Here is a 57,671-nt window from a genome sequence, read left to right as displayed (position 1 = left end):
ACCCAAGGGTAAAGTAGGGCCACTTCCATAGTCTTTTAGGTTCAGATTGAATACCGTATCTGGAATAAAACTATTTGTATTTAGTTTAATACCATTTAAAGCATTTAGTCTAGTCTCAAAGTCTGCAATTGCATTATTAAATTCAGTTGTATCTCTCTTGATTTCTACGTTTATGACATCCTCATCAAATATGTAGGAATTTGGCATGTAGAGGTTTACAAAGAACTGTATAGTTCCCAAGGCGATTGCAGAAAGCATAACCATTCCAATCAGGGTTGGTACGAACTTTATATTTGACTTATACTTTTTAGTTTTTCTAATTCTGATATAGCTTCTAATAAAGAAGAATAACCCAATAGAGCAAAGGGTTAATAAGAGTATTGGCAGAATTAGGTTAATACTGCGATATTTAAAATAGTAGTAATAATCATTTTCATCATTAAAGTATGGGATTGATCCAGACTCGGGTCTAATTAGCAAGAAAGTCAAGCCAACACCCCAAAAAATAAGAATGGGGATCAGTTCTTTAATTATCCTTTTTTTCATGGATCAATACTAGATTTCAGGAGAATGGAAGGTAACAACTATTGCATAAGTACTATTATGCTTACCTACCTTATAGCTTTTCCTGAATTTAACTTACTGAAAAACAAGTGGTTAACTTTACATCCTTGCTTCTAGCCGTATTTATCCGTTTAAGGATACAGATATCTACCATCAGGAAAACCCCTTTTCATGACAACCTACAAAAATCTACCATTTATCAAAAAGCCCTTTTTCGTCATGGATTAGATGCAACTACCCCTACTTCTGGCGGGGAAGCAACTTCCACGTCAGTGGGCAGTATTTGAAATGTTCTCTTGTGACATGCGAGTAATTAATTATAACGGTCTATGTAAGAATCGTAGCTTTGGTTTGAGCATCAGCCTTGTGTTACTATGATTTCTTACATTAATGTTGTAGCACGTTAATGTTTAAGTCAATCATGCTAATAAAACCTCTGCTGGTATTTTTAATCCTTTATATAAAGACTTTATCATCCCCAAAGTCAAACTTCTTTTTCTATTTAGAATCTCGCTCACTCTACTCTGACTGCCAAGATATTTTACCATATCAGCTTTGGTCATTCCCATCTGCTCCATACGAAATTTAATCGCATCAATTGGATCAGGCGGTGCAATGGGATAATGTTTCATCTCGTATGACTCAACTAAGGTTACCAATAAATCAAGTTCGTCACCTTCTAGGGTATCTTTTTTTGCTCCCCACAATTCTTCAATCCTTTTAATAGCAGAATTATAATCTTGTTCAGTTTTAATTGGTCGTATATCCATAATCAAATCGTTTTTGCATCAATTTTATCATATTGTTTATGTGTCCCAATAAATCTTATGAAAATCACCTGAAATTCATAATCAATCGCAACAACTAATCTGTAATCATTGCCTTTTATATTAAAAACTACTCTTCCGTCTCCGACAATACTTGCATTTTTATATTGACTTTTCAGTTCATTCGAATTTCTCCAATCAGCTGTTTTTGCATCGTGATACCAAGCTCTCAATGAAATCTCGGAATCTGAGTATTCTGGTTTTTCAAAAAACTCTCTGATGGTTCTAAAAGCAATAATTCTCATATTGCAAATATATATGAACAAACCTGGATTTCCCGATTTGGGATATTTCTATTCGGTTAGGTGGTTTTGTGCCAATGTGCTACAACAAAATCATAACACGACCGGTCATGTTATTTTACTTATAATCCGAAAAACCAATCGGTATACCCCCTTTATTGATTTCTCTCTCCTAACCTACGAAAACTTACCATTTAACCGAAATTATGCAATAAGAATCTATTGCATAATCAGACGATCCTGACGTTTACTGTCAGGATGTCTGGGTTAACCCCGTGACGTTTCAGTCAGAGCGTGACCTTTAGCGTCATCGCCTGACAAAAATGCTTTTTGGAGCATTTTTCGTCAATTATTCATTTTCTAATGAATAATCCGGGGTTAATGCAATTACCTGTCCGGGAACCACTACCTTTCCCCTGGATCCGCAGCACTGCCCGCTACGACCAGCCCGGACTCACAAATCACTCCAGATCTCCTCATTTTCATCCTGACCTCTTTTGATATAATCCATCAGGCCGTCGAGGTTTACAGACTGCATCTCATCAATACCAAAGTCCTGTTCTTTCAGCTTCATAAAATCCTCGATACCTGACTGGCGGAATAGCTCCAGCAGCTCCTGGTAGTTTGCTTCGTCGAGGTTTACAAAGCTGCTCAGCCGGTCTATGCGCCAGTAGGTAATGTCGTGCTTGCCCAGGCCCGATAGCTGCGCCAGCCTGTCCCCTTCCTGAGTAAAACGATGGGTAATGAACAGAAACGTTCGAAACAGCAGCTTATCTTCTACAATTTTCGCCATCAGGTAGCCCACCTTCACCTGAAACAGCTTTACGGGCAGCAACAGATACCCCCTGTGGATCTCAAACTGCGTGATGGTGTGGGTATTTTCCCATATCAGATAGTTGAAGTGCCATTAGCACACTCAGTACCAGCCGATGCTAGCGTCTGTTTGTCCCCCTCTTGAAGCTTCGGCCCTGTCTCCCTTTACATTGAAGGTGGTTGGCAAAACAACCCCCTGTCTCCCCCTTTATTAAGGGGGAATCCTTGATTTGAAAATTATCGAATGCGAAGGAAGTTTATTCTCCGTTTGTCAAAGGAACTTCTATAAATCATATTGGAATAATGCCCATTATCTAAGCTGGACCGGGTCGCGTAGTGCTTGTGTTAAATGTCTGAATTTACCAGACTGTCCAATAACTTATCAAGTTTTGGGTCAATTGGCCGAAAAACATTATTCACTAAAAGCTCACCCGATTGATCAAACAAACCATGATATGGATAAGCAGTTATCTTATCTTGCATATTTCCATTCAAATCAAAAAAATGAGTTCCAGTTTCGCCATACTTAGAAATATACTTATCAAACCTTTCTCCAGGTATGCTTGTACAAATATTTAAAAACTGAATTTCATCACCATATTTTTGTACAAAGTACTTTTGCTTTTCAAAATCCATTGCACAACCCCTACATCCAATAAACCAAATATTCAGGTATGTATATTTATATTTTTTAATCTGGCTCAATAAATTTATTTGTTGGTCAATTCTGTCATATACAGTTATATCCTTGTCAATTTGAAACTCTAGTGATCTTAAAGAATCACTTAATTGGCTATAGTAGTCCAGTATTGGGTTATCATACCCTTGCGCTCGTTCATAGCTTATCAAAGAGTCAAACCTGTTCAAATTATGTTTTGCATAATTGTCAATGATTTTCGATTCAAAAATTTCTTTTACAGTCCCTGATAAAAGTGAATCCGAAAACCTTAAACGACCTTCTAAAAAACCGTCAAGTCGAGGTATACCGATTTCATTAGGAATGTCTTTAGTATTGAGTGCATCTGCTGCATCAGATAAGAATCGGTAAAGTTGGTGGCTATTTCGAAAGGAGGAATCCCGATAATTTACCTTGTCTAAAAAACTAAAATATCCTTTAGGAACGGGGGTTGAATCAAATCGCAGATATTTTCTTCGAATAGGTTCTCTGGTAAGATCACCAAGATAATGATACTTCATTTGGTTTAATTCATGAGCGACAAACTCTTCATTTAGTTGTAGTCCAGTAGTATCTTCCGAAAACCGTCTTTGCCTTAGACGGTATACCTCATATGTCTTAGTCTTAAAGTCCATGTAGTCCCCATTTGATGCCTCGTACTTTAGATCACCAATTTGCGTTGTTAGTGGGTTCAAAGTTTTGCGTTGAAAATACCTGTATTGATCAGCGCTCTTTCCACTAAATTTTATTTTCCGAACAAATTCATTATTGTTTGAAGAAACAGAAGCTACTAAATAGACTGAATCTCCTGGATAAAGCCATCCTTCAAATGTGTTGGGTCCAACCTCAAGGCGAAAGTTGTTCGGGATCACCTTTGTAAACTCAAAGGTGAACGTTTCAGTGGAGTCTGGTTCAAATTCAAATTCAAGGGATCTTTCAGTAATATCTGTCCTTGTCTTCAATTTTACATTTCTCCAATAAGATCCATTGATTTTTCCACTGATAATGATTTCTGTTGTTTCAGGTGGGTTTTCATCTGAATAATCACATGAACTGAGCATAATGCTCAAACCAATTATTGAAAATACCGGGTTGCATAAACCACCAAGTATGGTCCGGGTATCCATGCCTTTGGCAAAAGGGTTGTTGCAAACGGCTGATTTTGAAACCTTGAACACATGAAAAAATATCAAAGCGCAGATAGATAAGATCTTCATAAGCAATTATACTGACTAACGTAAAAGTAAGAATTGATTATCAGATAGTTACAAAAGGTGTTTTCATGCTAAATTTGTTTTATTTCCAATCGCTTTCCTTTTTACATTAACCACTGAAATCTCACTTCTGGCGTGGGAAGTTAGAGGCTGCGAGGGGATTTTCGTATATGAAAATTATTAACCTGCTATATCTTGAGCATTACTATAATCTACCTGTGTGAAAAAATACCTTCTCACAGTGTTGGTACCGTCTTCCATTTCCAACTCATAGTTTTCTTCATACAGAATGTTTCTTTCGGAATACGTTCCTATGTAGATCAACACTTTTTCGGCATCAAATTCTATGCGAATTGAATCTCCTTCCAGAAAATGATCTGGCGACAACAACTCACCTCCCGGTTCAGAAGTCTGAAATTTCTCAGATTCCCACTTACTATCCCGGTTTAAGAGTTGAATGGTTTTCTGAAGCCTCTGACTCTCTCTATCAAATGATTTCAAAATCACCTCATAATCAGAGCCATTTATAAGCTCATATCTTGAGAATGTCTTTTTTTCTCCATCACATGATCCCATGATAAGGGAAGCTGAAAATATAAATATTAGAATTAGCTGTTTCATATTGAGTTCAATGCCGATTTGCAAAATAATTCGTTCAGGCAATTTTCAGTAGCATTAACATGGCAATTTCACTTCTTACGCGGTAGTTACTTCCATGTCATCGCCTTTTTTGACACACCTGCACCCTGGCTGGAAGCAGGTCTTTCCGGCCCCTTTTCGGTGCTTTCTCCCCTTGGATAATTGGCAGTAATCTATATGTAATGTTTTTTTAAAAAGCAGCTCAGGACCATCAGAACCTCGTTTTTCGCAAGCCGATGTAGCCTTTTTATCCACGTTGGTGCTTCCGGCTACAGCAGCTTTCAACTTATCGCAAGAAAATCGCGTAATTTTAGAAAAATCCCAACGGCTGCCCCGGTTGCTTTGGCATTGCATGTTTTACTCCTAAAAAACAATAATGACTCTAATTGAACAACTCAAACGTCTTGAAAGCGAAATAAAAGTAGCTATCATTGGAATTGGTTCTATCGGGAAGGGACTGGTATATCAGTGCCACCTCACTCCGGGAATTAAACCTGTGGTAATTTGTGATATCCGCATTGAAAAAGCCATCCAAACAGCCGAATGGATAAATGCTGAGTACGCTATAGTGAACTCGGTAAAAGAGCTGAACGAAACCCTCCGCAGCGGTAAGGTAGCCGTATGCGACGATGGCGAGTTGGCAGCATCCTCTGAGCAGGTAGATGTTTTAATTGAAGCATCTAACGCCATTTTGCAGGGCGCCAAACATGTGCTTAAGGGCATAGCATATGGGCAGCACATTGTCATGATGAACTATGAAGCTGAAATGATGTATGGCCCATACCTGCTGCAGAAGGCCACTGAGGCCGGCCTGGTCTATACCTGTGCCGATGGCGACCAGCCCACTGTTATTAAAACACTGGTAGATGAAATGACCCTTTGGGGCTTTGACCTGGTAATGGCCGGCAATATGAAGGGCTTTATGGACCGGTACACCGACCCTGTTAAAATTGCTCCTGAAGCCGATAAGCGCAGTCTGGACCACAAGATGTGCTCCTCCTATACCGACGGAAGCAAACTTTGTGTAGAAATGGCTGTTTTGGCAAATGCCCTTAATCTAAGAGCCGACGTGCCCGGTATGCATGGCGCCAAGATCAAAAGCATTTACGATATCTTTGATCATTACGATTTTGAGGCGATATACAAAGACAAGAAAGGCGTAGTTGACTATGTGTTGGGTGCTGAGCCAAAAGGTGGCGTATTTGCCATAGGCTATACCGAAGACAAGTTTCAGCAGTACACACTAGACTGGTTCCCGCCGAATATGGGCCCCGGACCTTACTACCTCTTTTACAGGCCTTACCACCTGGGTCACATCGAAGCAATGCCATGCGTTGCTGAAGCTTACCTGCACAAGTCTGCTAGACTCCAGCCTGCCTACGGCATGAAGACCAACGTATTTGCCTATGCCAAAAAGGACTTAAAAGAAGGTGATACGCTCGATGGCATGGGCGGATTCGCCTCCTATGGTCTCATTGAAAACCTGGAAGATGACAGGGAAAACCCCGGAATCCCCATCTGCATAGCCGAAAATATGAAGCTGAAGCGGGCAATTTCCAAGGATGATAAAATAAAACTTAAGGACGTAGCCTTCGACCGGAGCGATCCTTCCTTCCAGTTGTATCTACAGGCCTGTGGGGACCTTAAAGTAGCTTCACCTATTTTAAAAATTGCTTCAAAGGAGTTGGAGTATTAGTTGAGCAGCATATGGAACACTCTAAAGACATTCAAAACAATAAGCCGTTGGTCACGGTGGTGATCGCCACCTACAACCGTGCAGATACGCTGGAGTATGCCATTAAAAGCATACTCTGGCAAACTTATACCAACTTTGAGCTTTGGGTCGTAGGCGACCGGTGCACCGACCACACGGAGCAGGTAGTACAAAAGTACCTTACTGATAGTCGGGTACACTGGTATAATATGCCGGTAAACAGCGGGTACCAGTCACGCCCCAACAACGAGGGTATAAAAAGAGGAACAGGAAAGTACATTGCCTACCTCAACCACGATGACATTTGGCTGCCATTTCACCTGGAAGACACCATCAACCACATTGAGCGGTCCGATGCTGACTTTGTGTTCTCCATCTTGCAGTGGGTGTACTCATTTACCTACTCAAAGCCCGACATACCTTTATTTCCCAATCTGCCAAGGCCGCCGGAAGCTACTGCTGTGGTACACCGCAGAGACGTGGTGGATAAAATCGGATACTGGAAGGACATACATGAAACGTATGCCTACCCTCGCACTGAGTTTTTCAGAGATGCCCTTAAGGCAAAGCTGAAATTCGAAATGGTGCCTTCTCTCACCGCGCTCAAGTTTTTGTGGGATGAAGAAAACTACCATGACGTGGGTCCGCAGCCAGTATACATGAAAAAGATAATGGATGAGCCAGACTACCTGAATAGAGAGCTAAGCAAAATGCTGATCAAGGCCTATGACGAATTGGGCCGTTTGCCTAGTCGCAAGCGCCTGAAGACGCAGCTGAATGACCGGATCAGATCGCTGCTAATCGGCTTAAACTTCGACCCGGCAAAACTGCGGTTCTGGATGGGAAAAGGTGGCCAAATCAAAGTATGGCGTAAAAGACACCATTTGGCACCGGAAGCGGAGGCAGTAAGCGCTTAAATACGTCTATCTTCCGAAAAATTTCGTTTTCAAGTACCGTACATAAAAGAGAATAGGAACAGCACGAACTAAAAAAAGAAAGCCCCAAAAAGATCAATTATCCTTTTGAGGCCTCTAAAATTAAATACTGAAAAAGTTCTATTTAGTCAATCAACTCTACGTTGACTGCATTCATTCCTTTTTTTCCTCTTTCTAAATCGTATTTTACACGATCGTTTTCACGGATCTCATCTACCAGACCACTTTCGTGTACGAAAATGTCTTCTGATGAATCTGACGGTTTGATAAATCCAAAACCTTTTGAATTGTTAAAAAACTTTACTGTTCCTTCGTTCATTGTACTGTATTGTATTGTTACTAATTAATGTTTTGATAGCTCCTTTTTAACACTTATGCCTAATCATGACAACAATTGTTTACGTGACACTTTTATACACGTGCTTCTAAGAATGCTAATCGATTATAAGGGAGGGGTAAAAATCAAATATGGGATCTCAGGGATCAATATGGGAAAGATACTCCATCTTAACATTGCAAAGCTACAGGTATTTTTTACTATTTCCTAATCCTGACACGACTGTAAGGAAAATGTATTTAGAAATATATTTTTTTTGGTAAAAACCGGACTGACCTGTGCGCCACACAGCCGTCCAACTAAAGAAATATTGTCATTTGGGTGCCATATGGACACACCTATATTCCCTCTCCCAGTGCAATTGGTCCAGGTTCCTCTTAAAAGAAGTGCCCTGACTTAAATAAAGAAGTATTTATCGCAATTTTAAATCCGCATATCGGGCTGAAATATGCAATTTTATCTATATTTATTCATACATCACCAGTTTTAACCTTTATGAAACCAACTCCTGAAAACTACAAAGAAGAAAAATTTGACATCAACAAGAAGGAATTGAAGTTTTTCACTTTCGGAAAACTTCTAAGACTTTTCTTTTTGATTCTGCTTGGATTTTTTGGCCTCATTGGCCTGCTGCTAATCGTAGATGTGACAATTTACCCCGAACTGGGAGTAGTGGAAATGGCCGTAAATGCCCGAAACAAGACAGACCTGTGGCGAACAGCCAAGGAAACTGACCTGGGGCATGAGGCTATAGCATTTGAGAATATGCTTGACGCATTTGCCGTACAGGGTGGGGATATCAGCCACTCTATCGACACACTTACTGATGAGTTTACACCAGCTAACTGGGCTGAGCTGCTGGAATATGATGTAGACTACTTTCTAAGTCATGATGAACTTAGCGATTCCATAAAAATGAATGGCATGTTGCATGCAGCCAAGCTTCTCTATATCTCCGGCCATTATGACTTGTTTAAGCAGGCTTTTAAGATCCTCGACCAGCGGTTTAGCGAGGGCGAGGATTATCTTACCATCTATCGCGAACTCATCCAGCTAAAACCCACTCTGAGGTATGACGATGAAGAGGAAAAGCAGGAACTTGAAATCCTGTATGAGCTGGAGCTGAGAAGACATCTCAAATTAACCTCCAGCAAAATTGTCATGGCTATAAGTGGAGGAGAAATAGGTGAAACAGCGCTACAACAGTTTCTGGAAAATATGAAAGCGGTCATCGAGACGGAAAGCGTTCTCATACAAAAAGGAGAACGATTTATAGCACAGGTAAATGCAGACCTGAGCCACATTATCTCTCTGAGCAATGAGCTGGCAAATGCTGGCAATAACCCGGGGCTGCTAAATGCCGGAAATCAGCTGGCAGCAGTATTGTCTGAAAGAGGACCTCAAGCAGCCTCCTAGTGTCTACGCGACACTAGCATTTTTTTAAAAACTTCAACTCTAAGCCTCCCACTGTTTTCGGGAGGCTTTTTTGTGTCCAATAATTTCAGGAGCATAGTGTTTCAGATAGAAAATGACTTTCTTTCTCGTGAGTATCAGGCAAAGATCAAAAAATATTACCTGTCTATAGAGGATGTCAGGCTATGCACTGAAGGAGAAATGCTACTAGAACCGGCTACCGGTGGGTTATGACTCAATAAAACTCAAAAAATTTCTCATTTCAGATGCTTTCATCACCTTGGGTGTTTTGACCTGTCCTCCCATTTTTTGCTTTTTTTCGAGAAAACCATGGTACATTTCTTTCCCGATAGCCCTGACCTCCACTGCGGCCAGCGCTTTGGATCGGGCCACTTCATAGTTTTTATTGATGTCCTTCAGCTCCAGATCCAGCTGCCGGGCGAAGGCTTGCTCCTCCACTGAATTATTTGATACAACTACCCACTGATGCACAAATTTGTTTTCACCTACCTTCAATGCTGCCACGGCGTATTCGTTTACCGTGATATCAAACTTTTCTGACGATTTCACGATGGCCTGATCCATCTTTTCTTCAGACAGCTGTGAGCCGACCACATTGAGAAAAAACTTCGTCCTTCCGGTCAGCATTATTTCATAGGGATCAAGTGATGTGAACTTAATGGTGTCACCGATTATGTACCGCCAGGCCCCCGAACAGGTAGTGATAACCAAAGCGTACTCCTTCTCCTGCTCCACCTGCTCCAGCGTGTGGCTCTCCGGGTGATCTAATAAGCTTCCCCCGTCATCTACCCCCCTGCTGTCAAAAGGGACAAACTCATAAAAATAGCCGTGTGAAAGCGCCAGCTCCATAGCCAGTGTGCCAGGTCTTGATGTGTAGGAAAAAAAGCCCTCTGAAGCCAGGTAAGTATCGATCACCGTTATGGGGTGAGCAGAGATAGCTTCAAAATCCTTCCTGTAGGTATCGAAGGCCACCCCTCCGCTTGCGTAGACCTGGAAATTGGGCCATATGTCATGAATGGTATCCAGCCGATGCGTCTCAATCACTTCCTGAAGCATCACAAGTACCCATGAGGGGATGCCGGCTATCGCTCCGATATTCCATTCCGGCGCTTCCTCCACAATCCGCCGGATCCGCTTATCCCAGTCATCAATAGCTGCGATCTCTTTCCCAGGCCTGTAAAAAAGGTCATACCAGCCGGGAAAATTGCGGACATTGATCCCGCTTATTTCTCCTTCCAGATGCCCGCTTTGGCTTTTTTTAAGGTTAGATGAGCTACTGAGCATAAGGATCTCGCTTTCAAAGAGGACTTCCGGAAAATCAAAGTTTGGCAATGACCTGATCAGGGAAGTGCTTACATCCCTGATGCTTTGCAGAAAGTCTTCTGATACAGGTATTCGCTTGCTTTCCTTGCCCGTAGTTCCGCTACTCAGGGCGAAAAAACCCGGCTTCCCCGGCCAGGTGATATCCGGATATTTTTGCTGCCGACTCCACCAGGCTTCATGAATAGAATTATAATCGTGAATAGGAACTCTTTCCCTGTAAACGGAGACAGGATCCCCGGACTTTATAATAGAGTTGAAATCGTAGTATTTACCGAATGCTGTATGTTTTGCTTTAGCAAGTAGATTAAGCAACTGCTCTTCCTGACGCTCCTGTGGGGTTTTCAGCTCAAAGCTGAGTTTTTGATTTAGAGAAATTCCCGTTTTCACAAGCGATCCAAGAAGTGTCATAAAAGAGTGATGTTCTTATTCCTCTTTATAAAATCAATTCTTTGACGGTTTGTTTGAGATTACTTTAATCCGGAAAATTCTCATGAATTTTCCGCCCTCTGGGCCGACGATTTACAAAATTCTGATTGTGAGATTGCTATGTTAATAACTCGCATAGACCAGTATTTAACCATTCCACAAATTTTGGGAATCCATGCCTTTGACAGAGGGACTGGAATTTTGTAAATGTCGGGATTAACCCTGACATCCCGACTGTAATGTCGGGATCGTCATTATTCACGATTTTATCTTGAATAAAGCGGGTTAATCCGCTAAGCCTGAGCCATCGCGATCAGAAAAAAAGCTACAAAAAACTGAAAGATACCAAGAGTGAGCACCCAGTCCTTATACCTCCTGTGCCTGATTAAAACCAATGAAATGCCGAGAAGCAAATACGTGAAAAAATTATTAAAGGAATGTAAGGTCCCGGCAAAATGATGGTAGGAGATTTTATCTACACTGATCCCGACCGGGATATTAAAAATTCCGGAAACGTGGACGTAAGCCACCTCAGACTGGCTTTTGACAAACTCATAAAAGAAGTCCCGGTCGGTGGTGAAACTCATAGATCCAATACGCCCCCCAGCTTCGCCAAACCGATTGATCTTTACCTTTTCTAACGGGTACGGGCCTGATGCAGGTGTATAATAGTAATCTACAGTATACAAAGTGCCCATAAAGAGGAAAAGAAAAGCAAAGTACCGCTGGTATTTATAAAACTTTACCTTGGTCTTAAACAAAAGGTACCATCGCTCCTGCTCTTGCTGACGCTTCTTTCGTACGTACTCTCTTCGAAACTGCTCTCGCGCATCTACCCGTGGTTCCGGTTCTGCAGGTGTATGCGTGATGCCGCTCAGCAGCTGCCAGTCGTATGCATTTCGTTTGTTTGGGTCAGAAAGGATTTCATAGGCTACTGTAATTTTACGGATAAGCTCTTTCGCTTCAGCTGAAGGGTTAAGGTCCGGATGATACTGTTTGACCAGCCTGCGGTAGTTGTGTTTAATCTCTACATAATCCGCGTCAGATGAAACCCCTAAAATTTCGTAATGAGTCACGCTTTTATTAATACATTAAAAATAATCGCTAAGATAATAGCATCATTTAAAAACATTTAAAAATAGTCTTTGCGGGTTGAGGGTTACGGGGTTGAGCATTCATTAGGAAAGGAGGCAATGTTATTGACATAGCATTCCCTTAAAGTCATCCTGAAAGGATCTATCAAATTCTATAGACTAATGAATAACCTTCTTACGGGTTATGGGTAAAAAAAGCCTTGTCCGAACGAGCGAACAAGGCTTTTTCTATACTATTACTTATACTCAAACCTAAACTATTGTTTCACAAATTTCCTGGTAAGGGATTTTTCTCCGGAGCGGAGTTGGATGATATAAGTTCCGGGGCTAAGCTGACTAACTTCTACTTCGGTGCCATTCAATTCTCCGGCTTTTACCAGTTGACCAGACATATTGATTATCTCGAAAGACACTTTCCTCCTGTTGGTAGCAATATTAAGCACATTACCAACCACAGGGTTAGGATATATATCATATCGAGTTGCCGATCCCGTAGAATGAGTGGTAGTGGTATAGTAACTGGAAGTTCCGCTTCCCACACAGAAGTTTGTGGTCTCACTGGACCCAAAAGATCCGCCGGAAGCAAGAGTAGTCCCACCTGCGGTCAGCGTATAAGATCCGCTACCATAAGAGCAGCACATCCCATCTCCATAGGAATCGTAAACCACCAGATCATAACACCCTGCTGAGAGAGAGATGGTTTCAGCCAGTGTGGACCCGTCAGGTTCTGAACCATAGGTGCCACCTGATGCCACCACAGAGCTTCCATCCAGTACTTCCCAGCTTGTCTCTTCAGGATAATTATCAAACGTCAGGGTAAGGGTGGCTTCTATCGGACCTCCGGCAGTTAGTGACACATCGTCTATGGCCATATCACCTTGCCAGGTAGAGCCTGTGGTACCTACATACCTTAGTTTGATGGTTTCACCGGCATAAGCATCCAGGTTTACATTCGCCAACTGCCAGCTATTTCCCTGGTTTCCGCTACGTGACCAAATGCTGGTCCAGGTAGATCCGTCAGTGGACACTTCAAGGACCAAGCCACCCATAGAAGAGGCTCCATACATATGGTAATAGAATGAAAAAGTAGCTGTTGACTCACCGGAAAGATCAAAGCACGGGCTTTCTAAAACGGTAGAAAGGCTCGGATAATTCGGGCTGGATGATTCTACATACAGGTAATAACTTCCTTCCTCAGCGCCTGAAGGGCCGGTATTGCTTGAAGGAGTAGACCCTGAGTTTCTTGTCCAGTCAAAGTCATCGCCGGAGACGTTGGTCCACCCGCCAAAACCTGACTCATAGCCTTCTGAGTAAGGGATCGTTTCAGTAGTGGAGCAGCTAATGCCACCGCTCTGGGTTGTTACATTCACCGTATTACTAAATCCGGACTCATTTCCGGCAGCATCTTTGGCTGTCACGCGGAAAGAATAGGATGTCCCAGCAGTAAGACCGGTAACATTGAATGAAGTAGTGGATGCACTTCCAATCACAGAAGAGCCCTCATACACGTCATACCCGGTTACACCTACATTATCCGTAGAAGCCGTCCAGTTGAGTGTCAGAGAAGTCTGGGTGACGGATGATGCCGCTAAATCTGCCGGAGCTGTAGGCGCTTCAGAGTCCCCTGCTCCAATGTTAACGGTATAATCTTCTACTTCACCGTAATCAAAAGATTCGCAAGATGTCGGTATGCCATTGTATTTCATGGATACCCGCATGCGGGTTGCTCCGTCCGGAGCGCCTGTAGGAACGGTGAAGCTACCGCTGACAGGTGTACTCGTAGTGGCCGCTTGGGTAAACACCTGCTCTCCGGAATCCGTGAAGTCTCCGTTTTGATTGTAGTCAATCCATACACTGTACCCTTCACTGTAGACTGTACCCGTCCAGGTCGGTGTAATAGTGATGCTTACACTGCTGCCCTTAGACACACTTGTAGAAAGAGAGGTAAAGTCTCCGTATCCACCGGAAGAAGCACCCGTAGAATTATCAATACTTCCCACCTGCACTCTGCTTATGTACTCATCGCTGGTGTTGTTTCCATTGGACGAGCAGTAGGTAATGACCACTTCCGTAGTTGTGAAATTAATAGAGCTGCTGTAAGCTGAATTTGTACCATCAGAACATTTGCTTCGGACCTGGGCTTCGTACTGGGTCTCCGGCGTAAGGCCTGAAAGGCTCGCAGATGTACCGCTTACAGAAATGGTAGTCCAGGTGGTTGTACCTGTCTCACGGTATCTCAGGTCGTAAGTAGCTCCGGTTACCGTGTCCCAGTTTAATGATGCGGTACTCGAACCTACATCGGATGTAGTCAGTCCTGTAGGAGTAGTTGCATTACACACTGGCGGAGTACCTGTGATTCCGGTGACGATAAGTGTGAAGTCCTGGCTTCCACCACTCAGAGAGCCCTTATGCGTAACAGTAATCGTATAAGATCCGGATGCCCCGGAGACATCTACTCGTTCGTACGGATCCACATTATTATCACCGGTCCCGTTTGAGTTCACGCCTGTAAGTCTGTAAGGTTCATAGGTAGATCCTCCCTGTGTAACTCTGATGTCCAGGTCATTGACCAAAACCGGAGTTGTAAGATTTGCCGTACCTGAATTGGCCGTTCCGGCCGGGTCTGTCCAGGAAATGGACGCCATTAAAGGATTAACTCCATCAGCATCCACGGTTACTGAATACGTTTGCCCGGGACTCAGTGTAAGCTCGTCCACCTGAGAAGAAACACCATGCTCACTGATTACTTCGGCTGCTGCTTTGGCATTTAAAAGCCCCCAGCCATAAACGGCATCCGGCCCGGATATTCCGGCATCATCGGCCGTATGCAGTGCCAGGCCTTTCAGTGTAGCTGCACGCATGAAGGTTCCGTTCACATTGTTGGCATGCTGCTGTAAAAGCAACAGGGTACCTGTGACATTTGGTGAGGCCATGGATGTACCTGAAATGGAGTTGTAGGCTGCATCGCTGTTGTCATAGGTTGAATAAACCCCGGTCCCGTTCCCGGTAATGTCCGGTTTGATCCTCAGGTCATCAGTAGGTCCTTCGCTACTGCTGCTATTGATGGTTACAGCGTTAAATGACCCGTCATTATTTACATTAGCATCCTGACCATTAGCGACTACTACATTGTTTTTAGCCGTAGAATGTCCGCTAAGCTTATCATAGGAAGATGCTCCGTTTAGCGGAGCGCCATTTGAGGAGTTGTCGTTACCGTCATTTCCTGCTGCTACAACCATCAGGTAATAGGGCGAATTGTACATCAGATCATCCCAGTCCCTGGATTCTTCGATATATGCACCAAAATACCAGTCAGGTATCTGATCTGCCCGGTATCCGTACGAATGGTTTGACAAAAGCATTCCCGAAGCAGCCTCTGCTGTGGCTTCTGCCAGGTCATTGTTCCACTCATGGGTAAGGGCGTCTGCCTGTGGGGCCATGCCCTTTGCGGCTGCTACCACCCCGGAAGCTACAATGGTGCCGGTGACATGTTGAGCATGAAAACTGTTCCCGTTAAGACCGGTCACACCGTCATTAATAGTAACCCGGTTACTTCCTCCTGGTCCGTCAAATTCCTGGTGTGTGGTTCGGGTAGGTCCGCCATCCCAAACGTGAGCAGTCATGTTTTGGCCATCTAATGATAAGCCCAGCGAGCCACCAATGTTCAGGTGATCAGCTCTGGTAGACCGAGCAGCATCCACGTTGTAAATGGTGAGGTATAGAGGTTTCCCGTCCCGGGACACCGCCACCAGCTCATCCACTGATCCGTCTTCATTTTTACGAAACACTTCCCAACCCCGCTGTGCAGCGATTTGCAGGGCTTCCTGTTTCCGCTCTGTTGATTTTCTGGAAAACTCTCTGTTAAGTTGGTCCAGCAGTGGTAGATTATACCGTTTACTGATCTGTTGTCTCTGTTGCTGTGTTTGTGCAAATGCACAGGTAGTAGATACTAAGAAAGCCAGCAACATAGCTTTCCAGCGTAACTGTTGTTTTTTCATAATGAGTAAATTAGGTTAACAATTGCGCATAATTTAAGTGGATTTATTAACACGGAACACGTAGGCATGAAATAAATTTGTAATTCGAAAAATCCTAAAAGCTCTTAGTATATTCACCAAATATTATTTTATAAATCAAGTAATTATAACTTACCATACATTATGAATAATCTCTTTTACAAACTGCTAATCGTGAGTCTGTTGATTGAAAGTATGGTATGCTGTAAAGCCCAGAAATTGACCGGGGAAAACCTGGGTGTACTAAAAGGCATTACGGGGGTTTATACAGGTAACTGCATGCCTGCTCCCAATAAACCTCCCTGCAAACCAAAGCCAACTTCTACGACGGTCTATATAACTCAACTAGCTGAACACTACTCCTCCGAAAAAGTGGTGGATTCCGTAATAAGCAACTCCAGCGGTAAGTTTATGCTAAAATTACCAGCGGGTAGTTACAGCCTGTTTCTGAAGGATGAGCAGCAGGTGGTTTGTCCGGTTACTCAATGCGATCCCCAGTGTGCCTGTATGCCCGTCAAAATACAAAAGGATTCCATTACTACCGTAACGCCAAATCTGGACCGGGCTACCTGGTAAAAATCAGAAGACAGGATAAAAGTCATGGGATACTGTTGCCCAAATTCGATTCAAAATGTATTTTTACCTTGACGCAACTGTATTAACCGTACATTCTGTAACAAAAGATCAATGAATGTACTCCTGGTAGATGATAATAAAGCTGCCCTGAAACAACTGGAAACTGTAATAAAACAGGTTAACCCCATGTGTACAATTTTCCCGTGCGAAACCATAGAGGAAGCCCTTAAAGTATTGGAAGCTTACCCAATTGAAATTGCCTTTATGGAGTTGCAACTACCGGGGGTGAATGGAATGGATTTAATTATGATTATTAAAGGCAACCCTGTTTTCGGTAAAGTGCGTCTTGTGGTAGTAACTGATACGGGTGAAGGTTCACTCTTACAAACAAGCCTGAATAATATAGTCGACCACTATTTACATAAACCTGTAAGTAATGAGCATATTTTGAAAATATTTTATTAATATAGCGTTATGGGCATTATAAACTTTGAGGCTTTAAAAGAAGCATATGAGGAAAATCTGGAGGAGCTGCTCTTGGTTTTTAAGGAAGATGCAGACGATGACCTGGAATCTTTAGTAAAAGCCATTGAAGATAAGGATCACGATCAGATAAAAAATTATGCTCACAAGATGAAGGGGTCATCCATGGTCGTAATGGACGATACGCTTCAGCAGCTTACTTCAGAGATTGAAACCAATCACACTGATATGGAGGTTATTAAACCTATGATCGAGCAACTTAAATCTCACTACCCCCTTATCAGCAAAGAAATAGAAGATTTTCTCGGATAAGTACAGCTACTCGGATTTTTCTCCTTCTTTAGACTTCAAATATTCTCCAAAAGGATTTTCAGGACGGTTATCCTCTATCTTAAGCTCAGCCCTCCGGTTAAGTGAATGGTCCTTGTCATGGCACTCCACGCCATCGCTGCATTTATTGATCAGGAGTTCTTCTCCAAACCCTCTCCAGATGATTCTGTTTTCAGGTATTCCTTTCCTTTTTAAATAATCCACTACTGCGAGAGCCCGTCTGTCTGAGAGAGACTTATTGTATTCAAACGTTCCCTGAGCATCTGCATGAGCACTGATCACTATGTGTGTCTCCGGGTATTTTTTCATAATCCTGATCATGTCATTTACCTTAGAGATAGCCTGAGGTTGTAGTTCTGCCGCATCAAACCCAAAAAATACCACATCCTTATCACGATACATCTCTTCCAGAACAAAATCATTTCTCAGTGTATCCCCATCTAATCCACCGGTATTCAGGACAAACTCCTGAGAAATGTGCTCAGGCATTTCAGCACTGATCTGATACTTTTTATCAGACTCCAGTACAAAGAAGTAAATACCCGTCTCATCAAGGTAATCCACGCTGATACTGTCATCAGTAAGGTTATGGATAGTAACTTTCGCTCTGGCTAAAAGCTCATGGGTCTCATTGCTAAAGACCCTGCCTTCAGCAAATAAGGTGTGCTTCCACATGTAGACCGTGACCGTATCCGTCTCAAAACGGTTTCCACCGGAACTGACAGCCGTATACCCCTGCGGAGAATACCCGGCTCTTGTTGCTTTCAAACTAAATTTAGAGTCTAGCAATAAGTCAACTGTAAACATTCCTTTATCATCAGAATGGCTTATCAGTGGCTTGTTTTTAGTGGAATCGTAGACGGTGATTTTAGCATTGGGAACTGGTTCTCCTTTTTTTGATTCTACGACCTGTCCTGCTACATTCAAGAACCTGCGATAAAACTTATACACATCATCGCTACCCTTTCCCCCGGATCTATTGCTACTGATAAAGCCGCTTCGTCCGTCCGCATCTAAATTGAAAGCAAAATCATCCCTGGAAGTATTGAGTGGGTATCCGAGGTTTTCAACACGGTTGTAAAGATTCCCATCCGGGTAACAACGATAGATATCAAGACCTCCAAAGCCTCCGTGACCATTTGATGCAAAATACAGGTTGCCATCATGAGCTATAAACGGGAACATCTCATCCCCCGGCGTATTGATATCAGGGCCCAGGTTTACAGGCTGACTCCAGTCACCGTTTTCCCACATACTGTAATAGATATCACTCCTGCCAAAACCGCCGGGCATGTCTGAGGAGAAAAACAAAACCTTATCATCAAGACTCAAAGATGGGTGAGCCATTGAATATTCATCATCGTCATAGGGAAAGGGCTCAAAGTCGGTCCAATCATTATTTTCATCACGAGAAGTGAAATAAAGCTTAAGTTTGATCTGGCCATCTTTGCTTCTTCCTTTTTTATTATGATAATAGTTGTTACGCGTAAAAATGACTTTTCGGCTGTTATGAAAGAACGCTAATGGCCCCTCGTGAAACCTTGTATTGATACTTTGGTTGAATTTTTCAGGAACACTGTAAGAGGTATCATTTTTAGAAGCAAAGTAGAGATCCAGACGAGCCTGGGTCACTTCCTCACCACCTTCCGAATCTTTGTATTTGATAAAAAGGTCCTCATCCCGCGCACTGAGAAAAACGATCCCATCTTCAAAAGGTACGGCAGCAAAATCCGATTTCTCTGAATTAACAGGCAGATGTTCTATATAGAATAATGAAGAATCCCGTCTATAGAAATCTAACCGATCGATGAATGCGATTTTCTTTTTTGGCCTGACATCCTCCGGGTTTAGATCTGAGTAAGTCTGATACCACCTGACCGCCTCCTCATACCGGCCTGCAGTACATAGCGCCTGCGCATATTGATAATAATGATTGGCTTCCAGGTCTGCGTGATCGATGACCATATCATACCACTGCACGGCATGAGGAAGATCATTCATCGCCATGTAACACTCCGCTATTCTGAGTTTTGCACGAAATTCATTTGGATTCTTATCCAATACCCGTTGGTAGAGCTCTATGGCATTTGGGTAAGCGCCATCCTTGTAGAGGATCTCCGCTTTTTGCAGATCGCTCTTAAAGAAATTGGCTATATCCGTAGTCTGCGAATGTCCGATGAAACTAAAGAACAAAAGTGAAAGGAAGGCGGCGGATTTTCTCATAACTTACTAAAAGTATCTCGGTGATATCAAACCATCTTTCGGAGGAAACTCAAACCTGTAGCTCACCATCAGTTCGTGTGTGCCGATATTAACTGTTCGTAATTCATTGGTGATCATGGTATAAGCGTATCCAAACCTCAGTTGTCTGGTCAGCTTCAACTGAGTGAGGAGATCAACGGAATTTATTAACGTAGCAGATACCCCTACCCAAAGCACATCATCAAAGGACAACTGCGCATTGACATCCACCTCCACTATCTGCCCTCCGACAAATTTAATCAGTGTGGAAGGTCTGAAATGGATGGCTCTTGTAATTTTCAAAATATATCCGGCATTTAATATGATTGGATTATCCTGCTTGATCGTTTGCAGATCCGGACCCCGGGTAAATACATTATTGGCCATCTGGGGAATACTGAGCCCGGCAAAGAGTACATTGGTTTGATAGTAAACCCCCAGGCCGAAATTGGGCCTGGTAGACCGAATGTCCTCCTGAAAGGCCGGATCATTTGGGTTTTGGGCCAACAGCTGTGAGTAATTTGCGGAAATGGTATTTACACCTACCTGCAATCCCATGGATAAGCTGGAAAGCTCATTAAATTTTATGCGATAAGCATACGCTCCACTTACAGAGTATTGATTGATGACGGAGATATTGTCCCGGACTACCAGCAGCCCTACTCCTATCAATTCGTTCAGCAACGGAGCATGAGCCGCAAATGTCTGTGTATTAGGAGCACCTTCCAACCCCAGGCTTTGATACCTTGCCAGAGCGGTAGCAGTAAGCACACCCTGAGAACCAGCATATGCCGGGTTAATAGCCAGACCATTAAACATGTACTGACTAAAGGTGGCCTGCTGCTGGGCCTGTAAATATCCACCAGTTATCAAAATGAAAATTAATATGGTATAAATCCTGATCATTCCGTTTTCAGCACTAAATACCCACTGATGGGCTTTTCATTGAATCCTAAGCTGATGATATAAAAGTAGGTACCAGTCGGCAGGTCATTCCGGATAAGCCCTTTGTTGGTTTGACCTGCCCATACCTTATCCTGATTGTTGTACCCGTTCATTTCGAAAACCACCCGGTTATACCTGTCAAAAACCTTCACCTGGTTATTCGGATAGTTTTCAATCCCTTCAATAACCCAGTGATCGTTATAACCATCTCCGTTTGGAGAAATAGCCTCATACACTACTAGAGGATCCTCCACATGAATAAAAACAGAGGCTTCTGCACATTCTGAAGGATCCCCGCGATCGCATACTACATAGGCAAACCCGTCAGTACCTTTATATCCTTTTTTCGGTTTATAAGTATAATTCCCATTTTCTGATAAGGATAGCTCACCATTAGCAGGGCCTTGCTCCAGGACCGTCACGACAAAGAGCTCATCGTTTTCAATGTCAGAATCATTCTCCAGCACATTTCCACTGATGGAATAATATGTGATCACGTATACTGTGTCATTTACAGCTATCGGAGTGTCATTTACAGGTTCAATATCAATCTGAAGGACCAATACATCACAATACTCCGGCATACCACCATCACAGATGGAAAGTGTAGCATATTCGGTTCCGTTAGCGTTTTCATCCGGATCAAACTCAAAGGTGCCCTGACCGACCTCTGTGTAGCTACCCAGGCTTGTTTCTGAGTCAATGGCTGTAAAGGAAAGCTCGTCACCGTCAGGATCATTGACCTCCAGCTCAAAGGAAACCGGGGTGTCTTCCCACGTACTGATGACCAGCGTATCTCCCAAGCCAACAAAGAACGGCGGATCATTGACGGGAAAAATCGTGATTGCCACTACTACTGTATCGCAAAGAACCGGTGAACCATCATCACAAACGACAGCCTCTCCATAAACCTCACCAATAGCGTTTTCTGCAGGTATAAAGTCAAAACATAACCCGCCGGAAGCATCAAAATCCGCCTCAGTACTTTCTGAAGAAATAGAAGTAAGTGTCACTACATCCCCATCTACATCCTCTGCGCTGAGACACAATGCTGTGGTCTCATCCTCGCTAACATTATAAAATACAGTATCTGCAGCCTCTCCGGCCTGAAATACTTCGGGAGCATCATTTACCTGGATAACATCCACAATGGCTACCACCGTGTCACAGAGCGCAGGACTCTGGTCGTCACAAACAATCAACTTTGCACTTACCTGCCCGGAAAAATCTGCTTCCGGTGTATAATTGAAACACAGGTCACTTGCATCGCCCAGCTCCATCAGTCCGTTTGGATTATCCGATAATATACCTGTCAGGCTAACGGAATGCCCATCAATATCCGTAGCCTCCAGACAAAAGTTTGCTGAAGTATCCTCATTGAGCTCATAATAAACCGTATCAACTTTCGTCCCTTCTACTTCTATCTCTGGTTCGTCATTCTTTTCAGAAATATCCACTACAACCACCTGACTGTTACACAAACCACCATCATCACATATGGTTAGTTCTCCGATCTCTCTTCCATAAAAATCCGGGTCGGGGACGAAATTAAAACAAAGACCATCGGGGTCAGAAATGCTGAAAGTGCCATTTCCAGTTGTGGATAATGCCCCTGTTAGCGTAAGCGGATCTGCATCCGGGTCCGATGCATTGACACAAAAGTCAATAGCCGCATCTTCCTCCGTCGCAAAAAACAAAGTATCAAACGAAGTGAGTGGGTTAGCAGCATCATCTTCAAAAAATGGCTCATCATTAACAGGAGTAATCGATATTTCTACTACCACCGTATCACATAAAGCCGGTGATTGGTTATCACAAACAACTACCTGCCCGTAAACAACACCATTCGCATTCAGGTCACTTTGAAAGTTAAAGCAAAGATCCCCCAAAGGATTTGGCTCAAAAATTCCGGGGCCTTCAAGGTTCTCTGCGGAAACTACCTGAATCATATCCATGTCAGGGTCTTCTGCAGTCAAACACAGCTTTGTTATTACATCTTCCAGTGCTTCAAAAGACACTGTATCTGTTGCTGATGGCTCCACCTCTATGACCGGAGAGTCATTTACTGGTAAAACATCCACTATGGCAACCAGGGTATCACACTGAGTAGTACTCCCCTGCTCACAAACTACCAGATTTAAACTATCCGTCCCATTGAAGTCTTCATCAGGTGTGTAGGTATAACATAAACCTGATGCATCATCAATAACAACAGATCCATTTGAAGTAGTAGAATAAGCATCTGCCAGCTCCAGCGGGTCAGACTCAACATCATACGCAGTAATGCACTGGCTAATTGGTACATCTTCATCTGTGGAGAAGTAAGCGGTATCAATAGGTACATCCGCATCATCCACTGTTTCAGGAATATCATTTACCGCAAGGATATCCAGAGCCACCACCACTGAATCAAACTTTTCAGGAGAAGCTCCATCGGTGATTTTTATTTTGATGTACTCTTCTCCAAAGTAATTTTCCGTTGGTGTGAATACAAAGCACAGGTCATTATCCGGGTCAAAATCCACGGTGCCCTGCCCGTTTTCCAGACTCGTTGATTCAATTGATACAAAATCCCCATCCGGATCTACTGCATCAATACAGGTATCAAGAGGAATATCTTCCATCATGGACACGTAAATGGTATCGGGTAGCGGATTCCCGTCACTGTCTACGACATCAGGCGGAGCATTAGAGGAAGTAATATCAATGAATCGGTTAAAGACATTGCTGGAATCAGTACCGTCAAACACCCTAAACCGGACGGTTCTGGTCGCCTGGTTGGTAATGGTAGCGCTGGGATTAAAGTACTCAACGGACCTGAGAGCCGTAATATAATCAGCAAGAGTGGCCGTCCCAGTTAAATTAAGTGTCCCGTTCGCATCATCAAATGAGGCTGTGATACCATTCTGATCCGTGAATTGCAAGGTATCTTCTGTCAGGTCATAGTTGACGCTGATGGTTATCCTGGCTCCCTGCAGCTCCGTGTCATCTACATCGCTAACCGAGATCGCTTCGTCTATGGCGATGGCCGGACCAAGCTCGTCATACGATACCAGAGAACCTGTAGTTCCGGAAAGAACCGAGGCGTCATTGACCTTTACCGGTGCCAGGTCTCGGTTTAGCATATTGCTACCTAACAACCCATCATGGACCTGTATGGAAAATGACCTTGTAATTTCTGTGGGGTCTTCACTGGAATTACTGTATGTAATGCCCCGAATAACTGATTCATACGTGGATAACAGCGCTTTTCCATAAATCTCCACGCGATTGAGGGCAGCATTCCACGAGATATTCAACCCCTGATCAGGTGGTAAATTGATTTGATCCTGAGACGCATCGTAATTGGTTGTGACAGTGAGCCAGGCAGAATCTATTTCGGTATCATCCACATCAGAAATAGAAAGGTCGCCGAAAATAGCCAGTGGGCTATCGTTTTCATTATAGGTAAGCGCAGATGTGGTAGCAGAAATTACAGGTGCCTGATTGATGATGGCCACTGCATAGCTGAGATCTGACTCTGAAATACCTGATGAGCATGTTCCTTCTAGCTGAGCACGAGCGATGATGGAATCTTCCATATTCAGTGGGCTGGTCAGTGTGATTTCCCAGTCCCCCACTTCATCTACCACGGTGGTCACATCCTCGACCAAATTCCCATCCACATCAAAAACAGTCAAAAAAACGGAGGCTGTAAGCTCAGCTGACCCCGTGATCATGGTTTCTCCCACTTTTACAGGCTGATCAATAACAGGCTTTTCTGTAGAACCTATCGCAAAACCACCGCAGGTCTGACACAGATCTTCAAGTGCAGTAGGGCATTGGTCTGTAGTAAGGTCCAAAAACATCTCCTCAAAAGAAGTGTATTCAGAATCATCCACTCCCCCTACATCAGATATTGCTCCGCCCATTGCGCAGGTAGCTGACACGTTTGTAAGCGCAATAAACCGCAATTCAGATTGAGCAGTGATCCCGAATTCATCTGTCAGCATCTGAAAAGGAACGTAGAAATCATAGAAGTAATCCGCATCATCACAGGAGGTAGTTCCCGCCACTGAGTTTTGAAAATGGGTACTATATGGGTAAGAAGCTATTGCTTCCGGGCAGGAATCTATTCCATCCAAATTATAAACAAAGACTCCTTTGCTTGCATTTTTGATGAGTGTAATATCCACTTCAAAACCCGGATTATCAGCTGAATAATTGGGATCTTCCGGTCCGATCAAATTATCAGTGTCAATAAGGACGGTATAAGCTTCCACACTGGGACGGTCACCAGCCAGGCGAAACCTAAAGATCAGGTTATCACCCTCTAAAACTCCGTAAGCAGAAAAACCTGTAGTATCAGTAGCGAGATCGGTATTTGTACAACTTTGAGGGCTATCTCCTGAAGTTTCTCCCGCCCCTGCAAAAGGGAGTCCAAACATATTTAGCTCAAACTCATCTACGTAATAGCCATCAATGGAAAACCCGTCAGTGGTTTTTGACACATAACCATCGCCATTAGGATCGAGGACCGCATCTCCACTTTTGATGATTTCTCCCCTGGTCTGACCCAAGGAGACAACAATAGATGCCGTCCATAGAAGAACGAATAGCAAATACTTATAAGGCAATAGCGACCTTATAAAGGCGATAGACGGTACGGTTTTGGCGGTCATTTGTCCTGAAATATAAAGAGAATTTAAAACAATCCCTCTAAGTTATATAACCGGCTGGTAGGTAAAACTCCTACTTGAAATACGTAAGTATATTTAGCGTAAGTGAAATTCTAGCTGCTGATATCAGACAAATGCTTGAATTTTTTATTCTTTTTCAATCCATTATAACCATCTCATTATGAGCCAATCGATCTTTAAAAGTGAAATAAATGCGATTTATAATGACACTATACATGGATCTACATACCTGCTGGAGTGTATTTTGCAAGCTTTTCTCAAGTATCAACCAAAGAAAGAGCTAACTCAATGGGCATTTTCCCGGCTGAAAAAAATCGACCAATCCATGAGGGTCATTCATCATTTTCTGGAAGCCCTAGAGCCCTCTATTGGCACCGGGTTTGATGAAGCTTTAAGAAATTACCGGCAAAAATGGGAATCTTTACCAGCTAAAATGGCTGATAGGCTGGCAGAACTTCTACCTGCTAAAAAGGTCACTTTACTATTACACAGCCATAGTGGCGTGGTTATTCAGGTGTTAAACTTATTAAAAAAGCAGGGGTTTCAACCTGTCGTTCTTCAGACCCATTCGGTACCAGGCGGCGAAGGAAAATTGCAAGCACGGGAATTGGAAACTCATGGTATAAATGTCCAACTAATCCGGGACGATGAAATTGATGAATACATTTCCGGGATTCATGCAGCTTTCCTGGGCACAGACCAGTTTGATGCTTTTTCTTTCGTAAACAAAACAGGTACTTCTAAGATCGTAGACCTATGTAAATGGCATACTAAAAGTGTGTACTTAGCCTCTGATCCGAGAAAGAAGGTAGACAAGGCTTCTGCACACTCCGGACTTTTTGAATTGGTGGGGTTAGCACCTCATATCTACCTTCTGAAATAAAAGGCACCTTTAAAGTTATTCTTCGAGCTTCCTGAGCATCTTCTCAAGGTTGTTTTTCCGGGCTACATGGCATTTCTTATGCTCGATCAAAGCGGCTATAAAAACGACGATAAAAAAACCTGATATTGCAATTAACGACCACATTGAATTCCCGCGAGCCCACCAGCTGATGAAAGTCAGAACAGCAACAGGTATAAAGTAAATCAGCAGCATAAGGGACAGTCCTACCTGATATCTGGCATTGGATAATGCATGCTGGAGGTCGCCCAGCATGGTTCGCTCAAAATTATCCTCTCCTTTCAGCCGTTTCAGCCGCCTCAAATAAATGAAAGTAGCTGCACTTAACATATAGATACCCAGGATAAGTCCTACTAAAGCAAACCCATCCCAGAAAAGATCGCCTATCAGGATGCCCCCTGCAAACAGGTTAGAGCCCATAGCCAGCCACTCCACCTTATTGACCACCCTGCTACTACTTCTCTTTCTATGCATAATGGTGTCGTGTAACTTCTCCTCATCAATAGCATAGAGATATGCCTGATTTTGTTCGTCCCATATTTTTTTCATATCCTCAAACTTCATGGTCTTGATACATTTTTTTTGATTGAGCAACCAGATGTTTTTTTACACGGTGGATCTTTACCGCGACATTACTTTCTGAAATCCCTAAGATCTTAGACATCTCCCTGTAGCTGAAATCATCAAGTAATAGCAGACATAAGGATCTGTCTATTTCATTTAAGTGAGCTATTTCTTCATACAGCCACTCCAGTCGCTCGTCCACCAAATGTTGATTTCCCTGTAAAACATGTGAGGCATAGTCTATCGGACTTCTTCCTGATATATGCTTCTGCTCTCTACTCTTCCACTTCAATGCAGTATTAAGTGAGATGCGATAAAGCCAGGTAGTTACCGCGGATTCCTGCCTGAAATTTGGGATAGACCTCCATACCTGTAAGGTGATCTCCTGAAAAAGGTCTTCCTGATCCTCAGCAGTAAATGCATAGGCTCTCAGGATTTTAAACAAGAGTCCCTTGTGCTGATCGATCCATCCATCAAATATTTCTCGCTGTTTACTTTCTTTCATTAAAAAGAAGAAGAGTTTACACCACTAGTCCGGGATGCGTTTTAATTTCTTACAAAGTGCTCACATTTTTTCAATAAAAAAACCTGCAGGTATTTACCCACAGGTTCCATTACACTTTTGAGCTAGTGTTGTGACTCTTAAATAAGGACACTAATTCATGCCATCACTAAGTTGATGAAATCCTTGTTTTATAAGTAAAGAAGCTGAGTGATGGCATGAATAATTAGTTTACTTTCTTAGTAATCGTGACACTAGTGCCTAGTGGCACAAATAATCAACCAAGACGAAAAATTCCTCTTCAAGGAAATTTTTGTCAGGGTAAATAGAAGCAATGATCTGGCAATCAACTATTTGCAACACATTTTAAATGTAGTCTAATTCAGCAACTTAACACTAGTGCCGCATTAAGCATAAAATTGTCGGTATCGGATGTCGCAGATAAACGCAGAAGTGCATTGAAGATCAGCGTAATCTGCGGGAAATAATGAGAGTGTATTGCTACACCATGCTGAGACATTATATCGTTAACTTAACACTAGTTATTAAAAGGACCTTACTTAGTCTTCTTTTTGGTTTGAGTACTCTCAGGCTTTTGCTCCTTATGAGGCCTCCTTACACCAAATGATTTTTTGAAGATTTTTCCTTTCCTGGTTTTTCGATCACCTTTCCCCATAGACTATAAGATTATAGTTATCAAGTGTTTATACTTTCATAAATGGAGATATAAGTTACAGAAAACCGATTAATAAAGCAAGATTATCAAATTCAAATTGGTGAAAGGAAGACTCCCCTATCGCTGTAGTAGACAAAAAAACATGAAAACTTGCTGATGTAGTATTGTTGAGTTCAAACCACCTTTTCGGGTAATTAATTGCTTTTTGGAGAGAATACTACAGGTACCTCACAGAAGTATGATGTAGTTTTGATGTATTGTAAAATTTTGAACATGATGGCTTATATGGGATCTTTAGAATGAATAAATGCAATCAAACACTAATTGCATTCGAAATTTTTCATTTTAAACGATAACCTATGAGAATTAAAGCTATCAAAAAACTCAACACGCTACTCAGGTATTCGCTCATCTTCTTTGCTTTGACTGCAGGAACAATAGTGAATGGCCAGATAGGCAATGTCCTTTGGGAGGACGACTTCAATACCCTAAACACAGACATCTGGGAACCGGATATCGGAGACGGGTGTCCTAACCTGTGTGGCTGGGGTAATGCCGAACTCCAATCCTATGAATCCGGCAATGTATACATCGAAGAGATACCTGGCGAGCCGGGAAATAACGCATTGGTCCTGGAAGCCAGAAATGAAACTTCCGGGAGCAGAGCCTTCACCTCAGGTAAAGTAACTACTGAGGAACGTCTTTCTGTTCACTATGGATTGATAGAGGTCCGAATGCGCGTCCCAAACCTGGAGACAGGACTCTGGCCTGCAGCATGGCTTTTGGGCACCACTAACCTGGCCTGGCCCGCAAAAGGTGAAATAGATATGATGGAAATGGGGCACGCGTTTGCCAGCCGTGATGAGCAGGGTTACCCAAACAGCACCGTCAACAATTATGTAGGTGGTAATGCCATTTTTCAAACGACTGATGGTAGTTACGGAAGTATTGCCTATGACGTCAACTACAACCAGCCCTACGTACCTTCCACTCCGCTGAATGATCGATTCGTAACCTACAAGCTCTACTGGGAGCCAACTCAGATGCGCTTTGTAGTAGAGGATAATGGTGTAGAATACGACCTATATACAAACCCTCTTCCTCTGGACCCGGAAGGAAATACCGCAGCGTTTACCAAGCCATTTTTCCTTCTTTTAAACCTTGCGGTGGGGGGTAACTTTACTGATGCAGCTACAAACGGACAGGTTACAGCTCCCCTTCCGGGAAAAATGTACATAGACTACGTTCGGGTATCTGAATGGAATGGGCATGGAGAAGTAGAACTGAATTACGGAGAGGTACAACCTGAATCAGGCACATTTGGAGTTTATACAGACACCACTCCTACCTCCAATGACCTTACTTTCGGAACTGACGGAGAGATCTATGGCTGGGGGGGCACTGTGCAGGAAGGTACTACGGCCCCATACGAGGGGGACAATGTAATTGCCTGGGAAACTACCGCTGCCAACAGCTGGTTTGGAGGCGGAGTAGTAGCTTCCTATGGGAAGAATATGTCCAATTTTGTAGAAAATGGTTCTTTAAAATTCAGGATCAAGATTCCGGCGGATGTATCCTTTAGAATTGGCATTACAGATAACTATACCAATGAAACCTATATTACCTTCCCCGCCAACCAGGATCAGTATGGGCTCGTGAGAAATGGTGAATGGGGTCAGGTGGAGATCCCACTGGCTGAATATGAAGGGCTCCTGGCTTTCCAGGATATAGGCTATATGTTTGCAATCTCCAGTGTGGATGGAGCCCTGCCTACCTCTACATTCCAGTTTGCTATAGATGATATAGTCTGGGATGATGGGAATGGATCTACAGTGAATGTGACCGGAGTTAGCGTTTCCCCTACTACTGGAAATTTATCTCCGGGAGATCAGTTACAACTAACAGCCACAGTATCCCCATCGGATGCATCCAACCAAAATGTTAGCTGGTCCAGCAACAACACGGGTGTGGCTATCGTCAATTCCACAGGACTGGTAACCGCACAGGGAGATGGTTCAGCAACGATCACCGCAACTACTGTAGATGGAGGCTTTACAGCCACCACAAACATATCCGTATCCTCTTCCACCGTATTACCAAGCCCCTGGGCAAGCGACGATATAGGTTCTGTTTCAGCCACAGGCTCTGCCAGCTTCTCCAATGGCACCTTTACACTTGAAGGATCAGGAGCTGATATTTGGGGTAGCTCAGACGAGTTCAGGTACGTATATCAACCACTGGACGGAGATGGTACCATCACCGCACAGGTAAATTCGTTGACCAACACCGATACCTGGGCGAAAGCCGGAGTTATGATCAGAGAATCGCTTTCAGGATCATCCAGTCATGCGATGACGATCATCACTCCTACGGGGGTAAGCGGTTTTCAAAGACGCACAACCACAGGAGGTTCCAGCAGTCATACCGCAGGACCTACTGCCAATGCACCTTATTGGGTAAGACTGCAACGATCAGGGGATGATTTTACCAGCAGCGTATCAGCAGATGGTAGCTCCTGGACTATTATAGGGACCTCCACAATCTCGATGGCTGGTTCAGTATACATCGGGCTGGTAACCACTTCCCACAACGATGGAACCTTGTGCACATCCACCATCAGCAATGTGGATGTAAATACAGGCACTACCAACAATGGCATTACCATCCCTGGAATAGTGGAGGCAGAAGACTACAATGAAGGCGGCGAGGGAGTAGGCTACCACGACACAAGCGCAGGAAACTCCGGAGGGGCCTATCGCAGTGAAGATGTGGATATTGAAGCAACGGGTGATACCGGTGGTGGATATAACGTGGGCTGGACAGCAGCCGGAGAGTGGTTAGAGTACACGATCAATGCTACCGCCAGCTCAAACACCTATGACCTGAATTTACGGGTAGCATCGCCGGACGGAAATGGATCAATCCACGTAGAAATAGACGGACAAGATGTAACCGGCTCATTATCCATGCCTGTCACAGGCGCGTGGCAAACTTTTGAAACCATCACTTCGGAAAGCATAACCATCGGCCAGGGATCACATACCATGCGCATCTATTTTGATGCACCGGGGCTTAACCTCAATTATGCAGAAGCTGTGGAAAGTACCGTAAGCAACCCTACCGGATGTACTCAACAAGGTCCTAACGGAGATTATACGGTAGAAATATCAGAAGATTCCAGTAATCCCACTTTGACTTTTATTCCCGGGCAAAGTGGCATTGGTGATCCTACTCTCCTGCTCTACTACAGCACAGATCCAAACAGTACTTTTCCTGGTTATGGAGGGGACCCTAATGTACCATTCCAGGTGAATGCAGCTAGTGGTGAAACTGTTTACTTTTACTATACCTATAGCGTACCTGAAGGAGGCGAACGCAACTCAGCAGCCAATCCGCACAGCTTTGTAGTAGGAAACTGTAGCTCTTCAGCGAGAAAAGCAGTTACAGTTGAGGGCAGCCAAAGCCAATGGAACCTATACCCTAACCCAACAACTGACAAGATTAATCTCGATATTCCAAATGGGTTCAAGGCATCATCAGTTGCAATCATGGACTTGAGCGGCAAGGTCTATGAGAAATTAACCGGGATCTCAGGGAACCAAATAACTATTGGACTGAAAGGTCTTCCGGCAGGCACTTACTTTCTTAAGGTAGAAAATGGTAAGGATTCTCTCATCAAACGATTCATTAAAAAATAGGACTCAATGCCCAACACATAAAAAAGGGCTGCCGGATCGGCAGCCCTTTTTAGGTTAGGTTGACCACCCCATGTATTCTATTTAAGGATCAGTTTCTGATCCCGATATTGAGAGCCTTTATACACTCTTAATATATATATTCCCTTTTTCACCTCCCTTAGATCTATCTCATCAAGTTCATTGTGCTGAGTCAGAATAACTCTTCCATTCAGGTCAAACAGTTGGACCTTGTCAGGACCACCATTTGGCAAAGAAACGGTAATATAGGAGCTAGTTGGATTAGGGTACATTACCAACCCGGGCATTCTATCTCCGATACCCAAAGCAGTTGAATCTCTTAGGAATACGATATTAAAGTTCTTACTGATTGATAATCCATCCTGATCTGTGGAAATGATGGTCACACTAACAGTTTCATTTTCATATCCGTCAATATATCGGGTAAGTAATTGATTTCCTTCAACCTCAAATAACAGACTCTCAGCAGTATATGTAAAATGTTGCTCAGTTTCATCCGGATCAGTGGTGGTTAGTTCTCCTACCAAAGTACCTTCTTCCACCCCAGGATAGACCTCATTAGCTGATAGCTGGATGTCCGTAGGCGCATCGTTTGCATCTGTCACTGTGATCTCAAATGCCTGTGTTGCAGTAAGTCCGCCCTGGTCGGTTACCTGTACATTGACAAACAAGGTAGCTCCGGACTCAAAGTCAGTGTCTGAGACTACCAATTTACTTCCATCAATTGCGAAAAGTAAATTATCAACATCGTTAGATCCGTCTCCGTCCACTATTTGGTAAGTGTAATTGTCATTTTCATCTTCATCAATGGCTGAAAGCGTACCTACCTCTACTTCAGCGGCAGATTCAGCAACGGTAGAGTTGGACAGCTCAATACCAGTCGGGCCATCGTTTACATCATCAAGATATATGGTCACAGTTTCCTCATAAGAATCACCCCTCAAGTCTGTGGATCTTACACGAATACTGTAATCGCTTGAATCCACCTCATAATTGAAGGTATCATTTGTAAATAATGAATCCCCTGTAATCGTAAACTTATCGTTTTGATAAAGTGAATCTGGTCCAACTAATTTGTAGACGAAGCCTTTATCGTGATCAGGATCGAAAGTATAGAAACGTCCTATGTAAGTACCGGATTCCTCATTCTCATCGAAATCATCATTATCGATATACAGATCGTAAGGAAATGAATTTGGCTCATGGTATAAATAAAAACTGTTTTCGTATGAGGTGGGTGAAAAACCATAACTTCCCAGACCTACATAGGCGCTATCTCCCACAACAAAAGAGACCGCATTTCTTCTGCTATCACCCAGGCTTAAATGATCCCCGAGACTGGTAACTTCGTTGGTTTCAGGATCATATTTTGTTATTTGATCTTTGCTGCCGTATGCGATGTACCCCATTCCATATAACGAGAATGCAGTTGCGTCTGTAAAGCTTAAATTAACACCATCGGCAAAGATCTTTTCCGTCCACACGTCTGTTTCAGGATCATACTCATAAATATCACTTAGCTGTGTACTGAAATCATCGAAATACATTCCTCCACCTACGTAAGCTTTGTCATTAATGACGAAGGCAAAGGCTCCTCTACGCTTATCAGAATCGATATCTGCTACCTGAGACCATGTGTCAGACGATGGATCATATTTCCAGAAATCTTTTTGCTCATCTGTTGAATTGATTCCAGTTCCCACATATCCATAATCATCAATAGCAAAGGCTACCGCATCGTACCGTGCTCCTCCGCCAAAATCAGCTACCGGAGTCCAGCTGTCAGCAGACGGGTTGTATTCGTAAAAGTCAATCAGGTGATTTCCGGATTCATCGATCCCGAGCCCAACATAAGCCTTACTACCTATAACGAAAGCCACAGCTCCTCTCCTGGCCACACCTGGAAAATCTGCTTTCGGCACAGTGAAATCATAAAGCTGATCTCCAGCCCAGAAATCCGAAAAATACGTCGATCCATCGCTGCCAAGACCGAAGTAGGGCATCCCATCTACTGTAACCGCTACTGCGTCACTTCTACCTGAAGCAAGCGGAGAAACGTAAACTTTTACATTATCCAACACCAACATATCACTGGAACTCGATTCTTCTTCACCAAACCTGATCTGGGTGAATTCTGAAAAAGACTGACCATACCGATCAAGTGAATCAGATATATTAACCCTGCTTACATCTACCCAGGAATAAGTATCACTGTTGGCAACCCAGTCGTAAACGACCACCCAATCATCAGATTCACTTCCTTTTACATAGATCTTATTGTTAGTGAAAGTACCCTGATACCCTGTATAAAAACTGAAATCCAATAAAACATCATCTACTGCAGCAGTATAATCAGAAAGGTCAATTGTCAGGATTAAATCATTTTTTACCGTGTAGTAGTAGCTCTTTCTTCCTACTTGCAAAGCTCCATTACCCGTCCTCGCAGTTCCTTCATAGGCTTTCATTTCTCCATAAGAATTGTCGGTTACAAAGCTAAAGCCACTGACCCCGGATATTTTTGGTTCAAACTGAGATGAAGTGGTATCAGTATAGCTTTCGAACCCTTCAAAATACGGGAGAGCTCCAACATACCGATCTAATTTACCGGTTTCCGCTACCAAAGTGTCATTTTCTGTATTCTCATCCGTTTCCAGTGCTGAAATAACCGAAACCGTGTATATACCAGCTGCTGAAAAATCAAATGGTGTAGTGAAAGCATAGATGATCGAATCCATCTCATTAAAGGTACCAGTCACAGTTTCAGTAACCTCCTGAATTCCATCAGGGCCATCTACAACAACTGTCAGAGGAACAGACGTTTCAGTAGCTGAGGCATAGTTGACAGCCTTGATATTTATAACCTCACTATTAGTCAGTGATGCTTTGGGGTCAGGGATAGAAACATCTACAATTCCAATATCATGATCAGGCTGGCGATATATTTTGATGTCATCCAGTAAAAGAAAGTCATAACTTGAATATTCTTCCTGAGCAAATTTAATCTGGAAGCTTTCTGAAAACTCCTGACCATTAGCTGCCAGACTATCTGAGATATTGAGTGCCATCAGGTCAACCCAGATATTACCGCCTTGAGATTCTTCATACCAATCCTTCAGGAGGACCCAATCATCACTAAAACTACCTCTAATAAATATTCCGTTTCCATCATAACTACTTGCGTAATTGTGGGTAAAACTAAAATCAAGTAAGATTGGATCAGAGGCTACCTGATACGTAGACAGGTCCATTGTTAGAATCAGGGCATTGGTGGTTGTGCTGTAATTTTCTGACCTGTTCATTCGCAGTGATTTGCTGCCTGACCTGAAACTAAAATCATAAATATCCAGGTACCCGTATGGTTGATCTGTCACAAAGCTAAAAGATTCCAGGCTGTCTATCTGAGCTGTAAAATTCCTGTATGTGATGCCAGAAACACCAGTTTCAAAACCCTCATAAAAAGGAAGTCCTTCAGAATAGGTAAAAGAATGACTCGTATAATATTCGGCCGTATCATTACCTAAGTACTGATCAGTTTCTAACACTGAAAATGCCTGCAGACTATGATCTCCTTCTACGGATAGATCAACTCCGGTGAAGATAAAATAAGCCGTATCCAAAAGATTAACAGGATCAGTCAAAATACCATCCAGAACCTGCACTTCTCCATTACGGTTTGTCACCTCCAGAGTCAGCGGAGTACTGGTTTCCATATTTACACCATAATTTATGAGGCCAACTGTTACTTCCTCATTAGTAGATAACAACGGAGAAATCTCCGGTCCTTCCACTGAGAACACGGACATATTGTGATCTAACGGCTCTGCGATCAATAGATCATCCACGGTGACCCCTGACATAGTATAAGACCCGTCAGAATCAAAAACAAATCTGAAAATCACCCTTTCCGACCCTGCTAAACCATCAAAGGTTACATCTTTGACGGACAAAGTGCCTGAACCACTCCAATTGTTTCCATCATTGTAACCCAGATTACCATTTTCTGCGCGTACATAGGTAGCTCCGTCATCTAAACTGTATTCCAACCACAAATCGTCATAGCCGGACTCTAAAACAAAACTGAGATCAAAGCTAATAAACGGATCATTTGAACTACCCGACAGGTCAAAAGTAGGAAGCTGTAGATACGAATATTCGTTATTATTATAATTCCCATCCAGATTGGTAGCCCATACACTATCCTCGCCGATAGCTCCAAACTCCCAGCTCGAGATTGTGCCGTAAGTAAACAAACCTCCATCGTTAATTTCAAAATCCTGCTCAAAAGGCAAAATGCCTTCATAAATAGGGAAGCTTTCCAATCCCCCTACCCTCAGTGTATCATTTGTGGTATCCTCATCAGAAGTCAAAGAAGTGTAGGCAAGAAACGAGTAGGTGCCACTTCCTGAAAAGTCAAACTCCTCAGTGAAAGTATATGTCAATGTATCATTGGTGGCTAAAGAGGCAGATATGGTTTCGCTTATTTCGAGTGTGTCTGAAGGGCTGTACACCCAAATACTAATTGGAATAGTGGTTTCCGTAGAAACTCCTGTATTGACAAGAGTAGCCGTTATTGCTTCCGTTGAAGTTAGATCAGTACCTGATGCAGGTAATCCAACACCCGTCAAGACTAAATCATGTTGTGGTCGTTCGTAAACTGAAATATCGTCAAGGTAGAGATAATCATAGGGTCCATTTTCTTCCTCTCCAAAACGAATTTGGGCAGTAGAGGTAAACTCCTGTCCATGGGCATCCAGTGAATCAGATAAGCTTAACCTTTCTACATCTTTCCATACATAACTGGTAGCATTTTCGGCATACCAGTTATATAGTTCAAACCACTCATCATTTTCTGAACCCCTGATAAATACCCGGTTATTCCCATAATTATATGCTCCAATAGGCATGTAACTAAAGTCCAGTAAAATATCCGAGCTAGCTACCGAATAAGCTGAAAGATCCAAAGAAAGCATAAGGTCATTCTTTACACGAGATGTATACTCAGTCCTGGACAGAAATATTGACTTACTTCCTGATCTGTGATAAGATGAATTAAAGCCCAACCTGCCTAAACCATCAGTATCAAAGCTAAAACCACTGATGCTATCTACCTTGTAAAGTACCTGGGAGTAAGTGGTGTCTGTACTCCCTGTTTCAAAGCCTTCAAAGAATGGCAACAACCCGGTATAGAGATCGAGCTTTCCGGTGATACCGGATGTGGAGTCATTATCAGAAAATTCGTCAGTACTTAATTCTGTAAAAGCAGTTACACGGTATTCACCCATCGCAGAAAGATCAATACCATCGAAAGTATACACCAGGGTATCATTGGTGGCCAAAGAAGTAGATATGGTTTCGTTCACTTCAATTGTCCCTGTTGGCCCATTAACCAAAATACCAACTGAAATAGAGGTTTCCGTAGAAACTCCGTTATTTATAATGGTAACAGATACTTCTTCAGATGAAGTAAGACCAGTACTCTCAGCAGGCAATGCAAGCTCGGTTAAAGCTACATCATGCTGTGGTCTTTCGTAGACTGATACATTGTCTAAATAAAGATAATCATTAGGAGCATCCTCCTCTTCTCCAAACCGGATTTGGGTACTGGCCGTAAATTCCTGACCATAGGCCGCCAATGTATCAGAAAGGCTCAGTTTTTCAACATCTTTCCACACATAGCTGTTAGCATTTTCGGCATACCAGTTATAGAGCTCTATCCACACATCGCTTTCTGACCCCCGAATAAATACACGGTTATTTCCATAGTTATATGGAGATATAGGCATATAGCTGAAATCCAGTAAAATTTTAGCAGTAGCAACAGAATAGCCGGAAAGGTCCATAGAAAGTACCAGATCATTCTTCACTCGCGAGGTATAATCTGTTCTGGACAGCGCAATTGACTGATCGCCCGATCTTGAATAAGATGTACTGTAATTCAAGCTACCTAAACCATCGGTCTCAAAGCTAAAACCACTGATACTATCTACCTTGTAAAGTACCTGAGAGTAAGTGGTATCTGTACTCCCGGTTTCAAAACCCTCAAAAAATGGCAGGGAACCGGTGTAGAGATCGAGCTTTCCGGTGGTACCGGATGTGGAGTCATTATCAAGAAATTCTTCAGTGGCTAATTCTGTAAAAGCGGTTACGTAGTACTCTCCAGTCGCAGAAAAGTCTACATCAGAAAATGAATAGTAAACGGTGTCCAGAAATACAATCGGACCGGCAATAGTCTCACTGATTGTGGTAGTTTGCCCATCCACCACTATTTGAAGTTTAAGAGGAATGCTCGACTCGGTGCTTGTTCCAAGATTCCGTACTCCTACGGTCACAGACTCGTTACCAAGGCCGACTCCTGAGTTCGGCAGATCAACAGATATGACATTCAGGTCATGAGCAAGAGGTTCTTCGATCTTAAAATTATCTAAAACCATTCCTTCATACTCTAAGTAGGAGTCTGAGTCCAGGACGAACCGAAAAATGACATTTTCTTTTCCAGACAGTGTATCCAATAAAAGCTTGGATACTGTAAGGTTCCCTGTACCGGTCCACAAATCATCATCATTTTGCATAAGCTCCGGGCCGGTTAACCTTGTAAAAGTCTGAGCATCATCCAAACTGAATTCTATCCAAAGGTCATCGTAAATATTTTCGAGGTTGTAGTTTAAGTCGAACGAGAGATAAGGATCAGCACCCAGACCGCTAAAGTCAAAAGATGGTGTTTCTAAATAGGAATACTCGTTTTTATTGTAGTTACCCTCTAAAGCAGTTGCCCATCCGTTTGATCCCTCGCTTGTCAGGCCGTATTCCCAACTGGAAGCCGTACCGTATGTCCTGAAACCACCATTATCGGTTTCAAAATCTTCCTCATAGGGGTAAGTTCCGGTATAATTGGATAGTGATGTAATCGTGACAGAGGAAGAATCATTACTTTGGAACTCATCTGTCGGCAGGCCGGAAAATGAGCTTATCTCATATGATCCGACACCAGATAAATCCAATGTAGAAGTAAACAGATAATACGTTGTATCTCCCGGAGCTAATGATCCTGTAAATGTCTCTGACGCCGCTTGTGGAGATCCTACTCCTTCTACATTGAACCCTACAGGAATGCTTGTCTCCGTATTCGAGCCTCTGTTAACCAAGCCCATGGTTAAAGCTTCCGAACTGGTAAATTCTGCACTTTGGTCTTTGAATTCCGTAGATACAAAAGTATGAATATCATGCGCTGGTTTTTCATAGAGCCGAATATCGTCTACCAATAATATTTCAGAACTATTAAATCCGCCGGAAATAAATCGTACCTGAGTCGTAGGAGAAAAATTTTGTGAATTATTTACAAGAAAATCACTCAGATCTAGCTCATGGACCGGTACCCATTCATAATCATCACCTCTGTTTGCATACCAGTTGTATATTTCAATCCAGTCATCCCCTTCGCTCCCTCTCACCTGAACCCGGTTATTGCTGCGATTATGTACATCGCTCACAGTAAACATAAAATCAAGGAGGACCTGATCTGTACCAGCGTCTAATGCAGAAAGGTCGATGCAGAGAGTCAGAGCACTTGAGTTATAAGTGCCACTGTTATATGATCTTCCTAGGAAAATTGACTGAGATCCATCCAGCCCATTGGAGGTATTGACCTTGATCTGACCATTTGCCTGAGACCTGGTAAAGGAGTATCCACCAGCGCCTTCTATGACGGGCTCATTGCTATTGGAAGAAAAGCTTTCGTCAACCGCTTCAAAATCCTGGAGATATGGCAACCCACTGGCATATACATCTTCCTTACCGCATGTGGTAATAGTAGTATCTTCGGATACGTCAGCATCTCCTGACAATGTCGAGTAAGCTTTTACCTCATAATTACCTGTCAAAGAGAGGTCAAACAAATTGGTAAATGTGTAACTCGCCGTATCAAACCTTTCCAGGGATGTAGAAAAAGTCTCTGAAACGGACTCTACTGCTCCCTCAGGCCCGGTAACCTCAATAGTTAAAGGTATGGATGTCTGTGTCTCTAAACCTAAATTGACAATGCCCAAAGTGATCTCCTCATCACCCAAAGTAGGACTGTTTGCCGGGACCTCAGCACTGATAATCTGGACATTATCCTGAGGCTGTTCATAAATCGATAAATCAAAAAGCCTCAGGTAATGATACCATCGGCTAAAGGTTCCTCCAAATCGAACCTGGAAGGTTGAACTGAAATCCTGGCTATTTGCACTAAGCGTATCGCTGATGGCTAAATACCGTTTGTTCAGGTTTGTTTGACTAGCACCTCCCTGATGATAGTTGAAAAGCTTTAACCACTCATCATCTTCACTACCGCGGATATAAATATTGTTATCATAAGAATCATAATTATCCACGCTGTGCCGATAATTTAGATCCATTAGTACATATGAATCGGCGACACTAATGGAAGAAAAGTCCGCTGTAAAAATCAGGTCCGAAACTACATACTCGTTCGAAACCTCACTTCGCATTTCCAGGTAGCTACTCTTTGCATCGAGTTTCCCATTTGTAGAGTTAGCGTAAAATGAGAATCCATCTGCCTGCTCTATATCTCCGACTGCCTGACTATAGTAAGTATTGATGCTAAAATCCAAACTATTATATGCTGGTAATCCACCTTCATACCTGTCGAGCTTTACTGTGGTGGCTTCATATGATTCCGAATCACCACCATCTGGCCCTATCCCTGTGAAAGCGGTAAATGTGTATTCTCCTAGAGTGGACAGGTCAAACTGATTTGATAAGGTATACAGTAGGGTATCATCAGAAACCAATGAAGTTGTGACTGTTTCCGACACAGACGATTGCCCATTTTCACCGTCTACCGAAACAGTGATCGGGATGGATGTCTCAGTAGTTGAACCCCTGTTAACCAAATACACACCAACGTCTTCTGTAGAAGTATACCCATACTTCCCTTTCGGTAAATCAAATCCGATTACTTCTACCGAATTGGAAGGTCGTTCGTATATAGAGAGATTATCAATAAATGTTCTGGTATAATAACTTCCTGAATTGTGAAATGCAATCTGACTGGTAGCGCTAAATTCCTGTCCGGCGCCAGCTAACGCATCAGAGATATCAACATAATTAACAGGGGAATAGAACATCAGCTCCGTGTCTTCAGCATAATCATTTATGTTCACCACCTCAACCCACGAATCAGTATCAGACCCACGGGCATATAATCTTCTTTCATACCCGCACGTTGGATCCGAAGAGCACCAGCCTGATGCCTTGAAATGAAAATTAACAAAGATCTGATCCGAAGCAACCGCGTAAGAAGAGAGATCAAGGTTGAGAACAAGAGCAGATTCGCTTACATCATCACTGGTGGAAATGTCCTCCAGTAAAAGGGATCTTGATCCGTCAATACCGGAGTTATAAATAGACACCTGAATACTGGTGGTCTTGACAATTTCAAAACCCGGTAGCCCGGTGATGTCTGTTGTGGCTTCCGAATAGTCCGCCTCCGCAGCCCCTTCAAAATCCTCGTAATATGGTATCGTTATTTGTGAAAAAGAATAATAAGAAAATACGAATAGTAAGGCGGTAAGAGTGTACTTCATTATAGCGGTTACAGAATTTGGTTAGGGTAAAATTTACTGTCACGAAGGTAAAGATCAATGATGGTAATTCGCAAACAAAAATTTGTGTTTTTCTAATAAAAAAGCCAGATCACCGAAAATGGCAACCTGGCTTTTCCCAGATAAAATACTTTATATCAGACGTTTATAGTTTAAAACTCTACAATCTCAAACTCCGTACGCCGATTTTTTGCCTTGCCATCAGCTGTGGCATTATCTGCTATGGGCTGTGATTCCCCATACCCTTTAGCTCTAAGGCGTGCTTCAGGAATTCCCGCAAGTTTCATATATTCCATTACGGCATTAGCCCTTTCCTGCGACAGTTTCAGGTTCAGTGCATCTGACCCTACATTATCAGTGTGCCCACCAATTTCAATAACCATTGTGGGGTTTTTTTCCAGCAGATCCACGGCTTTATTAAGCTCCACATAGCTTATAGGCTTTAGCTCTGCACGTCCACTTTCAAAGAAAATGTTATTCAGGACAACCTTAGTTCCCTTCTTGATGGGTTCCAGGGCAATGTCCATGGTAATCTCCTGATAGCTTGTGTCTTTGGGGATCTCAAAACTCTCAGAATAGAAAAAGAAGCCTTCGCTATTCGCTGAAACACTGTAATCACGACCGGCAGGTAGTACAACAAGATACTCTCCACTGGCTGAGTTACTTTTATTTACGGCTATCAGCTCCCCGGTATTGATATCCTCAATCAACACAACTGCTCCAACAGGGTCAGAGGTTTCCGAATTGCTAACCACACCCTGGATGACCACTGTAGGTTTTGGCTTCAGGTAATCCGGAAGCTCTACCTGATAGATATCATAGTTGTTTGCATCCAGCCTGGAGGATGCGAAATAGCCGATCCCTTCTGCAGAAATACTAAAATTGGTATCATCACCCTCGGAGTTAATAGGTGCACCAACATTGATGGGTTTGGACCATTTACCATTATCAAACAAACAATAAAAGATATCAGTGCCTCCTAATCCGGGATGACCCTCGGTGGCATAGTAAAGCGTTTTACCATCCGGCGCCAGGTACGGACTGTTATCATTAAGTGGTGTATTTACCGTACTTCCCAGGTTTTGAGGTATGCCCCATTCTCCCAGGTGGTTCTTTTCTGTCATATAAAGGTCAGAACCCCCGTAGCCTCCTTCTCTGGCGGATGTAAAAATGATACGGTTTCCGTCTGAACTGATAGTAGGCTGGGAATCCCATTCTTTACTATTCACAACGTTGCCCATATTTACGGGCTCAGACCATTCTGTTCCTACCAGTTGCGTAATGTAAAGATCACAGCTCCCCACGCTTTCTTTATCTCCACAGCGTACGTAAACCATAATCTGTCCATCTCCGGTAAAGGCTGACCCAAAATCATCATCCATGGAGTTGATCGGTGGAGGAAGAAGCTTCGGCTGACTCCAGTTACCCCCTTCCATTGTAGAGAAGTAAACATCTTCACCCCAGTCATTTCCGGACTTGTTCGTTTCGTCCAGCCTGTCAAATCCCCCTTTTCGAATGCTTGTAAAATAAAGGCGGGTACCCGTGGGACTTACCTGAGGTGTATAATCACCAGCATCACTATTGATAACCGTAAGTGGAACAGGATCCGGCATGTCAATGGGTTTTTGACGTATTTCGGGGCTTTGCTGAGCATAAATCAATCGGTTTTGGCCCATATGCAAACTCAACGTATTTGTTGGAGTGTTAGGAGTTTTTGCCAGGAACCTTTGAGCGGCTTTTTCAGCCTCTTCCAAACGGTCCAATTCTATAAGGGCCTTGGAGTACTCGTAGTAAAACCATGGATTGTAGCCTGGTTTAATATCCTGTAATCTGGAGAATGAATAGGCCGCCTCTTCGTATCGTTGAGTGAAATTAAAAGTCCTTCCCAGGTAATACCAGGCATCTGCAAAATTATTATTAACATCAATGGCCTTTTTTAAACTAACAATGGCCTCATCATAATTTTTGTTGTTAATGTGACGCATCCCCTCATTATAGGCCTCCAGGTGACTTTGTGCACTTATTGAGAAACTAAATGAAATAAGGATTGTAAGGGTAAAAAGTAGTTTTTTATAGCTGTTCATGATTACATCGGTTAAGCAGGACTTTAAATTAGGAAAATAATCTTAGGAAATAAATATTATTTCTCATTTTTGTTACATACCAACCCAAATATCGAATCAAGCCCCTATATTTCTGTAGAGCAACCGTGTTAACATAAGAAGATAATTTATCATCTACCGCCACCCGGGACTTCAGGAGTAATTTTAAGAGGCCTGAGTAAAAACCAAAAGTGCTAATTAATTAAAACACCCACAAGTTTTAGGACGATCCACTAAACATCTCTCCACAATTGATTTGAAATCAAAAAGCACTTAAGTACCTTTAGGTAGAAGGTAAAATTGTTCCTTTAACCCATTAACCCAAAACCACCATGCTACAGACAGAACATTTCTTCAATTGCCCCTACTGTGGAGCAGAGATCTCCCTGCTACTGGAAGTTTCCGATAAGCCTCAAAAGTATATTGAAGACTGTGAGGTATGCTGTAACCCGATTCAGGTCAATTATGAAATTGAAGAGGAAGAAATAGCGACTTTTGATGCTGTTTCTATTGAGCAGTAATCAACTGAACGAAACTTCTGACTGATCCAGTTCCTGTAGAATTCTGTTCACAGTGGACTCCACCTTTTCAAGTGCCATATTCTGGTTTTTTACAATTTCGTTCATTTCTGCATAGATCTGAATCTCATGGTCTTTCTTAGTGCCTTCTGAAAGAACAAGCGCGTTTTTCACATGGTACATGGCATACCTTAACGCCTCTCTACACTTTTCCTCTTCATTTTTCTCCAGAAAACCCTTAGCTGCTTTTACCTGGCTAAAGGTAAGGGCCAAAAGCATATTCACGCTTGCCCGGTTGATCTGATCTTTAGGTACCTGCTTGTCAAGAGCTCTGTCGTAAACGTCCTTTAGCTCAGCAAGCGCTTTTGCAACTTTATCTTCACTCCGCGGATGGATCTCTTTTCTTAACCGGTCTATCTGCTCAATCCCTTCTTTAAGCTCACCGATACTTCTGTAATAGCTATCTTCTTCGAAATAGAGCTTTGAGTTCACCAGATGTATGGACGGTTTTATGGCTTTTTGTGTAAGGGTGATGGGCCTGCTCCTGTGATGGTAAAATTGCAGGGCAAAAAGGATATTAAACATCACCAGTAAGACGGCAATATAGGATAGTGCTCTCATCAAGACCAATTTAGTTAACCTTAATTAAGCAACACCATAGTGGAAGAAATGTTGCATTTTTCTGAGTTTTTCCGGCTAAAAAGCCGGAAAACTCAGTGTAGCAAAAAAGATTATTTCTACTTATCAGATTGCGATTAAGCAATAAGTGGAGAGTAGAATCATTCAATATAACTTGACAAAGCAGGATTATTTAATAATCAGCCTTTCAATGCTATCAGACTGACCTCCATTGATCTTCAGGAAATACTGCCCTTTGGACAGGCCACTGGTTAGCGCTCCCAGGTTAATTACTCCCTGAGCGTCTGCTTTTACCCATTGCTGTCCACGCAAGCGTCCCGTAAAATCATAAATCCTTACGGCTATCTCCTCAGTCTCACCCTTTTGATCTATCCTGTCCTTTTGATATATCCTAAGGTTTAATTTTCCCTGGTAAGATGGATTTGGGTATACTTCGTAGGAAAGGTGACATTCATCATGGTTATCACCTGACTGTGCATCTTCCGAAACAGGACAAAGTTCACCCCCGTTCCTGCTGGCCCCGGCAACTACCCGAAAATCACCTGCGATCAAACCTGGCCCGATAGGTTCGGAACAGCTCGTGTGGATCCGAATACCGGATTGATCTGTCTTTACTATGATTTCAGGACCTAAAGTGCCAGTCCGATCCTCACCCCAGAAGGTGAATGCTTCTCCCGAAGAAACCAAACCTTCAAATACAACCTTTTTATCGTTTCGCTGCATAACCTGAATGTTTGACTCCTGACTTCCCAGATACTCCAGAGTAAGCCAGGTTACTTTACCATCACAGCATCCATCAGATGTGATGGTATCCTGAGTGGTCTCACATGAATCCGGAGCTACCAACTCAAAAACTTCCGAACCAAAGCATCCGCCGGCATCATATACACCTACCTCGTAGCTACCGGCATGGAGGCCTGATACTGATGAGGTAACTTCTCCGGAGCTCCAGTCAAAAGTGTATGGCGACTCCCCCCCGGAAATACTCAAACTTATGCTACCATCACCACCGTCGCATGTAGGATGAGCTATTGATGAAGAGATTGTCAAAGTGGTTTGCGGCCTTACATAAAATAAGCGCGACTTTTCACAGCCTTTTTGATCCGAGACAGTGACTTCATAGTAACCGGATCCAATACTATCAAGGGAAGCGGATGTAGATCCATCGGACCATAGATATTCGTAAGGCTCCTCCCCTCCGGTCACCTTTAATTCAATAGCTCCGGAAAGAGAGTCACTGCAATCTAATTGTGTTATCGTTCCGCTGATATTTAGTGGCTGAAACGGCTCAGAAACCTCAATAGAGCTGGTGGCTTCACAACCGTTGGCATCCACCACTTCCACTGTGTAAGTTCCTGCACTGTCAGGTGTAATAGCATCTGTTCCAGGTACACCATTCCAGGTAAAAGTATATGGAGAAGTACCTCCACTTACAGTTGCCTGAAGATCTGTGTCCAGGCAGAAATCATAATCAAGGGTCACCTGCAGTGTAGCAGGTTCCTCAATGGAGAATGTTTTTGTCACAGAGCACCCCAGACTATCAACTACAGTCAATACATATTCCCCGGCCGCTAATTCTGACCTGGTCAGGGTGGTGTCTCCGGAATCCCAGAAAATATCAAAAGGACCTGTACCTGATAACGAATCGATGATAATAGCCCCGTCTACATTTCCCGTGCAGGAAATTTGATTTACCGTTGCATAAATCTGAGGCTCTGACGGAGCTGTAAGCTCAAAAGAAAAGGATTCGCTACAGGTCTCACCCCTGGAATCAGTGATTGTCAGATCGTAAGCCCCACCCCCCACGTCTGTAAGGTTTTGAGTCGTATCTCCTGTGCTCCACAGGTAGCTAAAGGATCCGTGACTACCTTCTACTGTCAACTCTATAGCTCCATCAGTCCCGTCATAGCACGTAGGCAATACATAAGAGGGAGTGGCCTCTACAAACGCTATGGCATCAACAGTCAATGAATCAGTGGCCTGGCAACCATTAATATCTGTAACAATCACTGAATAAGCTCCAGGCTCAGAGACTGATATTTCATCTTCAGTGGAGCCTCCAGACCACATATAGGTATATGGAGATGCTCCCCCGGAGACCGCTGCACGCAGAGAACCATTCAGACATTCGTTTTCCTGGATCACAACAGAGAGATCATTTATTTCTCCTATTTCGTAAGTTTCTAAAATCATGCAGCCATTATTGTCTGTAACCTCAAGAGTGTAGCTGCCACTACTCAGCCCTGAAACTGTCTGAGAAGAATCCCCTGTTGACCAGGAATACACATATGGTGATGTACCTCCTGTGGCTTCTACTGAGATCTGTCCACCTGTATCCTGCCCACATGTCAGTATTGTTTGCTCTGAGGTAAGCTCCAGAACTGGTGGACCGCTTATAGAAAAAGTACTGTCCACAGAATTACCGCTAGCATCCTGAATACTTACGGAGTAATCGCCTGCAATCAGGTTGGAACGATCTTCTGTAGTGGCTCCATCACTCCATTCGTATACGTATGGAGGAAGGCCTCCACTGACCGTTAAGCTGATCGCTCCTAAACTATCTCCGAAACATTGATTGTTAGTTATATCCGCAGATAGATCGAGTGATACCGAACAGGAATGACCAAAGGCATCCTGGTAAGCTAAAACTGTGAAGTATCCCTTTGTCTGGTTGAGAATATCTTCTGAACAGGATGTGTGAAAAGTCACCTCGGAATCGGGTATTTCTTTTACCCGGAAGTAAGTCTTGGTCTTCACACTGCCGTGTAAAAAATCAGATTTGTCTACAAATAACTGATCACCTGAGGACACCTCCTCAAACTCCGTTACAAGATCCTTTTGCTCCCGGGTAGCAAAAACCTGGATCGTTTCTCCTGATGGACCATCATACCTCACCGTCATGTATTGAACACCAAATTCACATAAACAGTCTTCTGAACAGTCTTCATGATCTTCATGATCTTGATGATCTTGCCCAACAGTTTGAAATGTAATTAAACAACAAAGTAAATAGCCAAAGAAAATTGGCCTTCGGTAAATTTTTCGCATAGTCTGGCTGATTAAAAACTTTTATTTGCAGCCTACAGCCAGATCAATGCCAGAAAACTACTTTTTAAGAAAAAGCCTGTAATTAAGTCTAAAATTCCACAGTCCCAATAAGTTAGTCTTTCGTAAAGAAATATACCTTACAAAATTTTTTTACCAGTTCAAGAAAATTTTTATCAAAATGAAAAAATTGAATCAAACCCAAAGCCGATTAATTAGCATTTCACCAAACTTATTTGGGTCTTCTTTATTTACTATTACCTCAGCTTAAACTAATATTACAACATGCTCGAACTCGCCAGTATTTTTGTGCTCGGAATTTTCGCACAGTGGCTTGCCTGGAAAATCAAGCAGCCGGCAATCCTTCCGCTGATCCTCATAGGTTTAGCGATCGGTCCGGTCTCTACTTTTTTTACTCCGAATGGAGAGAAGCTGATCAATGGAGATGCGATCTTCTCCGGAGATCTCTTATTTTCTTTTGTCTCCATTGCTGTGGGCATAGTTTTATTTGAAGGAGGACTTACGCTAAATCTCCGGGAAGTCAAAAACCTGGCTGGAACAGTCAGAAACCTCCTGACCATTGGGGCGCTGGTTACTTTCGTTGGTGCTGCCATCACCACCCATTACATCATGGAGCTCAGTTGGGAGATGTCTTTCCTGTTTGGCGCTTTGATCATCGTCACGGGCCCTACTGTGATCATGCCCATCCTCCGAAATGTCCGGCCAAACTCCAATGTAAATACAGTTCTGAAATGGGAAGGTATTCTCATAGATCCTTTTGGAGCACTGGTCGCCGTATTGATGTATGAATTTATCATATCTTCTCAGCATGGATCCAACTATGGGATAGAGGTTTTCCAGGACTTTTTCATCACTATATCCGCCGGGATCGTATCCGGGGGACTAGGTGCCCTTTTCCTGTATTCACTCATCAAAAATAATGCACTACCTGGCTACCTCAGAAATGTCTTCACATTGGCGTTGGTTATCTTCACTTTTGCATTTTCTGAACTGATCCACGCAGAAGCCGGCCTGCTGGCTGCCACCGTGATGGGCATTGTCCTGGCTAACATCAAACTGCCAGAAGTCAGGAAGATCCTCTCTTTCAAAGAGGATGTTAGCATTATTCTCATTTCCGTTTTGTTCATTTTGCTTTCATCCCGGATCGATATTATCCAGATCGAAAAGCTGGGGTCAGGAAGCCTGATCCTGTTTGCAATAGTCATTCTGATCATCAGGCCTTTGGGAGTGTTTTTGAGCACATTCAAGTCCCATTTGAACTGGAGAGAAATCTTGTTCGTGTCCTGGATCGGCCCCCGGGGGATAGTAGCTGCAGCTGTGGCTTCCCTCTTTTCGCTAGACCTGATCAAGGAAGGAACTTATGCAAAAGAAGCAGAGCTGCTGCTCCCGCTGGTATTCCTGATCATCGTAGGTACAGTCATCCTTCAGGGGTCCACCGCCAAGCTGGCAGCCTCACTACTCGGCGTAGTAAGATCCGTGCCAAACGGTATCCTGATCGTGGGCGCTAATGAACTGGCCCGACAGATCGCTGTGAAACTGCAAGAAAATAAAGTATATGTGTTACTGGTGGACACTTCCGCCCCTAATGTAAAGGAAGCAAGGAAAGCAGACCTGAATGCCCTGCAAGCCAACATCCTATCAGACGCTATCTTTGAAGATGTCGATCTGTCTAAGATCGGAAAGGTAGCAGCTATGACATCAAATTCCGGATTGAATGACCTTGCCTGTAAATGGTTTGAAAAAGACCTTGGTGAGAAGAACACCTACAGATTGGCCAGTAAAGAAGAATCTGATAACCCCAATATACCTCTGCCAAAAAACGTGCTTTTCAACTCAAGAATAGATTTTGTAAGCCTTGTTCAACTACTTCGTAAAAAACAGCCTTTTGCTGAAAGCACCTTTGAGAATCAGGCCGCTTATGAAGAATTTGAAGAAAAAAATAAAAATAAGATCGTCCCCATCTTTTTTAAGGGTGAGGCAGAAGACTTTGAATTGATTTCCGGATTTAGCCATAAATCGGAAAAACAGAATACATTAATCTTTCTTAAGAAAACCAATTTTAACCTGGATAATGAAGATAATTAGCCAAACTTTTAGATACGGTAAATGGTTAATCCAACTGAAACAATAACAATAAGGCAAAGATGATAGCTGTACTTTCACCTGCAAAGACACTCGATTTTGAAACGGAAATAGATTATACACCCACCAAACCCAGGTTACTAACAAAGTCAGAAAAGCTCATCGAAGTACTCAGAGAAAAAGACGAATCTGAGGTACAGGAGCTTATGAACCTCAGTGAAAAGCTTGCCTCACTCAATGTGGAACGATATCATGCTTTTTCTCCCAGGCATACTAAAAAAAATGCCAAGCAAAGCATATTCGCTTTCCAGGGAGATGTGTACCAGGGACTTGAGGCTGAAAATTTCAGTGAGGAGGATGTAGATTTTGCACAGACTCACATCAGGATGCTTTCCGGCCTTTACGGGCTCCTGAGGCCATTGGACCTGATCCAGCCTTATCGTCTGGAGATGGGTACTAAACTCCAGGTAAATGGTCACAAGAACCTGTATCAATTTTGGGGAGATGAAATAATAAACCTTCTTCAGAAAGACCTCAAAGCACAAGGTGACAACATCATCATCAACCTGGCCTCTAACGAATATTTTAGATCTATAGACAAGGATAGCCTCAAAGCCAATGTCATGGAAGTGTCATTCAAAGACTTCAAAAACGGTAAGTACAAAATCATATCCTTTTATGCCAAAAAAGCAAGGGGGATGATGGCCAGGTATATCGTCAAAAACAGGATAAAAAATATCGAAGAGCTTAAAGGGTTTGACTATGGAGGATATCAGTATGATGAGCCATCGTCAGATTCCACAACACTTTCATTTTTAAGAGGTTAGGGAAAACATTCCCTGAAATCCTGACATGAAAAATACGTCATTTTTTCATGTAAATCTGTCACTACTCCATTACTTATCATTTAAGAGCACAAATTGATTAATGGCATACTCTTTGCTCGGTTTTGTGTGGTTATGAATCTTAAAATGAAAGGAGTAATGATTATGAATTATTGGAAAGAAAAAATTCTAAAAGTGAACTTACCGGTTTTATTGGCCATCGTTGGTCTGATAGGTTTCACATCATGCGACAATGACGATGAGGATGACATTGAACCCGTGTCCATAGCGTATGTTTCATTATATAACGCCTCACCGGATTCTCCGGGATTAGACATTTCAGTGGATAACAGGCAAATCAATGCTTATCCATTTGATTATGCGGATAACACTGGATATCTGAGGTTTTATACCGGAGAACGAAACCTGCGATTTTCTCCATTTGATGCAAGTAATGTTACACTGGATACCTTAACCACCTTTGAACAAGGGAAAGCATATTCAGTGTTTTTAGCAGGAGAATTTCCGGATATGGAAGCTTTGATCTTAAATGACAATGCGCCGGAACCTGCAGATGGTCACGCCAATATTCGGATAGTTCATCTTTCACCTGATGCAGGTAATGTAGATCTGGAGACAGCCGGTATGGAAACTCCGGTCTTTGAAGATCAGGCTTACAAAGACTATACGTCCTTCTCCGAAATAGATGCAGGGAGTCATAATTTTGAGGTCCGAGCTGCAGACGGCTCAGAAACTGTTTTGGAGATACCTGACGTATACCTTTCCGAGGGGCTTTACTATACTATCCTTGTAAGAGGATATAGCAACCCTCCAGGTGGTAATGAAAACTTCTTAAGTGCGCAGGTTTTAGTAAACTGAGTATAAAAAACAGGGGCTCAACAATGGATGTTGAGCCCTTATTACTATCTTAATTTCGCTCAATCCAGTACCTCTTTTACTCTGCCTACCTGACCATCATCAAGTCGCACTTTAATTCCATGTGGGTGTGTGGGCATTCTGGTCAGGACATCCTTGACAACTCCTTCTGTAAGTGTACCGGTTTGTTGGTCCTTTTTTAGAACGATCCTCACGTGAACACCTGGCTTGATAAATGTTCTGTCTGTTTCTTTCATAAATGGCCGTAGTAAGATACGAAAGCAATTAGTTATTGGCTAATAAATGACCTAATTTTGCGCTCTTAAATTTTTCTAAGAAATGATCTCAACTGAAAATATATCACTGCAATTCGGAAAACGTGTTCTTTTTGAGGATGTAAATATCAAATTTACCTCAGGCAACTGCTACGGTATCATAGGCGCTAACGGAGCGGGGAAATCCACGTTTCTCAAAATATTAAGTGGTGAAATAAATCCCAATGCCGGGCATATACATATCGAGCCGGGAAAACGAATGGCCGTTCTGCGGCAAAACCACAATGAGTTTGATGAATATACAGTATTAGATACAGTGCTCATCGGGCATAAAGAGCTATGGGAGATCATGAAGGAGAAAGATGCCATCTATGCCAAACCTGATTTTTCAGAGGCCGATGGCAATCGCGCTTCCGAGTTGGAGGCAAAGTTTGCTGAAATGGACGGCTGGAATGCCGAATCGGATGCAGCCGCTCTTTTAAGTGGTCTGGGCATCACTGAGAGCGAGCATTACAAACCCATGGACCAGCTGAGCGGTCAGCTCAAAGTACGTGTTTTGCTTGCCCAGGCCCTCTTTGGTAATCCCGATATACTTATCCTGGATGAGCCAACCAACGACCTGGACATCAAAACCATTAACTGGCTGGAGGACTACTTACTGGATTTTAAAAACACAGTGATTGTGGTATCTCACGACAGGCACTTTCTGGATACGGTATGCACACACATCGCAGATATCGATTTTGGAGCAATCAAAATTTTTACAGGAAACTATACCTTCTGGTATGAGTCCAGCCAGCTGGCCTTAAGTCAGCGAGCTACAGCAAATAAAAAGGCAGACGAAAAGAAAAAAGAATTGCAGGAGTTTATCGCACGGTTCAGCGCCAATGCTTCCAAATCCAGGCAGGCTACGAGTCGCCGGAAGCTTCTGGATAAGATCAACGTTGAAGAAATCCAGCCCTCCAACCGGAAATACCCAGCCGTCATTTTCAACCAAAACCGGGAAGCAGGAGATCAAATCCTTGAAATCAAAGGCTTGACAAAACACGTGGAAGGAGAACCCCTGATTAATGGTCTGGATCTATTTGTAAACAAAGGAGACAAGATTGCCTTCGTAAGTGATAACAGCACGGCAATTACTTCACTGTTTCGTATTTTAATGGGTGAGACTAAAGCAGACGGTGGTTCTTTTAAGTTTGGTCAAACGGTAACTACAGCTTACCTGCCCCAGGATAATGAAGAATACTTCCAATCTGACGAAAACCTGATTGACTGGCTCAGGCAATACTCTGACGGAGAAAAGGATGAGGTATACATTCGGGGTTTTTTGGGAAAAATGCTTTTTACAGGTCAGGAAACATTAAAAAAATGCAAAGTGCTCTCAGGAGGTGAAAAAGTACGGTGCATGCTCTCCCGAATGATGCTGCAGGGAGCCAACCTTCTGATTCTGGACGAACCCACAAACCACCTGGACCTGGAATCTATTACTGCTCTGAATAACTCACTAAAAAGCTTTCCGGGAACCGTATTGTTCACTTCTCATGACCATACATTTACGCAGACAATTGCCAGCAGGATCGTGGAGATTTCGCCAGATGGTTTTTCGGATAAGTTAGGTACGTATGAAGACTTTATAGCCAAAAAACAGTTAGAATTAACCAGCTAAATTCCGGCTTTATAACGAATCTTCTAGGGTCATGTAGTATTTCACCCCGTTCATAACTGTTTATTAGCAATTTTGGTGGTTTTTAGGTTATTTACGAATGCCATAAAAGAGCCATGCGGTACCTAGCCACCATAATGCTTGTTTTGACCCTCTCCTCAGCCCCTGGACAGACAAAGATCATCGATAGCCTGAAAAATGAACTCGATCAGAAAACAATCATTGATGAGTCGTATGTAGACCTGGTTAATGAAATTTCCTTTCAGTACCTGCTGGCAGACCCATCTTCTGCTAATGAATGGATTACTAGAGGCGCAATATTATCCGATTCACTAAACTATAAGAGGGGAACAGTTAGGGCTGTTGTAAACAAGGGAAGTAGTTACTGGACGGTCGGTTTGTTTGATATGGCCCTGGCAAAGTACCTGGAAGCTATCTCCCTGGGTGCAGATTCCGTCACTTACATCATCCTCTGTAACAATATTGGTGAAGTCTTTAAAAAGAAACGTCAATATGACTCTTCATTCCACTATTATTTCAAAGGGATGCAGGTTGCGGAAAAAATTCCCTGGATATTTCCAGCAATGCTTCCGGCTAACATTGGGGAGACATATTTTATCATTGGCAAATATGACTCAGCCAGGCACTATTACCAACAGTCGTATGACAGTGCCAGTAAACAGCAAAATGACCGCTCTGTTGCTTATGCCCTATCCGGACTGGGAGATATAGCTTACCAGGAAGGCAGGTTTGAAAAAGCGATTGAAAACCACCTCCGAGCATTGGAAATCAGAAGAAGTATCAACGATAAGCGAGGCATTATCCAGTCGCTTCAGACCTTGGGTAAGTATGAGCTTGAATCTCCTGCACCTTCCAAAGCGCTTACCTACTTCAATGAAGCCGAAGAACTGTCAAATGAAGTGGATGCCAAAGACCTGCTTAGCCAAACCTTTAAGTTGAAGGCCGAATACCACCGGAAAACTGCGGACTTTGAAAAAGCTATCAAATACCTGACCAGGCACCAATCACTAAAGGATAGTGTCGAGGTTGTGGAGTTTTCGAATAACATTGAAAATATCAAGGCTGCCCTCAATTCTGAAGTAAGAGAAACAGAAAACAAGCTGCTAACGGAGCAACAAAAGAAACATGTAAATTCCCTGAAAATACAGGGAGTCATGCTGACGGTCATTATTTTCATCGTAATTGTCCTGATCGTACTGTTAAATAAATACTTCAAAAGCCTGCAGTACTCTAAGCAGACCAGCATTAACCTGGATAAGCTCAATAAGGTGATCCTCAATAAAAACAAAGAAATAAAAGACATCAATGAGCGCCTCGATCAGCAACTTCTTACCACCAACAGACTACTCAGTGAAAGTGAGCGGCTTTCTAAGTTAGGAGGATGGAACTATGACATAGAAACGGGTGAAATGTACTGGACTGACGAAATGTATCGTCAGTTACAACTGGATCCAAGTGAAGTTATGCCCTCGCTGAAAGTCCTCAGGAAAAGACTGGGGAAACAGGAGTATCACAAGATACAATTGGCTCTACGCAACCTGATCAAAGAAAAAAAGCCGCAAAATACGGATGTTTTTCTCAAAACCGTAAGGTCTTCTAAAACCCTCAGCATAAAACTGATACCTGAATTTAGGGATGGAAAACTATACAGGATCTACGGGTCAAATCACGATATCACCGAAGCTGTAAATACTGAGAAAAAAGAAGTAACCATACTTCAAACACTATTCAGGCTATCAAAAATGGCCAACCTCAAAGAAGTCAGTTTTAAAACATTTATCGAGGACCTTCTTAGAGAATCTGCAGTCACACTTGAAGTAGAGCGTGTGAGTTTTTGGCTATACAACAAAGAAGAAAAGGCAATCTTCTGCTACAGTAGATACAATCACACAGACGGTTCTTTTCATTCGGATGACATAATGAAAGAGCAGGATTACCCTATCTATTTTAGTGCAATGAAACAAAATCGTGTAATTGCCGCTCACGATGCATTCAAAGATGAAAGAACCACCGAGTTCACCAGTTCCTACCTGCTCAAAAATCACATCCGGTCCATTATGGACGCACGTATTTTGTTACACGGAGAGCTTTTAGGGGTAGTTTGCTTTGAAAAAACTGTTACGCCTGTCACCTGGAGCTATTCAGACCAGAGATTTGCCGGTACCATCTCAGAGCTCATTTCAAATGCATTTTCAATCAGTCAGAATTTACAGTTGGAAAAGGAAAAGGGAGAGCTTATTAAAAGGCTGTTAAAGCGCAATCAAAACCTTAAAGAATTTGCATACGTGGTTTCTCACAACCTTCGTGACCCGGTCACCCAGATATTAGGCTTGTCCTCTATCTATGACAAACCGGCGGGTGAAGACCTCTCTGATGAAATAATTCCAAGGATCAGGACATCAGCCGGCAACCTGGACAAGGTGATTAAAGACCTTACAATGGTCCTCAGACAACAAGAGGATTCTAAAGAAGCTCCTCAGGATACATTGCTGATAGAAGGCTTTGAGCTGGCCAAGAGCAACATAGAGGCGGAAGTAAAAGCTATTAACCCTAAAATTAATCTTCAGTTTGATAATGATTTTACCCTTACCATCCAACCTTCCGTGTTGTTTAACATTTTATACAACTTACTGTCCAATTCGCTGAAATACAGAAAGGACGAGGGTGAGCTTGAAATTACACTTACCGCAGAGTCTGCTGAAGAATCAGACATTATTACGTTTCGGGATAATGGCAAAGGAATCGATTTGGAACGGTTCGGGGAAAAAATGTTTAAAATGTATGAACGCTTTCACCTGGATATAGAAGGAAATGGCCTGGGACTATACCTGGTGAAAAACCAGATAGAAAATATGGGTGGAAGTATTGAAGTAAAAAGCAAGCCCGGCGAGGGTACTACTTTTATCATTAAACTACCAAACAATGAATCTCACCTTTCAAAAGAACCGGGCAAGAATATCATCCAACATTTCGTAAGTTAATGGTTTGGTAATAAACCCCGCTACCCCATCCATTGCCTCAGCCTTTTTCCGATCATCAGGGTTGATGCTGGAAGTAAGTATGATCAGCACTATGTTTTTCCTGATTTCTTTGGGGAGCCCACAAAAGGCTTCAATAAATTCCCAACCATTCATTAAAGGCATGTTGATGTCCACAAAAGCAAGGCTTCGTTTACCATCAGATTCCTTTTGAAGGTATTGGAGAGCCTGTTCTCCGGTAGTAAAAAGCACCACCTCCTCTACAATCCCTGTCTGCCTGATAATCACCTTATTCAGGTAATTGGTAGACTCATCGTCATCTATCAGGATGACCCTGGGGACAGTTTTTGTTTGAGCAGTCATTTTTAGAGCGACTTGCGAAATCATGAAGTAGTCACGGTAAATACGCATAACCTTATCTATAAGTTAATAAATCCACGGATAATTTTTCAGTTTATCAATTTGATGACTCCCATAAAATTTGAATAAATGACATTGCATCTATTCATTTTTACACTTAACTTGAAAGGAAACCCGATAAATTATGAACTGCATCAGAGGTTTCATTTCCGTACTATTCTCCTTTTGGTCATTAATAGTGGTTGGTCAGCTTGATTCGCTGGAATTTTACAAGGAAAAGCTGGCACAAACACAGCATCAACTGGAAGCTTTAAGGTACACCGAGCTGATTCAGTCCATGTCTCAGCGATCACAACTTACACCTAATTACATGACAGAATTAAAGGCCCTTATTGCAAGACAAGCTTATAATTTCTGGAAGGAAAGCCCGGAGGATAAATACGTTTCACACCTTACTATTTATTCTGCATTGTATTATGCAAACAAAGTGCTGACCAGCGAGTCCAAGGATCTTGACTTTTACGGGATGATGAGAACCCCCATTGCTTACAATCAGGCTACTGGCCACGAAGAGCATGTTACTTCCATCCAGTTTGGCAGTGATCCCAATTATTTCTATTCAGCCGGATCAGATGGAAGGGTAATTAAGTGGGACCTCTCCAATATTAAGAACATACCAGAGGTTATCTATGACGGGGATCACCTTATCACATCTGTGGACATAAGCTATGATGGCAACTGGATGCTTATCGTTACCAAAAAAGAGGGCATAATCCTGCTAAACCTGAATACTGTGGG

At 42.8% G+C, this 57,671-nt stretch carries 38 protein-coding genes (2 of these 38 only partly in view); 15 read left to right on the top strand and 23 right to left on the bottom strand.

The genetic code is table 11. The annotated features are described in order from the left end of the window. From AC3E9V_RS11755 to AC3E9V_RS11725, 7 genes are all read right to left on the bottom strand, one after another. Nucleotides 1–546 carry the 5' portion of a hypothetical protein gene (locus AC3E9V_RS11755; protein ID WP_488753394.1) on the bottom strand. 456 nt of this gene lie to the left of the window's left edge, so only the first 546 of its 1,002 coding nucleotides appear in the window; its start codon is at nt 544–546; its stop codon lies off the left edge, out of view. A gap of 437 nt (nt 547–983) precedes the next feature. After that, nucleotides 984–1,334 carry a helix-turn-helix domain-containing protein gene (locus AC3E9V_RS11750; protein ID WP_488753393.1) on the bottom strand — a complete coding sequence of 117 codons (351 nt, stop codon included), beginning with the start codon at nt 1,332–1,334 and terminating at the stop codon, nt 984–986. A 2-nt stretch (nt 1,335–1,336) separates the two neighbouring features. Continuing rightward, nucleotides 1,337–1,636 (bottom strand): type II toxin-antitoxin system HigB family toxin, encoded by a 300-nt coding sequence (locus tag AC3E9V_RS11745; RefSeq protein ID WP_488753392.1) that lies wholly within the window; start codon nt 1,634–1,636, stop codon nt 1,337–1,339. Nucleotides 1,637–2,087: 451 nt separating this feature from the next. Continuing rightward, nucleotides 2,088–2,426 (bottom strand): hypothetical protein, encoded by a 339-nt coding sequence (locus AC3E9V_RS11740; RefSeq protein ID WP_488753391.1) that lies wholly within the window; start codon nt 2,424–2,426, stop codon nt 2,088–2,090. 365 nt (nt 2,427–2,791) lie between these two features. After that, on the bottom strand, nt 2,792–4,339 hold the full coding sequence (locus tag AC3E9V_RS11735) for a TlpA family protein disulfide reductase (RefSeq protein WP_488753390.1): 1,548 nt from the start codon (nt 4,337–4,339) through the stop codon (nt 2,792–2,794). Nucleotides 4,340–4,516: 177 nt separating this feature from the next. Continuing rightward, complete coding sequence (locus tag AC3E9V_RS11730) at nt 4,517–4,957, bottom strand: hypothetical protein (RefSeq protein WP_488753389.1); 441 nt, start codon at nt 4,955–4,957, stop codon at nt 4,517–4,519. Nucleotides 4,958–5,032: 75 nt separating this feature from the next. Beyond that, the gene (locus tag AC3E9V_RS11725) at nt 5,033–5,329 is read right to left on the bottom strand and encodes a hypothetical protein (protein ID WP_488753388.1); all 297 of its coding nucleotides are present in this window, start codon (nt 5,327–5,329) and stop codon (nt 5,033–5,035) included. A gap of 22 nt (nt 5,330–5,351) precedes the next feature. Here AC3E9V_RS11725 and AC3E9V_RS11720 point away from each other — a divergent pair, with 22 nt between their 5' ends. Together AC3E9V_RS11720 and AC3E9V_RS11715 are read left to right on the top strand one after the other, a co-directional pair. Then, complete coding sequence (locus AC3E9V_RS11720) at nt 5,352–6,671, top strand: homoserine dehydrogenase (RefSeq protein WP_488753387.1); 1,320 nt, start codon at nt 5,352–5,354, stop codon at nt 6,669–6,671. A gap of 11 nt (nt 6,672–6,682) precedes the next feature. Further along, nucleotides 6,683–7,606 carry a glycosyltransferase family 2 protein gene (locus AC3E9V_RS11715; RefSeq protein WP_488753386.1) on the top strand — a complete coding sequence of 308 codons (924 nt, stop codon included), beginning with the start codon at nt 6,683–6,685 and terminating at the stop codon, nt 7,604–7,606. A 142-nt stretch (nt 7,607–7,748) separates the two neighbouring features. Here the strand turns inward: AC3E9V_RS11715 and AC3E9V_RS11710 are convergent, their stop codons facing one another. Next, a complete protein-coding gene (locus AC3E9V_RS11710) occupies nt 7,749–7,943 on the bottom strand; it encodes a cold-shock protein (RefSeq protein ID WP_488753385.1) in 195 nt (64 codons plus the stop codon). A gap of 513 nt (nt 7,944–8,456) precedes the next feature. On the opposite strand from AC3E9V_RS11710, the gene AC3E9V_RS11705 reads away from it, so the two are divergent. Then, nucleotides 8,457–9,377, top strand: coding sequence for a hypothetical protein (locus AC3E9V_RS11705; RefSeq protein ID WP_488753384.1), 921 nt, complete (start codon nt 8,457–8,459; stop codon nt 9,375–9,377). A 225-nt stretch (nt 9,378–9,602) separates the two neighbouring features. On the opposite strand, the gene AC3E9V_RS11700 is transcribed toward AC3E9V_RS11705, so the two are convergent. The 3 genes from AC3E9V_RS11700 to AC3E9V_RS11690 form a co-directional block, all read right to left on the bottom strand. Further along, complete coding sequence (locus tag AC3E9V_RS11700; RefSeq protein WP_488753383.1) at nt 9,603–11,126, bottom strand: GH3 family acyl-acid amido synthetase; 1,524 nt, start codon at nt 11,124–11,126, stop codon at nt 9,603–9,605. 311 nt (nt 11,127–11,437) lie between these two features. Next, nucleotides 11,438–12,220 carry a J domain-containing protein gene (locus AC3E9V_RS11695; RefSeq protein ID WP_488753382.1) on the bottom strand — a complete coding sequence of 261 codons (783 nt, stop codon included), beginning with the start codon at nt 12,218–12,220 and terminating at the stop codon, nt 11,438–11,440. Between the two features lie 275 nt (nt 12,221–12,495). Further along, on the bottom strand, nt 12,496–16,236 hold the full coding sequence (locus AC3E9V_RS11690) for a GEVED domain-containing protein (protein ID WP_488753381.1): 3,741 nt from the start codon (nt 16,234–16,236) through the stop codon (nt 12,496–12,498). Nucleotides 16,237–16,398: 162 nt separating this feature from the next. On the opposite strand from AC3E9V_RS11690, the gene AC3E9V_RS11685 reads away from it, so the two are divergent. The 3 genes from AC3E9V_RS11685 (at nt 16,399) to AC3E9V_RS11675 (ending at nt 17,625) form a co-directional block, all read left to right on the top strand. Next, nucleotides 16,399–16,830, top strand: coding sequence for a hypothetical protein (locus tag AC3E9V_RS11685; protein WP_488753380.1), 432 nt, complete (start codon nt 16,399–16,401; stop codon nt 16,828–16,830). 111 nt (nt 16,831–16,941) lie between these two features. Next, entirely contained in the window at nt 16,942–17,295 is a 354-nt protein-coding gene (locus tag AC3E9V_RS11680; RefSeq protein WP_488753379.1) for a response regulator, read from the top strand. A 9-nt stretch (nt 17,296–17,304) separates the two neighbouring features. After that, entirely contained in the window at nt 17,305–17,625 is a 321-nt protein-coding gene (locus AC3E9V_RS11675; RefSeq protein WP_488753378.1) for an Hpt domain-containing protein, read from the top strand. 6 nt (nt 17,626–17,631) lie between these two features. On the opposite strand, the gene AC3E9V_RS11670 is transcribed toward AC3E9V_RS11675, so the two are convergent. The 3 genes from AC3E9V_RS11670 to AC3E9V_RS11660 are packed head-to-tail and all read right to left on the bottom strand — an operon-like array spanning nt 17,632 to nt 25,490. Next, nucleotides 17,632–19,866, bottom strand: a complete 2,235-nt coding sequence (locus tag AC3E9V_RS11670; protein ID WP_488753377.1) for an OmpA family protein — start codon at nt 19,864–19,866, stop codon at nt 17,632–17,634. 6 nt (nt 19,867–19,872) lie between these two features. After that, entirely contained in the window at nt 19,873–20,790 is a 918-nt protein-coding gene (locus AC3E9V_RS11665) for a PorP/SprF family type IX secretion system membrane protein (protein WP_488753376.1), read from the bottom strand. Then, nucleotides 20,787–25,490: a tandem-95 repeat protein gene (locus tag AC3E9V_RS11660; protein WP_488753375.1), complete on the bottom strand. Its 4,704-nt coding sequence runs from the start codon at nt 25,488–25,490 to the stop codon at nt 20,787–20,789. Before AC3E9V_RS11660 ends, AC3E9V_RS11665 begins: the two co-directional genes overlap by 4 nt. Before the next feature lie 178 nt (nt 25,491–25,668). On the opposite strand from AC3E9V_RS11660, the gene AC3E9V_RS11655 reads away from it, so the two are divergent. Next, complete coding sequence (locus tag AC3E9V_RS11655; RefSeq protein WP_488753374.1) at nt 25,669–26,391, top strand: eIF2B alpha/beta/delta subunit family protein; 723 nt, start codon at nt 25,669–25,671, stop codon at nt 26,389–26,391. Nucleotides 26,392–26,406: 15 nt separating this feature from the next. Here the strand turns inward: AC3E9V_RS11655 and AC3E9V_RS11650 are convergent, their stop codons facing one another. The 3 genes from AC3E9V_RS11650 to AC3E9V_RS11640 form a co-directional block, all read right to left on the bottom strand. Then, entirely contained in the window at nt 26,407–26,973 is a 567-nt protein-coding gene (locus AC3E9V_RS11650) for a hypothetical protein (RefSeq protein ID WP_488753373.1), read from the bottom strand. Beyond that, nucleotides 26,963–27,478: an RNA polymerase sigma factor gene (locus tag AC3E9V_RS11645; RefSeq protein WP_488753372.1), complete on the bottom strand. Its 516-nt coding sequence runs from the start codon at nt 27,476–27,478 to the stop codon at nt 26,963–26,965. The genes AC3E9V_RS11650 and AC3E9V_RS11645 overlap by 11 nt, the downstream gene beginning before the upstream one ends. A 553-nt stretch (nt 27,479–28,031) precedes the next feature. Beyond that, nucleotides 28,032–28,151, bottom strand: coding sequence for a 30S ribosomal protein THX (locus AC3E9V_RS11640; RefSeq protein ID WP_488753371.1), 120 nt, complete (start codon nt 28,149–28,151; stop codon nt 28,032–28,034). A gap of 359 nt (nt 28,152–28,510) precedes the next feature. On the opposite strand from AC3E9V_RS11640, the gene AC3E9V_RS11635 reads away from it, so the two are divergent. Beyond that, nucleotides 28,511–31,849, top strand: a complete 3,339-nt coding sequence (locus AC3E9V_RS11635) for a carbohydrate-binding domain-containing protein (RefSeq protein WP_488753370.1) — start codon at nt 28,511–28,513, stop codon at nt 31,847–31,849. 77 nt (nt 31,850–31,926) lie between these two features. Here the strand turns inward: AC3E9V_RS11635 and AC3E9V_RS11630 are convergent, their stop codons facing one another. Both AC3E9V_RS11630 and AC3E9V_RS11625 read right to left on the bottom strand, forming a co-directional pair. Further along, the gene (locus AC3E9V_RS11630; RefSeq protein WP_488753369.1) at nt 31,927–41,451 is read right to left on the bottom strand and encodes a Kelch repeat-containing protein; all 9,525 of its coding nucleotides are present in this window, start codon (nt 41,449–41,451) and stop codon (nt 31,927–31,929) included. A gap of 170 nt (nt 41,452–41,621) precedes the next feature. After that, nucleotides 41,622–43,553 (bottom strand): OmpA family protein, encoded by a 1,932-nt coding sequence (locus AC3E9V_RS11625; RefSeq protein ID WP_488753368.1) that lies wholly within the window; start codon nt 43,551–43,553, stop codon nt 41,622–41,624. 350 nt (nt 43,554–43,903) lie between these two features. Between AC3E9V_RS11625 and AC3E9V_RS11620 the strand changes: the two genes are divergently transcribed. Further along, nucleotides 43,904–44,092, top strand: a complete 189-nt coding sequence (locus AC3E9V_RS11620) for a CPXCG motif-containing cysteine-rich protein (protein WP_488753367.1) — start codon at nt 43,904–43,906, stop codon at nt 44,090–44,092. Here the strand turns inward: AC3E9V_RS11620 and AC3E9V_RS11615 are convergent, their stop codons facing one another. Further along, nucleotides 44,093–44,710, bottom strand: coding sequence for a hypothetical protein (locus AC3E9V_RS11615; RefSeq protein WP_488753366.1), 618 nt, complete (start codon nt 44,708–44,710; stop codon nt 44,093–44,095). 186 nt (nt 44,711–44,896) lie between these two features. After that, nucleotides 44,897–47,776 carry a T9SS type A sorting domain-containing protein gene (locus AC3E9V_RS11610; protein ID WP_488753365.1) on the bottom strand — a complete coding sequence of 960 codons (2,880 nt, stop codon included), beginning with the start codon at nt 47,774–47,776 and terminating at the stop codon, nt 44,897–44,899. A gap of 282 nt (nt 47,777–48,058) precedes the next feature. On the opposite strand from AC3E9V_RS11610, the gene AC3E9V_RS11605 reads away from it, so the two are divergent. The 3 genes from AC3E9V_RS11605 (at nt 48,059) to AC3E9V_RS11595 (ending at nt 51,579) form a co-directional block, all read left to right on the top strand. Then, entirely contained in the window at nt 48,059–49,879 is a 1,821-nt protein-coding gene (locus tag AC3E9V_RS11605; protein ID WP_488753364.1) for a cation:proton antiporter, read from the top strand. A 59-nt stretch (nt 49,880–49,938) separates the two neighbouring features. Further along, complete coding sequence (gene yaaA / locus AC3E9V_RS11600; protein WP_488753363.1) at nt 49,939–50,703, top strand: peroxide stress protein YaaA; 765 nt, start codon at nt 49,939–49,941, stop codon at nt 50,701–50,703. Between the two features lie 162 nt (nt 50,704–50,865). Beyond that, on the top strand, nt 50,866–51,579 hold the full coding sequence (locus tag AC3E9V_RS11595) for a DUF4397 domain-containing protein (protein ID WP_488753362.1): 714 nt from the start codon (nt 50,866–50,868) through the stop codon (nt 51,577–51,579). A gap of 59 nt (nt 51,580–51,638) precedes the next feature. On the opposite strand, the gene AC3E9V_RS11590 is transcribed toward AC3E9V_RS11595, so the two are convergent. Then, nucleotides 51,639–51,833 (bottom strand): YwbE family protein, encoded by a 195-nt coding sequence (locus AC3E9V_RS11590; protein WP_488753361.1) that lies wholly within the window; start codon nt 51,831–51,833, stop codon nt 51,639–51,641. Nucleotides 51,834–51,915: 82 nt separating this feature from the next. On the opposite strand from AC3E9V_RS11590, the gene AC3E9V_RS11585 reads away from it, so the two are divergent. Together AC3E9V_RS11585 and AC3E9V_RS11580 are read left to right on the top strand one after the other, a co-directional pair. Further along, nucleotides 51,916–53,517, top strand: coding sequence for an ABC-F family ATP-binding cassette domain-containing protein (locus tag AC3E9V_RS11585; protein WP_488753360.1), 1,602 nt, complete (start codon nt 51,916–51,918; stop codon nt 53,515–53,517). A 113-nt stretch (nt 53,518–53,630) separates the two neighbouring features. Then, nucleotides 53,631–56,516 carry a tetratricopeptide repeat protein gene (locus AC3E9V_RS11580; protein ID WP_488753359.1) on the top strand — a complete coding sequence of 962 codons (2,886 nt, stop codon included), beginning with the start codon at nt 53,631–53,633 and terminating at the stop codon, nt 56,514–56,516. On the opposite strand, the gene AC3E9V_RS11575 is transcribed toward AC3E9V_RS11580, so the two are convergent. Then, on the bottom strand, nt 56,472–56,876 hold the full coding sequence (locus AC3E9V_RS11575) for a response regulator (RefSeq protein ID WP_488753358.1): 405 nt from the start codon (nt 56,874–56,876) through the stop codon (nt 56,472–56,474). The genes AC3E9V_RS11580 and AC3E9V_RS11575 overlap by 45 nt on opposite strands. Nucleotides 56,877–57,057: 181 nt before the next feature. On the opposite strand from AC3E9V_RS11575, the gene AC3E9V_RS11570 reads away from it, so the two are divergent. Further along, a protein-coding gene (locus AC3E9V_RS11570; RefSeq protein ID WP_488753357.1) for a WD40 repeat domain-containing protein crosses the window boundary here: on the top strand, nt 57,058–57,671 show its start. Its footprint extends 736 nt past the window's final position; 614 of the gene's 1,350 nt are visible here — the first part of the coding sequence; its start codon is at nt 57,058–57,060; its stop codon lies off the right edge, out of view.

The sequence above is a fragment of the Marinoscillum sp. HNIBRBA16962 genome (assembly GCF_057801515.1).
Note: the sequence above shows the minus strand (reverse complement) of the source record. Positions and strands in the feature narration are given on the sequence as shown.

Bases quoted from the DNA above. Each gene is read 5' to 3' on its own strand.
- AC3E9V_RS11750 (WP_488753393.1), bottom strand. From the start codon at position 1,334: ATGGATATACGACCAATTAAAACTGAACAAGATTATAATTCTGCTATT.
- AC3E9V_RS11745 (WP_488753392.1), bottom strand. From the start codon at position 1,636: ATGAGAATTATTGCTTTTAGAACCATCAGAGAGTTTTTTGAAAAACCA.
- AC3E9V_RS11740 (WP_488753391.1), bottom strand. From the start codon at position 2,426: ATGGCGAAAATTGTAGAAGATAAGCTGCTGTTTCGAACGTTTCTGTTC.
- AC3E9V_RS11735 (WP_488753390.1), bottom strand. From the start codon at position 4,339: ATGAAGATCTTATCTATCTGCGCTTTGATATTTTTTCATGTGTTCAAG.
- AC3E9V_RS11730 (WP_488753389.1), bottom strand. From the start codon at position 4,957: ATGAAACAGCTAATTCTAATATTTATATTTTCAGCTTCCCTTATCATG.
- AC3E9V_RS11725 (WP_488753388.1), bottom strand. From the start codon at position 5,329: ATGCAATGCCAAAGCAACCGGGGCAGCCGTTGGGATTTTTCTAAAATT.
- AC3E9V_RS11720 (WP_488753387.1), top strand. From the start codon at position 5,352: ATGACTCTAATTGAACAACTCAAACGTCTTGAAAGCGAAATAAAAGTA.
- AC3E9V_RS11715 (WP_488753386.1), top strand. From the start codon at position 6,683: ATGGAACACTCTAAAGACATTCAAAACAATAAGCCGTTGGTCACGGTG.
- AC3E9V_RS11710 (WP_488753385.1), bottom strand. From the start codon at position 7,943: ATGAACGAAGGAACAGTAAAGTTTTTTAACAATTCAAAAGGTTTTGGA.
- AC3E9V_RS11705 (WP_488753384.1), top strand. From the start codon at position 8,457: ATGAAACCAACTCCTGAAAACTACAAAGAAGAAAAATTTGACATCAAC.
- AC3E9V_RS11700 (WP_488753383.1), bottom strand. From the start codon at position 11,126: ATGACACTTCTTGGATCGCTTGTGAAAACGGGAATTTCTCTAAATCAA.
- AC3E9V_RS11690 (WP_488753381.1), bottom strand. From the start codon at position 16,236: ATGAAAAAACAACAGTTACGCTGGAAAGCTATGTTGCTGGCTTTCTTA.
- AC3E9V_RS11685 (WP_488753380.1), top strand. From the start codon at position 16,399: ATGAATAATCTCTTTTACAAACTGCTAATCGTGAGTCTGTTGATTGAA.
- AC3E9V_RS11680 (WP_488753379.1), top strand. From the start codon at position 16,942: ATGAATGTACTCCTGGTAGATGATAATAAAGCTGCCCTGAAACAACTG.
- AC3E9V_RS11675 (WP_488753378.1), top strand. From the start codon at position 17,305: ATGGGCATTATAAACTTTGAGGCTTTAAAAGAAGCATATGAGGAAAAT.
- AC3E9V_RS11670 (WP_488753377.1), bottom strand. From the start codon at position 19,866: ATGAGAAAATCCGCCGCCTTCCTTTCACTTTTGTTCTTTAGTTTCATC.
- AC3E9V_RS11665 (WP_488753376.1), bottom strand. From the start codon at position 20,790: ATGATCAGGATTTATACCATATTAATTTTCATTTTGATAACTGGTGGA.
- AC3E9V_RS11660 (WP_488753375.1), bottom strand. From the start codon at position 25,490: ATGACCGCCAAAACCGTACCGTCTATCGCCTTTATAAGGTCGCTATTG.
- AC3E9V_RS11655 (WP_488753374.1), top strand. From the start codon at position 25,669: ATGAGCCAATCGATCTTTAAAAGTGAAATAAATGCGATTTATAATGAC.
- AC3E9V_RS11650 (WP_488753373.1), bottom strand. From the start codon at position 26,973: ATGAAGTTTGAGGATATGAAAAAAATATGGGACGAACAAAATCAGGCA.
- AC3E9V_RS11645 (WP_488753372.1), bottom strand. From the start codon at position 27,478: ATGAAAGAAAGTAAACAGCGAGAAATATTTGATGGATGGATCGATCAG.
- AC3E9V_RS11640 (WP_488753371.1), bottom strand. From the start codon at position 28,151: ATGGGGAAAGGTGATCGAAAAACCAGGAAAGGAAAAATCTTCAAAAAA.
- AC3E9V_RS11635 (WP_488753370.1), top strand. From the start codon at position 28,511: ATGAGAATTAAAGCTATCAAAAAACTCAACACGCTACTCAGGTATTCG.
- AC3E9V_RS11630 (WP_488753369.1), bottom strand. From the start codon at position 41,451: ATGAAGTACACTCTTACCGCCTTACTATTCGTATTTTCTTATTATTCT.
- AC3E9V_RS11625 (WP_488753368.1), bottom strand. From the start codon at position 43,553: ATGAACAGCTATAAAAAACTACTTTTTACCCTTACAATCCTTATTTCA.
- AC3E9V_RS11620 (WP_488753367.1), top strand. From the start codon at position 43,904: ATGCTACAGACAGAACATTTCTTCAATTGCCCCTACTGTGGAGCAGAG.
- AC3E9V_RS11615 (WP_488753366.1), bottom strand. From the start codon at position 44,710: ATGAGAGCACTATCCTATATTGCCGTCTTACTGGTGATGTTTAATATC.
- AC3E9V_RS11610 (WP_488753365.1), bottom strand. From the start codon at position 47,776: ATGCGAAAAATTTACCGAAGGCCAATTTTCTTTGGCTATTTACTTTGT.
- AC3E9V_RS11605 (WP_488753364.1), top strand. From the start codon at position 48,059: ATGCTCGAACTCGCCAGTATTTTTGTGCTCGGAATTTTCGCACAGTGG.
- yaaA (WP_488753363.1), top strand. From the start codon at position 49,939: ATGATAGCTGTACTTTCACCTGCAAAGACACTCGATTTTGAAACGGAA.
- AC3E9V_RS11595 (WP_488753362.1), top strand. From the start codon at position 50,866: ATGAATTATTGGAAAGAAAAAATTCTAAAAGTGAACTTACCGGTTTTA.
- AC3E9V_RS11590 (WP_488753361.1), bottom strand. From the start codon at position 51,833: ATGAAAGAAACAGACAGAACATTTATCAAGCCAGGTGTTCACGTGAGG.
- AC3E9V_RS11585 (WP_488753360.1), top strand. From the start codon at position 51,916: ATGATCTCAACTGAAAATATATCACTGCAATTCGGAAAACGTGTTCTT.
- AC3E9V_RS11580 (WP_488753359.1), top strand. From the start codon at position 53,631: ATGCGGTACCTAGCCACCATAATGCTTGTTTTGACCCTCTCCTCAGCC.
- AC3E9V_RS11575 (WP_488753358.1), bottom strand. From the start codon at position 56,876: ATGACTGCTCAAACAAAAACTGTCCCCAGGGTCATCCTGATAGATGAC.